The organism is Actinoplanes utahensis (genome assembly GCF_016862455.1).
GTDB lineage: Bacteria > Actinomycetota > Actinomycetes > Mycobacteriales > Micromonosporaceae > Actinoplanes > Actinoplanes utahensis.
Genome location: NZ_BOMZ01000063.1, coordinates 1 through 55,580 on the forward strand (window position 1 = coordinate 1; position 55,580 = coordinate 55,580).

55 protein-coding genes and 1 tRNA gene (1 of these 56 running past the window's edge) are annotated in these 55,580 nt (G+C 72.1%); 27 read left to right on the plus strand and 29 right to left on the minus strand.

The window, feature by feature from the left end:
• The 3 genes from Aut01nite_RS22525 to Aut01nite_RS22535 all read right to left on the minus strand — a co-directional run.
• Window positions 1-970 (minus strand): zinc-binding dehydrogenase (locus Aut01nite_RS22525; RefSeq protein ID WP_043529045.1); only part of this gene is annotated, 970 nt, incomplete at its 3' end.
• Window positions 971-1,142: 172 nt separating this feature from the next.
• Window positions 1,143-1,382 carry a hypothetical protein gene (locus Aut01nite_RS22530; protein WP_052164198.1) on the minus strand — a complete coding sequence of 80 codons (240 nt, stop codon included), beginning with the start codon at window positions 1,380-1,382 and terminating at the stop codon, window positions 1,143-1,145.
• A complete protein-coding gene (locus tag Aut01nite_RS22535) occupies window positions 1,382-1,765 on the minus strand; it encodes a TetR/AcrR family transcriptional regulator (RefSeq protein WP_152628929.1) in 384 nt (127 codons plus the stop codon). The genes Aut01nite_RS22530 and Aut01nite_RS22535 overlap by 1 nt, the downstream gene beginning before the upstream one ends.
• 122 nt (window positions 1,766-1,887) lie before the next feature.
• Here Aut01nite_RS22535 and Aut01nite_RS22540 point away from each other — a divergent pair, with 122 nt between their 5' ends.
• Genes Aut01nite_RS22540 through Aut01nite_RS22550 form a run of 3 tightly spaced genes read left to right on the plus strand, consistent with a single transcriptional unit; the run spans window position 1,888 to window position 5,149 of the window.
• The gene (locus Aut01nite_RS22540) at window positions 1,888-2,808 is read left to right on the plus strand and encodes a nitrilase-related carbon-nitrogen hydrolase (protein WP_236642945.1); all 921 of its coding nucleotides are present in this window, start codon (window positions 1,888-1,890) and stop codon (window positions 2,806-2,808) included.
• An 8-nt stretch (window positions 2,809-2,816) separates the two neighbouring features.
• Complete coding sequence (locus Aut01nite_RS22545; RefSeq protein ID WP_201775580.1) at window positions 2,817-3,797, plus strand: agmatine deiminase family protein; 981 nt, start codon at window positions 2,817-2,819, stop codon at window positions 3,795-3,797.
• Window positions 3,794-5,149 (plus strand): flavin monoamine oxidase family protein, encoded by a 1,356-nt coding sequence (locus Aut01nite_RS22550; protein ID WP_043529042.1) that lies wholly within the window; start codon window positions 3,794-3,796, stop codon window positions 5,147-5,149. Before Aut01nite_RS22545 ends, Aut01nite_RS22550 begins: the two co-directional genes overlap by 4 nt.
• 43 nt (window positions 5,150-5,192) lie before the next feature.
• On the opposite strand, the gene Aut01nite_RS22555 is transcribed toward Aut01nite_RS22550, so the two are convergent.
• Window positions 5,193-7,181 carry a hypothetical protein gene (locus tag Aut01nite_RS22555; RefSeq protein WP_043529041.1) on the minus strand — a complete coding sequence of 663 codons (1,989 nt, stop codon included), beginning with the start codon at window positions 7,179-7,181 and terminating at the stop codon, window positions 5,193-5,195.
• Complete coding sequence (locus Aut01nite_RS22560) at window positions 7,178-8,065, minus strand: 5'-methylthioadenosine/S-adenosylhomocysteine nucleosidase family protein (RefSeq protein WP_052164196.1); 888 nt, start codon at window positions 8,063-8,065, stop codon at window positions 7,178-7,180. Before Aut01nite_RS22560 ends, Aut01nite_RS22555 begins: the two co-directional genes overlap by 4 nt.
• Before the next feature lie 121 nt (window positions 8,066-8,186).
• Here Aut01nite_RS22560 and Aut01nite_RS22565 point away from each other — a divergent pair, with 121 nt between their 5' ends.
• A complete protein-coding gene (locus Aut01nite_RS22565) occupies window positions 8,187-8,885 on the plus strand; it encodes an NUDIX hydrolase (protein ID WP_043529040.1) in 699 nt (232 codons plus the stop codon).
• A 10-nt stretch (window positions 8,886-8,895) separates the two neighbouring features.
• Here the strand turns inward: Aut01nite_RS22565 and Aut01nite_RS22570 are convergent, their stop codons facing one another.
• From Aut01nite_RS22570 to Aut01nite_RS22580, 3 genes are read right to left on the minus strand one after another with little or no spacing between them, the layout of a single operon-like run.
• Window positions 8,896-10,365: a multicopper oxidase family protein gene (locus Aut01nite_RS22570; protein WP_043529039.1), complete on the minus strand. Its 1,470-nt coding sequence runs from the start codon at window positions 10,363-10,365 to the stop codon at window positions 8,896-8,898.
• Between the two features lie 30 nt (window positions 10,366-10,395).
• On the minus strand, window positions 10,396-11,130 hold the full coding sequence (locus Aut01nite_RS22575) for a response regulator (RefSeq protein ID WP_083999557.1): 735 nt from the start codon (window positions 11,128-11,130) through the stop codon (window positions 10,396-10,398).
• Window positions 11,127-12,248 (minus strand): sensor histidine kinase, encoded by a 1,122-nt coding sequence (locus Aut01nite_RS22580; RefSeq protein ID WP_204037639.1) that lies wholly within the window; start codon window positions 12,246-12,248, stop codon window positions 11,127-11,129. Before Aut01nite_RS22580 ends, Aut01nite_RS22575 begins: the two co-directional genes overlap by 4 nt.
• 96 nt (window positions 12,249-12,344) lie before the next feature.
• Here Aut01nite_RS22580 and Aut01nite_RS22585 point away from each other — a divergent pair, with 96 nt between their 5' ends.
• Complete coding sequence (locus tag Aut01nite_RS22585) at window positions 12,345-12,995, plus strand: TetR/AcrR family transcriptional regulator (protein ID WP_043529876.1); 651 nt, start codon at window positions 12,345-12,347, stop codon at window positions 12,993-12,995.
• 84 nt (window positions 12,996-13,079) lie between these two features.
• Window positions 13,080-13,334, plus strand: a complete 255-nt coding sequence (locus Aut01nite_RS22590) for a hypothetical protein (protein ID WP_043529878.1) — start codon at window positions 13,080-13,082, stop codon at window positions 13,332-13,334.
• Here Aut01nite_RS22590 and Aut01nite_RS22595 read toward each other — a convergent pair.
• On the minus strand, window positions 13,317-14,396 hold the full coding sequence (locus tag Aut01nite_RS22595; RefSeq protein WP_043529880.1) for a hemolysin family protein: 1,080 nt from the start codon (window positions 14,394-14,396) through the stop codon (window positions 13,317-13,319). The two genes, Aut01nite_RS22590 and Aut01nite_RS22595, sit on opposite strands and share 18 nt — an antisense overlap.
• Window positions 14,393-15,733 carry a hemolysin family protein gene (locus Aut01nite_RS22600; RefSeq protein WP_043529881.1) on the minus strand — a complete coding sequence of 447 codons (1,341 nt, stop codon included), beginning with the start codon at window positions 15,731-15,733 and terminating at the stop codon, window positions 14,393-14,395. The genes Aut01nite_RS22595 and Aut01nite_RS22600 overlap by 4 nt, the downstream gene beginning before the upstream one ends.
• Window positions 15,734-16,078: 345 nt before the next feature.
• Here Aut01nite_RS22600 and Aut01nite_RS22605 point away from each other — a divergent pair, with 345 nt between their 5' ends.
• The 4 genes from Aut01nite_RS22605 to Aut01nite_RS22620 all read left to right on the plus strand — a co-directional run bounded on the left by Aut01nite_RS22605 (window position 16,079) and on the right by Aut01nite_RS22620 (window position 21,142).
• Window positions 16,079-16,579 (plus strand): hypothetical protein, encoded by a 501-nt coding sequence (locus tag Aut01nite_RS22605; RefSeq protein ID WP_152628966.1) that lies wholly within the window; start codon window positions 16,079-16,081, stop codon window positions 16,577-16,579.
• Window positions 16,580-16,613: 34 nt separating this feature from the next.
• Entirely contained in the window at window positions 16,614-19,508 is a 2,895-nt protein-coding gene (locus Aut01nite_RS22610; protein ID WP_043529883.1) for an AfsR/SARP family transcriptional regulator, read from the plus strand.
• A 459-nt stretch (window positions 19,509-19,967) separates the two neighbouring features.
• A complete protein-coding gene (locus tag Aut01nite_RS22615) occupies window positions 19,968-20,411 on the plus strand; it encodes a hypothetical protein (RefSeq protein ID WP_043529885.1) in 444 nt (147 codons plus the stop codon).
• Window positions 20,412-20,593: 182 nt separating this feature from the next.
• Window positions 20,594-21,142, plus strand: a complete 549-nt coding sequence (locus Aut01nite_RS22620) for a hypothetical protein (RefSeq protein ID WP_043529887.1) — start codon at window positions 20,594-20,596, stop codon at window positions 21,140-21,142.
• A 204-nt stretch (window positions 21,143-21,346) separates the two neighbouring features.
• On the opposite strand, the gene Aut01nite_RS44625 is transcribed toward Aut01nite_RS22620, so the two are convergent.
• The gene (locus tag Aut01nite_RS44625; RefSeq protein ID WP_307837525.1) at window positions 21,347-21,775 is read right to left on the minus strand and encodes a helix-turn-helix transcriptional regulator; all 429 of its coding nucleotides are present in this window, start codon (window positions 21,773-21,775) and stop codon (window positions 21,347-21,349) included.
• Between the two features lie 286 nt (window positions 21,776-22,061).
• Window positions 22,062-22,544, minus strand: a complete 483-nt coding sequence (locus tag Aut01nite_RS22630) for an SMI1/KNR4 family protein (protein ID WP_152628967.1) — start codon at window positions 22,542-22,544, stop codon at window positions 22,062-22,064.
• 474 nt (window positions 22,545-23,018) lie between these two features.
• Between Aut01nite_RS22630 and Aut01nite_RS22635 the strand changes: the two genes are divergently transcribed.
• Entirely contained in the window at window positions 23,019-23,792 is a 774-nt protein-coding gene (locus tag Aut01nite_RS22635; RefSeq protein ID WP_161790716.1) for an endonuclease/exonuclease/phosphatase family protein, read from the plus strand.
• Between the two features lie 62 nt (window positions 23,793-23,854).
• On the opposite strand, the gene Aut01nite_RS22640 is transcribed toward Aut01nite_RS22635, so the two are convergent.
• Entirely contained in the window at window positions 23,855-24,457 is a 603-nt protein-coding gene (locus Aut01nite_RS22640; RefSeq protein ID WP_043529891.1) for a dihydrofolate reductase family protein, read from the minus strand.
• A gap of 251 nt (window positions 24,458-24,708) precedes the next feature.
• Here Aut01nite_RS22640 and Aut01nite_RS44380 point away from each other — a divergent pair, with 251 nt between their 5' ends.
• The 5 genes from Aut01nite_RS44380 (at window position 24,709) to Aut01nite_RS22660 (ending at window position 28,795) form a co-directional block, all read left to right on the plus strand.
• A complete protein-coding gene (locus Aut01nite_RS44380; protein ID WP_268871729.1) occupies window positions 24,709-24,843 on the plus strand; it encodes a hypothetical protein in 135 nt (44 codons plus the stop codon).
• Window positions 24,844-24,931: 88 nt separating this feature from the next.
• Window positions 24,932-25,396, plus strand: a complete 465-nt coding sequence (locus tag Aut01nite_RS22645; RefSeq protein ID WP_152628968.1) for a hypothetical protein — start codon at window positions 24,932-24,934, stop codon at window positions 25,394-25,396.
• Between the two features lie 20 nt (window positions 25,397-25,416).
• Window positions 25,417-26,838 (plus strand): serine/threonine-protein kinase, encoded by a 1,422-nt coding sequence (locus tag Aut01nite_RS22650; protein ID WP_063958837.1) that lies wholly within the window; start codon window positions 25,417-25,419, stop codon window positions 26,836-26,838.
• A gap of 1 nt (window position 26,839) precedes the next feature.
• The gene (locus tag Aut01nite_RS22655) at window positions 26,840-27,529 is read left to right on the plus strand and encodes an FHA domain-containing protein (RefSeq protein ID WP_043529898.1); all 690 of its coding nucleotides are present in this window, start codon (window positions 26,840-26,842) and stop codon (window positions 27,527-27,529) included.
• 45 nt (window positions 27,530-27,574) lie between these two features.
• Window positions 27,575-28,795, plus strand: coding sequence for a peptidoglycan DD-metalloendopeptidase family protein (locus tag Aut01nite_RS22660; protein ID WP_052164282.1), 1,221 nt, complete (start codon window positions 27,575-27,577; stop codon window positions 28,793-28,795).
• 9 nt (window positions 28,796-28,804) lie between these two features.
• On the opposite strand, the gene Aut01nite_RS22665 is transcribed toward Aut01nite_RS22660, so the two are convergent.
• On the minus strand, window positions 28,805-29,416 hold the full coding sequence (locus Aut01nite_RS22665; RefSeq protein WP_043529900.1) for a TetR/AcrR family transcriptional regulator: 612 nt from the start codon (window positions 29,414-29,416) through the stop codon (window positions 28,805-28,807).
• A 47-nt stretch (window positions 29,417-29,463) separates the two neighbouring features.
• On the opposite strand from Aut01nite_RS22665, the gene Aut01nite_RS22670 reads away from it, so the two are divergent.
• From Aut01nite_RS22670 to Aut01nite_RS22690, 5 genes are read left to right on the plus strand one after another with little or no spacing between them, the layout of a single operon-like run.
• Complete coding sequence (locus tag Aut01nite_RS22670) at window positions 29,464-30,333, plus strand: Vgb family protein (protein WP_043529903.1); 870 nt, start codon at window positions 29,464-29,466, stop codon at window positions 30,331-30,333.
• A 35-nt stretch (window positions 30,334-30,368) separates the two neighbouring features.
• Complete coding sequence (locus Aut01nite_RS22675; RefSeq protein ID WP_052164289.1) at window positions 30,369-31,712, plus strand: serine hydrolase domain-containing protein; 1,344 nt, start codon at window positions 30,369-30,371, stop codon at window positions 31,710-31,712.
• A 13-nt stretch (window positions 31,713-31,725) separates the two neighbouring features.
• Window positions 31,726-32,475, plus strand: coding sequence for a MerR family transcriptional regulator (locus tag Aut01nite_RS22680; RefSeq protein ID WP_236643015.1), 750 nt, complete (start codon window positions 31,726-31,728; stop codon window positions 32,473-32,475).
• Window positions 32,476-32,520: 45 nt separating this feature from the next.
• A complete protein-coding gene (locus Aut01nite_RS22685; RefSeq protein ID WP_161790717.1) occupies window positions 32,521-33,711 on the plus strand; it encodes an SMI1/KNR4 family protein in 1,191 nt (396 codons plus the stop codon).
• 49 nt (window positions 33,712-33,760) lie between these two features.
• On the plus strand, window positions 33,761-34,312 hold the full coding sequence (locus tag Aut01nite_RS22690; RefSeq protein WP_236643016.1) for a DUF309 domain-containing protein: 552 nt from the start codon (window positions 33,761-33,763) through the stop codon (window positions 34,310-34,312).
• Here Aut01nite_RS22690 and Aut01nite_RS22695 read toward each other — a convergent pair.
• The 4 genes from Aut01nite_RS22695 to Aut01nite_RS22710 form a co-directional block, all read right to left on the minus strand.
• Window positions 34,297-35,256 carry an NAD-dependent epimerase/dehydratase family protein gene (locus tag Aut01nite_RS22695; RefSeq protein WP_052164284.1) on the minus strand — a complete coding sequence of 320 codons (960 nt, stop codon included), beginning with the start codon at window positions 35,254-35,256 and terminating at the stop codon, window positions 34,297-34,299. The genes Aut01nite_RS22690 and Aut01nite_RS22695 overlap by 16 nt on opposite strands.
• A 56-nt stretch (window positions 35,257-35,312) precedes the next feature.
• Complete coding sequence (locus Aut01nite_RS22700; protein ID WP_043529905.1) at window positions 35,313-36,803, minus strand: cellulase family glycosylhydrolase; 1,491 nt, start codon at window positions 36,801-36,803, stop codon at window positions 35,313-35,315.
• A 181-nt stretch (window positions 36,804-36,984) separates the two neighbouring features.
• Window positions 36,985-37,812, minus strand: coding sequence for a patatin-like phospholipase family protein (locus Aut01nite_RS22705; protein ID WP_043529907.1), 828 nt, complete (start codon window positions 37,810-37,812; stop codon window positions 36,985-36,987).
• Between the two features lie 96 nt (window positions 37,813-37,908).
• Complete coding sequence (locus Aut01nite_RS22710; protein WP_043529909.1) at window positions 37,909-38,214, minus strand: hypothetical protein; 306 nt, start codon at window positions 38,212-38,214, stop codon at window positions 37,909-37,911.
• A gap of 188 nt (window positions 38,215-38,402) precedes the next feature.
• Between Aut01nite_RS22710 and Aut01nite_RS22715 the strand changes: the two genes are divergently transcribed.
• A tRNA-Glu gene (locus tag Aut01nite_RS22715) sits at window positions 38,403-38,477 on the plus strand.
• 48 nt (window positions 38,478-38,525) lie between these two features.
• Entirely contained in the window at window positions 38,526-40,097 is a 1,572-nt protein-coding gene (locus Aut01nite_RS22720) for a hypothetical protein (protein WP_043529911.1), read from the plus strand.
• A gap of 156 nt (window positions 40,098-40,253) precedes the next feature.
• On the opposite strand, the gene Aut01nite_RS22725 is transcribed toward Aut01nite_RS22720, so the two are convergent.
• The 4 genes from Aut01nite_RS22725 to Aut01nite_RS22740 all read right to left on the minus strand — a co-directional run bounded on the left by Aut01nite_RS22725 (window position 40,254) and on the right by Aut01nite_RS22740 (window position 43,615).
• On the minus strand, window positions 40,254-40,733 hold the full coding sequence (locus tag Aut01nite_RS22725; protein ID WP_043529914.1) for an SRPBCC family protein: 480 nt from the start codon (window positions 40,731-40,733) through the stop codon (window positions 40,254-40,256).
• Window positions 40,730-41,167, minus strand: a complete 438-nt coding sequence (locus Aut01nite_RS22730) for a metalloregulator ArsR/SmtB family transcription factor (RefSeq protein ID WP_083999664.1) — start codon at window positions 41,165-41,167, stop codon at window positions 40,730-40,732. The genes Aut01nite_RS22725 and Aut01nite_RS22730 overlap by 4 nt, the downstream gene beginning before the upstream one ends.
• 67 nt (window positions 41,168-41,234) lie before the next feature.
• The gene (locus Aut01nite_RS22735; protein WP_043529916.1) at window positions 41,235-42,509 is read right to left on the minus strand and encodes a hypothetical protein; all 1,275 of its coding nucleotides are present in this window, start codon (window positions 42,507-42,509) and stop codon (window positions 41,235-41,237) included.
• A gap of 170 nt (window positions 42,510-42,679) precedes the next feature.
• Complete coding sequence (locus tag Aut01nite_RS22740; protein ID WP_236643017.1) at window positions 42,680-43,615, minus strand: AEC family transporter; 936 nt, start codon at window positions 43,613-43,615, stop codon at window positions 42,680-42,682.
• A gap of 30 nt (window positions 43,616-43,645) precedes the next feature.
• Between Aut01nite_RS22740 and Aut01nite_RS22745 the strand changes: the two genes are divergently transcribed.
• Window positions 43,646-44,161, plus strand: coding sequence for a hypothetical protein (locus Aut01nite_RS22745; protein WP_043529920.1), 516 nt, complete (start codon window positions 43,646-43,648; stop codon window positions 44,159-44,161).
• Window positions 44,162-44,333: 172 nt separating this feature from the next.
• Here Aut01nite_RS22745 and Aut01nite_RS22750 read toward each other — a convergent pair whose 3' ends face one another.
• Window positions 44,334-45,065: a TetR/AcrR family transcriptional regulator gene (locus tag Aut01nite_RS22750; protein WP_043529922.1), complete on the minus strand. Its 732-nt coding sequence runs from the start codon at window positions 45,063-45,065 to the stop codon at window positions 44,334-44,336.
• Between the two features lie 81 nt (window positions 45,066-45,146).
• Here Aut01nite_RS22750 and Aut01nite_RS22755 point away from each other — a divergent pair, with 81 nt between their 5' ends.
• Window positions 45,147-45,884, plus strand: coding sequence for an SDR family oxidoreductase (locus Aut01nite_RS22755; RefSeq protein ID WP_043529923.1), 738 nt, complete (start codon window positions 45,147-45,149; stop codon window positions 45,882-45,884).
• Between the two features lie 7 nt (window positions 45,885-45,891).
• On the opposite strand, the gene Aut01nite_RS22760 is transcribed toward Aut01nite_RS22755, so the two are convergent.
• Window positions 45,892-47,256 (minus strand): FUSC family protein, encoded by a 1,365-nt coding sequence (locus Aut01nite_RS22760; protein ID WP_052164285.1) that lies wholly within the window; start codon window positions 47,254-47,256, stop codon window positions 45,892-45,894.
• Window positions 47,257-47,849: 593 nt separating this feature from the next.
• On the minus strand, window positions 47,850-48,461 hold the full coding sequence (locus Aut01nite_RS22765) for a hypothetical protein (RefSeq protein WP_043529925.1): 612 nt from the start codon (window positions 48,459-48,461) through the stop codon (window positions 47,850-47,852).
• On the opposite strand from Aut01nite_RS22765, the gene Aut01nite_RS22770 reads away from it, so the two are divergent.
• The gene (locus tag Aut01nite_RS22770) at window positions 48,460-48,603 is read left to right on the plus strand and encodes a hypothetical protein (protein ID WP_161790718.1); all 144 of its coding nucleotides are present in this window, start codon (window positions 48,460-48,462) and stop codon (window positions 48,601-48,603) included. The two genes, Aut01nite_RS22765 and Aut01nite_RS22770, sit on opposite strands and share 2 nt — an antisense overlap.
• Window positions 48,604-50,029: 1,426 nt before the next feature.
• Here Aut01nite_RS22770 and Aut01nite_RS22775 read toward each other — a convergent pair.
• Window positions 50,030-52,057, minus strand: a complete 2,028-nt coding sequence (locus Aut01nite_RS22775) for an ATP-binding protein (RefSeq protein WP_152628969.1) — start codon at window positions 52,055-52,057, stop codon at window positions 50,030-50,032.
• Between the two features lie 544 nt (window positions 52,058-52,601).
• On the opposite strand from Aut01nite_RS22775, the gene Aut01nite_RS22780 reads away from it, so the two are divergent.
• Entirely contained in the window at window positions 52,602-53,612 is a 1,011-nt protein-coding gene (locus Aut01nite_RS22780; RefSeq protein WP_043529927.1) for an iron-containing redox enzyme family protein, read from the plus strand.
• Here the strand turns inward: Aut01nite_RS22780 and Aut01nite_RS22785 are convergent.
• The 3 genes from Aut01nite_RS22785 to Aut01nite_RS22795 form a co-directional block, all read right to left on the minus strand.
• The gene (locus Aut01nite_RS22785) at window positions 53,595-53,846 is read right to left on the minus strand and encodes a CDGSH iron-sulfur domain-containing protein (protein WP_043529956.1); all 252 of its coding nucleotides are present in this window, start codon (window positions 53,844-53,846) and stop codon (window positions 53,595-53,597) included. The genes Aut01nite_RS22780 and Aut01nite_RS22785 overlap by 18 nt on opposite strands.
• Window positions 53,847-54,334: 488 nt before the next feature.
• A complete protein-coding gene (locus tag Aut01nite_RS22790; protein ID WP_268871730.1) occupies window positions 54,335-55,474 on the minus strand; it encodes a carboxylate-amine ligase in 1,140 nt (379 codons plus the stop codon).
• A gap of 64 nt (window positions 55,475-55,538) precedes the next feature.
• On the minus strand, window positions 55,539-55,580 hold the 3' portion of the coding sequence (locus tag Aut01nite_RS22795) for a methyltransferase (protein WP_236643018.1). It continues 933 nt past the right edge of the window; only the last 42 of its 975 coding nucleotides appear in the window; its start codon lies off the right edge, out of view; its stop codon occupies window positions 55,539-55,541.

A 55,580-nucleotide genomic window follows, 5' to 3' on the forward strand; every position in this document is an offset into this window, starting at 1 on the left:
AGAGCAGCAGCAGGGTCTTGCCCACGGTGGTGCGGTTCTCGACGGCGGCGTGAGCGGAGGCGGCGTGTTCCAGAGGAAAGGTCTGGCCGATGAGCGGACGAATCACCCCGGCTTCGGCCAGCGACATCACGGTCGTCGCCCAGCGCCGCACGTGCGGGCCGAAACCGAAGAGCTGCTCGATGCCGAGCACCCGGACGCCACGGTCGGCGGCCTCGGCCGGGCCGATGTGGGTGACGTCGCCGCTCGAGGCGCCGTGGATCGAGAAGCGACCGTCGCGGGAGGTCACCTCGAACGCCTCCCGGCCGACGCGGCCACCGACGCCGTCGAACACGAGGTCCGGCCCGGTGCCGCCGGTGGCCTCCCGCACCTGCCCGGTCCAGCCGGGTTCGGAGTAATCCACCACCGCGGCAGCGCCGAGCCTCCGGACCGCGGCGAGCTTGTGGCTGCCACGGGCCGCCCCGATGACGTGGGCGCCGGCCGCGCTCGCGAGTTGCACGAGCATGCTGCCGACGCCACCGGCGGCGGCCTCGACGAGCACGCGGTCGCCGGGGCGGATCCCGGCGTGTTCCACCAGCCCCTGCGCCGTGCTGCCGTCGCTGTGCAGAGCGACGGCCTCCGGCAGGGGCAGGCCGTCCGGCACCGGGAACACGGCGTCGGCCGGAACCGCCGCCAGCTCGGCGAATCCGCCGGTCTCCCCGGTGGCGGCGATCACCCGCCGTCCGAGCAAGCCCTGATCGACCCCGGCGCCGGCAGCGCTCACGTGCCCCGCCACGAGACCGCCCGGGACGTACGGCAGGTGTGGCTGTTCATGCCATCTGCCGACGCCGCGCCGGATCTGGGTCTCGACGAACGTCATGCCGGCCACCGCCACCTCGATCAGGACCTGACCGGGCCCGGCCTCGGGGTCCGGCAGTTCGCAGGGGACCAGCGCCTCGGGACCGCCGAACCGAATCACCTGAATCGCTCGCATGTCACCGTTCCCTCCGATCGATACGTCGCCCGAATCCCGGGTCGATGCGTCGCCCGAATCCCGGGTCGATGCGTCGCCCGAATCCCGGGTCGATGTGTCGCCCGGGTGCGCCGGGGAGGGACGCGACCGGAGGAAGCGGCTCACCCGACGCGAGCGAGGTCAGGATGAGACGTCAACCGCGGTTGAGGTCAAGCACGGCCGACTTCGGGGAGCGGGCGGAGAGCCCGGTGAGGGAGCCGAGGACCAGGTCGAGGCCGAGTTCGAAGGCGCGGTCCACGCGGGCCCGGCCCCGACCGGCGGCGGCGATGGCCGCGACCAGGGCAGGCGTTCGCACCTGGGCCGGGTCCCAGACCTGATCGGGGGCGGCGATGTCGAGGGCGGACCCGATCACGAAGCTCTCCAGCACGGTCATCACGTCCAGCAGGTGCGAGGTCGGGATGCCGGCGGCGCGAGGACGGTGGCGATGTCGTCGTACATGTGGACGACATCCGGGGACGAGACGGTGTGGGCGGTGAGCATCGGGATCAGTCGGGGGTGGTGGCCGAAGGCGTCGCGGTAACGGCGCAGCAGAGCACGCAGTACGCCCTGCCAACCGTCCGTGATCGGTGGATCGGCGCCGGCCGGCGGGTGGGTGGTGAAGACCAGGGTGCGCATGGCCTCGACGATGTCGGCCTTGCTGCTGATGTGGTTGTAGAGCGAGGACGGGCGGACGGCGAGGGCGGCGGCCACCTCGCCGAGGGTGAACTCGCCTTTGGCGTCGACCAGGTCCAGCGCCGCCACAGCGATCTTTTCCACGGAAAGCTTAGGTTTTGATGGTCTAGGCAACGGAATCCCTTGCCCTTGGTGAGCAAGACCACCATTCTAAAACGAATGCCGTTCGTTAAGGTGCGGTGTAGGGCACGCGGTGAAGAACGAGGATGACCATGGAACTGATCCGGGGTACGGCGTACGACTCGCCGGCGCGCGTCGACGAGCCGACCCGTCCGCCCCTGCGAGTGGGCCTGGTTCAGCACCGGTGGCGTGCGGACGCGGCCGAACTTCGCGACGTCCTGTCCGCCGGGATCGCGCGGGCCGCGGAGGCGGGCGCGGAGGTCGTCTTCCTGCCGGAGCTGACCCTGTCGAAGTACCCGGCGTTCCAAGCGCCCGTGGGCAAGCCGGTGGAGGCCGCCGAGGATCTGGCGAGCGGCCCGACGGTGACCTTCGCGGCGGAGGCGGCGAAACGGCACGGCATCCTCGTGCACGCGTCGCTCTACGAGAAGACCGACCTCGGCGACGGCCTCGGCTACAACACCGCGGTACTCGTCGACAAGTCCGGCGAGGTCGTCGCCCGGACCCGCAAGACGCACATCCCGGTCACCGAGGGCTACGTCGAGGACAAGTACTTCCGGCCGGGACCGGCCGACGACGCCTACCCCGTGCACGAGGTCGAGGGACACAAGTTCGGCCTGCCGACCTGCTGGGACGAGTGGTTCCCCGAGGTGGCCCGCTCCTATGCGCTCGGCGGCGCCGACATCCTGGCCTACCCGACCGCGATCGGCTCCGAGCCCGACCACCCCGACTTCGACACCCGGCCGCTGTGGCAGCAGGTCATCGTCGGTCACGCGATCGCCAACGGGCTGTTCATCGTGGTGCCGAACCGGACCGGGAACGAAGGCCTGATCACCTTCTACGGCTCGTCGTTCATCGTCGACCCGTACGGCCGCGTCCTCGCCCAGGCGCCCCGCGACACCGAGGCCGTCCTCGTCGCCGACCTGGACCTCGACCAGCGCAGGGACTGGCTGACGCTGTTCCCGTTGCTGCGCACCCGGCGGCCCGACACGTACGGCGGGCTGGTATGACCTGGCGCATGCCGGCCGAGACCGAGCCGCACACCTGCACCTGGATGGCCTGGCCGTCGTCGGGTTACGCCGACGGCGAGGACGCCCATCAGGCGTGGGCCGCCGTCGCCCTGGCCGTCGCCGAGTTCGAGCCGGTCCGGATGGTCGTCGATCCGGCGGCGCGCAAGACCGCCCGCGACCGGCTGGGTGGCGCCGTGGAGTATTTCGAGGCGCCCCTGGACGACGCGTGGATGCGCGACATCGGCCCCACCTTCGTCGTCGGCCCGGACGGCCTGGGCGCCGTCGACTGGGTGTTCAACGGCTGGGGCGGCCAGAGCTGGGCGACGTGGGAGCACGACGCCGGGATCGCCCGGCAGGTCGCCGAGTGGGCCGGCGCCACGGTCGTCAGCTCGGCGATGGTCAACGAGGGCGGCGGCATCCACGTCGACGGGCACGGGACGGTGCTGGTCACCGAGACGGTGCAGCTCGACCCGGGTCGTAACCCAGGGTGGTCGCGGGAGCGGGTCGAGGGTGAGCTGCGCCGCACCCTCGGCGTCGACGAGGTGGTGTGGCTGCCGCGCGGGCTGACCCGGGACTACGCCGAGTTCGGCACCCGCGGCCACGTCGACATCGTGGCGACCATGACCGCCCCCGGGACGGTGTTGCTGCACGTCCAGACCGATCCGCGGCATCCGGACCACGAGCTGGCGCCGCGCTTGCGGAAGGCGCTGCCGGCCGGCTGGAAGGTCGTCGACCTGCCCGCTCCGGAAGGGCTCGAGGACGAGCACGGCCCAGTTGATCATTCTTACGTCAATCACTTAGTGTGCAACGCCGGTGTCGTCGCCTGCACCTTCGACGATCCCCGCGACGCCGCCGCGCTGGACATCCTGGCCGCCGCCTACCCCGGCCGCCGGGTCGTCGGCGTGGACGCCCGCGCGATCTTCGCGCGCGGCGGCGGCATCCACTGCATCACCCAGCAAGAGCCCGCCATACCTGGAGGAGAACCGTGACCGACTTCGACGTCGTGGTGGTCGGGGCCGGTGTCACCGGGCTGACCATCGCCAACCGCCTGCACGCCGCCGGGCGCAGCGTGCTCGTCGTGGAGGCCCGGGACCGGGTCGGCGGCCGGCTGCTGACCGAGGACGTCGAGGGCGTACGCCTCGAGGTCGGCGGCCAGTGGGTCTCCCCGGACCAGACCGCGTTGCTGGCGCTCATCGACGAGCTCGGCCTGGAGATGTACGCACGCTACCGGGCCGGCAAGTCGATCTACATCGGCGCCGACGGCGTGCGCCGCACCTTCGAGGGCGAGCAGTTCCCCGTCTCCGACACCACGGCCGCCGAGATGGAGCGCCTCACCAAGGAGCTGGACCGTCTCGCCGCCCAGATGGACCCGCTGGTGCCGTGGGAGCACCCGGACGCCGAGCAGCTCGACCGGATCTCCTTCGCCGCCTGGCTCGCCAACCAGACCGACGACGCCGAGGCCCGCGACAACATCGGCCTCTACATCGGCCCGGCCATGCTGACCAAGCCGGCGCATTCGTTCTCGGCGCTGTCCGCGGTGCTGATGGCGGCCAGCGCGGGCGGTTTCAGCCACCTGGTCGACGCCGACTTCATCCTGGACCGCCGGGTCGTCGGCGGCCTGCAGCGGGTCCCGCTCTCGCTCGCCGACCGGCTGCCCGCCGGCACCGTCCACCTGGGCGAGGCGGTCACCAAGGTGGAGTGGTCGGAGGAGGGCGCGACCGTCTTCACCGGCCGGGGCAGTTACCGCGGTCGTGACGTGGTGATGGCCGTCCCGCCGACCCTGGTCAACCGGGTGCAGTACATTCCGGCGCTCCCGCCGGTGCAGGCCCAGATGCGCCAGCACATCTCGTTCGGCCTGGTGGTGAAGCTGCACATCACCTACGCGACACCGTTCTGGCGGGACCTGGGCCTGTCCGGCACCGCGTTCAGTCCGTACGCGCTGGTCCACGAGGCCTACGACAACACCAACGAGGACATCGACGGCGAGACCCGCGGCACGCTCGTCGGTTTCTGCTCCGACGTGAAAGCCGACGGCATCCTGGGCCTGGACGCGGAGACCCGCAAGCAGAAGGTGCTGGAGTGCCTCGCCGGCTACTACGGCGAGCAGGCGCTGCACCCGGTCCACTACTACGAGAGCCCGTGGATGGCCGACGAGTGGACCGTCGGCGCCTTCGGCACCAGCTTCGACATCGGCTCGCTCACCCGTTACGGCCGCCACCTGCGCGCCGCGGTCGGCCCGCTGCAGTTCGCCAGCAGCGACATCGCCGGCCTCGGTTTCCAGCATGTCGACGGCGCCATCCGGATGGGCGAGGCGGTCGCCGCCCGCCTCCTGGAGGCCTGACACGGTCTCCGCCGGGCCTTCCCCGGGAGGCCCGGCGGGTACGTCACTCCTCCGGCGCGGGGGGTTTCATCCGCCGGTAGGCGCCACCGTCCCACCAGCGGCGGCCTTCGGCGGCGACGCCCTCGAGGACGAACATCGTGTGCCGCAGGCCGGTGGCGTCCTGGGCCGCGTCCTCCAGGATCTTGGGGTCCTCACCCTGCCGCGGCTTGCCGCTCGTGGTCACGGCGACGGTGATGTCGGTGCCGTTCACCAGGGACAACTCGAACGTCCGGGCCTTGTCGTCGTGCAGGACCACCCGCATGGCGGCCACCGCGTCGTAGCAGTAGTTGATGCGCTCCCACCGATAGAACCGAGCTTTGCCGAAGTCCAGCCCGACGCTGAGCTGCCGGACCCCGTCCGAGGTGAGCAGGAAGACCAGCACTTGGTAGTGGGTGTAACGCCACGGGCCGTTCAGGACGCGCGCTTGGCGGCCTCGATCGTCGCTGGCTTCCAGCGAGGCGTAGGCCTCGATGTCGCTCCACTTCAGCTGGTACTCCTGAAGGGCCTCGTCGAGGGCGATACGCCGGTCGCAGTCGAGCCACCTGGCCATCTCCATGTCGGTGGGCCGGTCCTTCAGCCGTCTGCGCCAGCGTTCGTGTTCGGCCTGGTAGACCTGCAACCGCCGCTGCCGGTCGGCGGTGTCCGTGGCGACACGTTTGTGTTCGGCGAGGAGGTGCGTGCCGATTTTGCCCGCTGCCGCTCCGGCGGCCAGCGCCACCAGCAGCGCGCCTGCGGCCGGCGCAGGGTCCTGCCGTAGGGCGGACTGGGCGGCCCAGGCCAGGCCGATCACGCAGGTCGACGCGGCGGCCAGGGTGAGCAGCCTCGTCGAGGTCAGGATCTCCGGCCGGAGCCGCAGGGATTCGCCGTTCATCCACCGGCGGTTCAGGTCGCGTACCTGGAACCGGATGAGCCACCGGACCTCCTCGGCTTTGACCTCCGGTTCCCGGTAGGCCTCGGCCAGGTCGTTGCGCAGCCGGCGCATCGGAACGAAGCAGTCGGCGTACCACTCGTCGCGGTCCTTGGTGCCCTTCGGCGCGACCCGCCGGGCGTATTCCAGGTACATTCGGTTCACCTCCGCGGCGAACCCGTCGGACCGTGTGCCCAGCGGGTTGGCGCGGATGGTCAGGTTCTCCCGGGTGGTCGAATACTGCCGCCCGGCGCGGAACAGCCACTCCGCGCCCAGATACAGCGCGGCGCCGCCGGCGACCAGCGCGAACACCAGCACGGCCACCGCGACGGTGTCGTGGCGTTGCGCGCCCAACCGGCCGAGGAGGGCGGATGAGCCGGTCAGGGCCAGGACGCTCACTGCGGCCACGGTGTGATGCACGGGACCGGCGTCGGCTTCCGGAACCGGGGAGATCCGCGGCGCCCTGGGCTCGGCCTGGAAGAACTTCCAGGCCCGCTGCCGTCGGCCGTCGACCTCCCGCAGATCCTGCGCCCGGTCGACGTCGCGTTGCCACAGCCCGTCCTTGAGGTTGCCCTCCAGCATGCGCTCCAGATGGTGCGAGATGGCGTTGCGTACGCTCGGCCGCAGCCGGTCGAGGTCGGCCCGGATGCTGGTGGTCGCGGACTGCTCCTCGGTGGCGGAGTGATGGGAGGCGAAGAGGCGCCGGATGACGTCGACGCCGCCGGAGAACTGGCGCAGCGGCAGGTCGCTGATGCGTTTGAGTTCGGCCGCCGCTCGATCCCGTTCCTCGTGCGTCAGCTCCGCGTAGGTGCGCCGGCTGAAGAACGCGAGCAACCAGTAGAAGCAGACGGTCGCGTTCTCGGGATCGTCGGCGACGACGTCGTCCAGCAGGCGGCGGGCGGTGGTGGCGTTGTTGGAGCGGAGGAACCGGCGGGCCGCCTCGAACTTCTCCTCGGGTGTGGCGTTCGGCGGGAGTTGGTAGTAGTTGTTGCGGACGCCGCCGTGGATGGTCTGGGCGACCGCGCCGTGGCTGCCGCCCTCGGTGCTTACCGCCGGCTTCTCGGATTTCTCGGGCTTCTCGCTCATGACGGTCGCCAGGTGTTGTGCACGCCGCCGTGGATCGTCTCGGCGACGGCGCCGTGGCTGCCTCCGTGGGTGGTGACGGTGCCCGACGCCCCGGCCGCTCTGCCGGCGTTCGCGGGTGACTGCTGGTCGAGGGCGATCTCGGTGGCGAGCTCGGTCGCGAAGACGGCGGCGTTCCGGATGGCCCGATCCTGCCAGGCGTCCCGGTCGGTCACGGTCTTGGTGCCGTCGGCGCGATCGCTGATGGCGCGGACGACGGCGACGGGAGCCTTGTTGAGCTGCCCGGCCTTGGCGAGCCCGGCGGCTTCCATCTCGATGGCGAGCGCGTCCTCGTAGTGCTGCCGGATCCAGGTGAGTGTCGCGGACTCCTGCGCGTCGTGCAGCACCTCGCCGGAGGCGATCGGCCCGAAGCGGATCTTCGGAATCTGCCCGGACGGGTGGGCGCGGCGTTCCCGCTCGTATCGCCGGCCGAGCTCGTGCGCGGCCTGCTCGATGCCGTGGTCGATGTCCCAGACCCGGGGCCGGGACCGGGCGCCGCCGGGGCGTTCCGCGGCGCCGTGGTAGGCGTACACATGCGAGGCGACGACGACGTCTCCCAGCGCCACCTCGGGCCGGAGGGCTCCGGCGACGCCGACGAACAGGACCGCGGCGGGCTCGAACTCGCGAATGGCACGTTCCGCGATGACTGCCGAGGCGGCGTTCCCCTTGCCGGTGACGACGATGACGGCGTCGCCGGAACCGCCGGGCAGAGAGCCGATCTTGAACCGGGTGCCGGCGATCGAGGGGGACCGGCGTAGGTCGGTGAGGGTGTCGATGACGGCTTCGTACTCGAGGTCGAGCGCGGTGAGGAAGAGGACGGGCGACGGCTTGCTGAGGTGTGGGGTCATGCGGGCAAGCTAACTTAACGTCAGATGCACATGAAGTACGTGGACGAGGCTTCCTGCCCCTCGGGGATTCCGACAGTTGGCAGAGTTTGTGTCAATCAGACGCTAAAACTAGGCTGGTGAGATGACCTCGCGGGAGCATGCCGTGCTGAGACTCGCCTTGGACCTGGCCATTCTGACCGTGCGGGACAACGCCCTGCAGGTCTTGACCATCACGAGAGGGAACGCACCGTTCCGAAGCCGGCCGGCGCTGCCGGGTGGATTCCTGCGCGATGGGGAGGACCTGCTCGCCGCCGCCGTGCGGGAGCTACGGGAGGAGACGGCCCTCGACGGTGAGCCGATGCACCTCGAGCAGTTGTCGGCGTACGGAGCCCCGGAGCGCGACCCCCGCGGCAGGGTCGTCAGTGTCGCCTATCTCGCGATCGTCCCGGACCCGCCCGACCCGGAGCCGGGCTCGGATGCCGCGTCGGCCGCATGGATGCCGGTCGCGAGGGTGCGTGGCCGGCTGGCCTTCGACCACGACCAGATCCTCGACGACGCGGTGGAGCGGGTGCGCAGCCGACTCGAGTTCACCACTCTCGCCACGGCCTTCTGCGGCTCCACGTTCACGATCGGCGACATCCGCAACGTCTACGAGGTGGTCTGGGGCCGGGCGCTGGATCCCCGCAACTTCAACCGTAAGGTGATCAACACCGTCGGCTTCGTGGAACCCACCGGGCAGAAGCGGATCCCGCATCTGGGCAGGCCCGCCGTGCTCTATCGGCACGGTGGTCAGAAAGCCCTGAACCCGCCCATCCTCCGTAGCCACGCGGCAGCCGCCTGAGCCCGCGGGGTCAGCCGTGGTGGTGGCCGGTGGGGAGGTTTCGGGGGACCAGGTGTTCGGTGCCGGGCCCGACGACGACGAACTGGCCCATCATGCCCTTGTCCTCGTGGCGGAGCAGGTGGCAGTGGTACATGTACGGCGTCAGCGGGTCGGTGTGCGGGCCGAAGTGGACCAGGAGGCGGGCGTTGGCGTTCTTGGGCAGGAAGACGGTGTCCTTCGGGCCGGCCTGGTAGGGCGGGGGCGGGCTGCCGTCGATGTCGAGGATCCGGAAGGAGACCTCGTGGATGTGGAAGTTGTGGGCGTACGTCGTGTTGTCGATCTCCCAGATCTCCACCGCGCCGGCCGGGACCACCTCGTCGATCCGGGACATGTCCATGTCCCTGCCGTTGATCTCGGAACCGGACAGGGAGAAGCGGCGGACCCGGGCTCCGGGCGGCGTCGTCGCGCGTCCCGGGCCGCCGAGCGTGGCGGGCGGCGCGGGGGAGGGGGTGAGCTGCGCGGCAGCGACGATCTCGAGGAGGTGGAAGTCGTCCTCCTCGATGTCGTTGGCGGTTCGGCGGGGCTCGCCCCGGCTGTCCAGGACGACGGTTTCGCCGGGGAAGAAGCGGGCGACGATCTCCACCCGCTCGCCGGGGCTGATCTTGACGCGGTCCACGGTGGCGGGGCGGTCCAGCAGGCCCGCGTCGCCGGCGATGACGTCGAAGCGGCGGCCGTCGGCGAACCCGATCCGGTAGACCCGGGTGTTGGAGGCGTTGAGCAGGCGGAACCGGACCAGGCTCGTGCTCACCGGGAGGACCGGATCGTACGTGCCGTTGATCAGGATCGTGGAGCCGAGCAGCCCGAACGTGCCCCGGTCCACCCCGCCGGTCTCCAGTTCGCCGTCGCTGTCGATCTCCTTGTCCTGCACGATCAGCGGGATGTCGTCGACGCCGTACGCCGATGGCAGTCGCGGTCCGTCCGGGTCGTCGATCAGGAAGAGGCCGGCCAGACCCCGGTAGACGTGCATCGCCGTCTTCCCGTGCGGGTGCGGATGGAACCAGGACGTCGCGGCCGGCTGGTCGACGGTCCACTCCGGGGTCCAGGTGGTGCCCGGTTCGATCATCTGGTGCGGGCCGCCGTCCATCTTCGCGGGCAGCCGCATCCCGTGCCAGTGCAGCGTCGTCGCCTCGGGCAGCCGGTTCACGACGCTCATCCGGACCCGGTCGCCCCGGTTCGCGCGCACCGCCGGGCCGAGGTAGGAGCCGTTGACGCCCCACGTACCGGCGGTGACCGTGCCGGGCCGGAACTCGGTGCTGCCGGTCTGCAGGGTGAGGGTGAACCGTTTCGCCCCGTCGGGGTCGGTCACCGGTGCGGCCGGCGGCGGGATCCGCAGCCGGTTGGTGAAGGTGAGCGCCGACTGCCGCTCGTCGGCCGAACATCCGCCGAGAATGGCGCCGGCGCCGGTGAGAACTGCGAGGGAGAGTAGCGATCTGCGTTTCACGAATAGAATCGTGGCATTCGCCGAGGTGGTTCAGGAATCGGTTGTGTCCCGGACCGGGAAATGATTCCCGGGATGTATTCGCGGAATGGCGGGTACATCCCGGGAGGTATGCCAGCCGGGCCGGGCACGGCCGGTCTCGTACGCCCAGACGACCAGTTGCGCGCGGTCCCGCAGCGCCAGTTTGGTGAGGATCCGGCTCACGTGGGTCTTCGTCGTGGCGTAACTGATCACCAGCCGGGCGGCGATCTCCTCGTTGGACAACCCGGCCGCGATCAGGTCGAGGATCTCCAGCTCCCGGGCGGTGAGGGTGCCGGGTTCCGGGGCGGGCGGCGGTTTCAGCCGGCCGGCCATCTCGCCGATCAGCCGGCGGGTCACCGACGGGGCGAGCAGCGCGTCCCCGCGGGCCACCACCCGCACGGCGTGGATCAGTTCCGCCGGTTCGATGTCCTTGAGCAGGAATCCGCTGGCCCCGGCGCGGATGGCGCCGTACACGTACTCGTCGGATTCGAAGGTGGTCAGAATGACCACCCGCACGCCGCGCAGCTCCTCGTCGGCGCAGATCTCCCGGGTCGCGGCGAGCCCGTCGATCCCCGGCATCCGGATGTCCATCAGCATCACGTCCGGGCGCAGCCGCCGGGCCAGTTCGATCGCCTGCGCCCCGTCGGACGCCTCCCCGGCGACGGTCATGTCCGGTTCGCCGGAGAGGATCGAGCGGAAGCCCGCTCGTACCAGCGTCTGATCGTCGGCGAGTGCCAGCGAGATCATCGGGATCCTTTCCGGTCGAGTGGCAGCCGCGCGGAGACCTGGAAACCGCTGCCGGGAATCGGCCCGGCCTCGAGGGCGCCGCCGAGTGACGCGGCCCGTTCCGCCATTCCGCGCAGCCCGTTTCCCGCCGTTTCGCGCCCGGACCCCGCACGCGGTTCGCCGGGGTCGGCGACGGTTACCGACAATGCGCCGCCGGAGCGGCGGATCACCACGTCGGCGCGGGAGGCGGTCGAGTGGCGGACCGCGTTGGTGAGGGCTTCCTGCACGATGCGGTACGCGGCGAGCTGCACGTCCGGCGGCGGCGACAGATCCGGCTCGATGGTGGCGTGCACGGTCAGCCCGGCGGTTCCGGTGCGCTCGAACAGCTCCGGCAGGGCGCCGAGTCCCGGCTGCTCCGGTTCCCGCAGGACGCCGAGCACCGAGCGCATCTCCCGCAGCGCGTCCCTGCTCGCCTCCCGGACCGCCCGCAACGCCGCGAACGCCGCGTCCGGCTCGCGGGTGTGCAGTGCGGCTCCGGACTGCACGCTGATCAGCGACAACTGGTGACCGAGGACATCGTGCAGTTCGCGGGCGATCCGCAGCCGTTCCTCGGTGGCGCGGCGCAGCGCTTCGGCCTCCTGCACAGCTTCCGCCAGCGCCGCTCGTTCCTCGGCCAGCGCCGCCCGTTCCTCGGCCTGCTCGGTCTGCCGGGCCCGGCCGCGCGCCACCTCGCCGAGCACCACCGGCAGCAGCAGCAACGGCGCGATCCCGATCACCGCGGCCAGCTCGCCCGGCCCGTTGAGCAGCGCGAACGCCAGCACGAGCGCCACCGCCGCGCCGATCGCCGGACGCGGCCCACGATCGCGCGCCACCGTGTAGAGCGCGATCACCAGGGTCAGCGCGACAGGCGTGTCCGGGAAACCCAGCGGGTAGTAGACGAGGGCGGTGCTCGCGGTCACCACCAGGACGGGGTACGGGTACGCGTACCGGAACCACAGCGCCACGGCCGATGTCACGATCAGCGCCAGGCCGGCCGGCAGCAGCGGCCGCTCGGCGTCGCCCCCGGTGGTCAGCGCGGTGCCGACGTCGAGTGCGATCACCCCGGCGATCAGGGCCGCGTCCCCCCGCAAGCGCCACATGCCCCCCACTGTAGGGGCGCGACGGCCGGCCCTTCGCGGGCCCGGGCGCGGAAGCGGGGGAAGGGCCTCGTACCCGGTGGGGCAGAATGGGCCGCCATGAGCGACACCAAGCAGCGACTGCTGGACGGCGCCCTCCTCGCGTTGCGGGAACACGGTGTCACCGGGGTGTCGGCGCGGACCATCGCGGCCGCGGCCGGGGTGAACCAGGCGCTCGTCTTCTACCACTACGGGTCGGTCGACGAGCTGCTCGGCGCGGCCTGTGTGGCGACGACGAAGGCGCGGGTGGCGGCGTACGCGGACCGGTTCGCGGCCGTCGGCTCGCTGCGGGAGCTGCTGCGGGTGGGCCGGGATCTGCACACCGAGGAGCTGGCCGCGGGGAACGTGTCGGTGCTGGCGCAGCTGCTCGCGGCGGCGCAGACCGGGGAACGGCTGGCCGGGCCGACCGGGGAGGCTCTGCGGCTGTGGGCCGGCGAGATCGAGGCGGTGCTGACCCGGCTGCTGCGGGGTTCCCCGGTGGCCGAGGTGGCGGACATCCCGGGGCTGGCGCAGGCGGTGTCGGCGGCGTTCGTCGGGATCGAGTTGTACGAGGGTGTGGACCGGGACGCCGCGCAGCGGGCGCTCGGGGCCCTGGACCAGCTCGCGGTGCTGATCGAGGTGGTCGACGATCTCGGGCCGCTGGCTCGGCGGGCACTGCGGGCCCGGGTCCGAACTCACCTGAAAGAACGGGAACCGATCCCCGGCGCGTGACGACTAACTGCTGTGACAATTCCCGACTTAACGACATATGTTCCGCACCGGTCGGTCCCGGACGCCGATTTCGAGGGGACCGTCGTGCCCGGGCTGCGGGCCGACTTCTACCGCCGGGCCGACGGGGAGCGGATCGCCTCCGTCGGCCGCTACTCCTACCGCGGCCGGCCGGTGCTGATGGCCTGGGGCTACGTCGACGAGACGCACTGCAGCCGGCACGCGGTGAACGATCCGGTGCGCGGCTGGCAGGCGCCCGTCGACGGCTGTCCCGGCGTCCGCTTCGACGACGGGTTCGCGGTGCGGCTGCCGGAGGGCGACTGGTTACGCGTGGGAGCGTGACCTGCGGCCGGCCCGCCGCGCCGCGTCGATGACCGGGTCGGTCTCGTCGTCGAACTGGCCGATCACCTGCTCCAGCAGGTCCTCCAGGGCGACCAGGCCGACCACCCGCCCGTCCTCGGTGACCAGGGCGACCTGATTGCGGCCGTGGCGCATCGAGGCGACCGCGTCCAGGACGGTGGTGCCGGCGGGCAGCCGCAGCGCGTCCGCCATCAGCGTCCCGGCGGTGGCGCCGCTCCCGCTGCCCACCGCCTTGGCGGCCTCCCGCACGTGCACGATCCCGGCGATGCCGCCGCCGGCGTCGGTCACGGCCATCCGGGAGCGGCCGGCCTCGGTGCTGCGCAGCTCCACGGTACGGGCGTCGTCGCTCGCGGCGACCGTGACGATCGACCCGGTCGGGACCATCACCTCGCGTACCGTCCGGGACTCCACCCCGAGCATCGCCGTCAGCAGCTGGTGCTCGGCCTCCGGGATGGTGCCGTGCTCCTTCGAGGTCTCCAGCAGCATCCGCAGCTGCTCGGCGCTGTGCATCTGGGCCAGCTCGTCCTGCGGTTCCACCCTCGCCAGCCGCAGCACCCCGTTGGCCAGCCCGTTGAGCGCGGTCAGCACCGGCTTCAGCACGGTGGTGAACCCGACGAACGGGATGGCGAGCAGTGTCGCCGACGTCTCCGGGTGGCTGATCGCCCACGACTTCGGGGCCATCTCGCCGACCACCACGTGCAGGAAGCTCACCAGGATCACCGACAGCAGGAAGGCCACCACGTACGCGGCGTTCTCCGGCAGGCCGGTGGCGGTGAACACCGGCTCGAGCAGGTGCGCGATCGCCGGTTTGGCGAGCGCGCCCAGCCCGAGCGTGCACAGGGTGATGCCCAGCTGCGCGCCGGCCAGCATCAGCGACAGCCGCCGGGTGCCGGCCATCGCGGCGCGGGCACCCCGGGAGCCCTCGGCGGCCGCCGTCTCCAGCCGGTGCCGTTTCGCCGCGACCAGCGCGAACTCGGCGGCCACGAAGAACCCGTTGGACACCAGCAGGAACAGTGAGATCACCAGGGACCAGACCGTGTTCACTCGTTCACCTCACTGATCGCCACGCGCGCGGGCACGTGCCGGTGGACCTCCAGGATGGTCAGCCGGACGGTGCCCTGCGGCACCGGTTCGCCGTCCTCGTCGATCAGCGGCGGCAGCTCCACGTCGACGCTCTCCTTCACGCCGGGCAGCCGGCCGAGCCGCGCCGAGATCAGCCCGGAGACGGTGTCGTACAGCTCGTCCACGGGCAGCCGGATGCCGGTGCCCTCGGCGACCTCGTCGATCCGGGCCTGGCCGGGCACCGTCCAGGCGCCGTCGTGCCGCTGCTCGATCACCGGCTCCGGCAGGTCGTCCTCGTCGCGGATCTCGCCGACCAGCTCCTCGGCGACGTCCTCCAGGGTGACGATGCCGGCGAAGCCGCCGAACTCGTCGACCACCACGGCCATCTGCCGGTGGGTGGCCTTCAGCCGGTCCAGCACCTGCGGCAGCGTGCACGACTCGGGCAGCACCACCGGAGCAGTGGTGAGCGTGCTGACCGGGGTGGTGGACCGCACCGACGGCTCCAAAGTGACCACGTCGGCGATCGAGACGATGCCGACCACGTCGTCCAGGCCGTCGCCGATCACCGGGAACCGGGAGTGGCCGGTGTCCAGCAGCTCCACCACGCGGGACGCCGGTTCGGCCGCGTTGACCGCGGTCACGTCCACCCGGGGCCGCATCACCTGGGCGGCGGTACGGGTCCGGAAGTCCAGCCCGTGATCCAGCAGCCGCGCCGCTCGGGCGTCCAGAACCCCGTGCGCGCTCGACGCCTCGATGATCCGGTCCAGGTCCTCGGAGGTGGCGCCCTGCGGCAGCTCCTCGATCGGCTCGATGCCGACCGCCCGCAGCAGCCGGTTCGCGGTGGCGTCGAACATCCGGATCAGCGGGCCGGCCACGGTCAGGTAGATCATCGTGGAGCGGGACAGCGCCCGGGCCACGGCCTCCGGTCTCGCGATCGCCAGGTTCTTCGGCGCCAGCTCGCCCAGCACCATCTGCACGACGGTCGCGAACAGCAGCGCGACCACCATCGACAGGGTGGTGCTGACCGCCTCCGGCACGCCGGCCAGGCCGAGCAGCTCGGCGGTGCCCTTGCCGAGGAACGGCTCGGCGACGTAACCGGCGAGCAGCGCGGTCACGGTGATGCCGACCTGCGAGCCGGAGAGCACGAACGAGAGCTTCTGGGTGACCCGCAGAGCGCGCTCGGCGGCGGCGTCACCGGAGTCGGCGAGCACCCGGAGCCGCTCCCGATCCACCGCCACGTAGGCGAACTCCTGCGCCACGAAATAGCCGGTAGCGGCCGTGAGCAGCACAATCGCCAGGATGCCGATGGTGATCAGCAAGTGACGTCCCCCCGAAGAAGCGCGATTCCCTGGCTCTTACCCGGGCCGTTCGGCCACTACACCATCCCTCGTTCGTCACCCAGTCGATCAACTCGACCCGCGTCCCGTTTCGCTGCTCACCGGGCGATTTCCGGAGCACGCGAGCCCTCGTTCCACCAGGAGATCGAGAACCATACCGCCGCCCGGTACGCGCACGCCCGTACCCCCGCCGAAAAGGATCTTCGGGGACGAGGCTGAGTCACGATCACATATCACCCTGCGCGGTCGTGGAAACTCGGCGACCCCGCAGATCGACACTCTGCTAGCTTTCGATCTCCAACGGGGACGAATACGTAAGGATCGACAGTGCGCAGTAAGAGTCTCGGACTTGTTCTCTCCTCTCTCGCCGTGGTCGCGGTGCTGACCGGCTGCGACCCGGCCAAGGAGGAACCCGCTCCGACCACGGGTGCCAGCGCCCCGGCCGGCAACGCCGACGCCGGCACCGAGGCGCCCGCGCCGCCCTCGGCCGCCGCCGGGATCCCGGGCGCCGACAACCTGGCCGACGTCAAGGCCTGCGGCGAACTGGCGGCCTCCCTCCGGGCGAACCAGAAGCTGATCGACGAGGCCGAGAAGATCGGCCCGCCGGCCGGGCACTTCGCCGCCGGCGCCGCGTACATCGCCGCCGCCGCCGAGCTGAACACGAAGGCCGCCGACGCCGGCGCCGAGGTGCAGGCCGCGGCGGACAAGGTGCACGACGAGATGCTGGCCGTCGACGAGGCGTGGCAGAAGACGCCGGACAAGAAGCCCAGCAAGACCGCCCTCGACGCGGCGATCGCCGACCTGAAGAAGGTCTGCTCGGCGAAGTAACCGGGAGTCGCGGCCCGGCGAAAGGACGAGCACTGTGCGTTACCGGATCCTCGGGCCGCTGACGGTCGTCGGCGACGGGCGGCAGGTGGCGGTGACGGCCGGGCGCGACCGCATCGTCCTGGCGATGATGCTGCTCCACCCGAACCGAATCGTCGGCTTCAGCGAACTGGTCGAGGCGGTGTGGGGCGAGACACCGCCGGCGACCGCCCGGGGGCAGCTGCACACGTGCGTCTCCCGCCTGCGGCGGCTGCTCCCCGCCGACGTCATCCTGACCGATCGGGCGGGGTACGGGATCCGCGTCGGCCCCGAAGACCTGGACACCCTGGTCTTCGCGCGGCTCGTCGAGACGGCCCGCACCACCCAGGACGCGGAGACGTACCGCCGGGCCCTGGACCTGTGGCGCGGCGCCGCCTGTGCCGAGATCGACGCGCCCGGGGTCCGGCAGGCCGCGGCCGCCCTCGAGGAGCAGTACCTGCTGGCCGTCGAGGACTGGGCCGACCTGGAACTCGCCGCCGGCCGGGCCCGGCAGCTGTTCGCCGAGCTGACACCGCTGGTCGAGCGGTTCCCGCTCCGCGAGCGGCTGCGCGGGCAGCTGATGCTGGCGCTGCACCGGGCCGGCCGGCAGGCCGACGCGCTCGCCGAATACCGTCGTGCCCGCGACACCCTGCGCGACGAACTCGGCATCGACCCGGGCGCGGAGTTGCAGGCGGTGCACCGGGAGATCCTCAGTGGAGTGCCGGCCGGCGATCCGGGCCTGGTGCGCTGCCTGCCGCGGACGGTCCGCGACTTCACCGGCCGCGACGGGCTGGTCCGCCGGCTGCTCGGCCGGATCGCCGAGGCCGACCCGGCCGAACCGGCCGTCCTCGTCGTCGACGGCATGGCCGGTTCCGGCAAGACCACCCTGGCCCTGCACGTCGCCGCGCTGGCCGGCGACCGCTACCCCGACGCGCACCTCTTCGTCGACCTGCACGGCCACAGCGAGCAGGACCCGGTCGACCCGGCGGCGGCCCTGTTCGTGCTGCTGCGCCAGCTCGGCCTGTCCGCCGAGGCGATCCCCGCCGACCTGGTCGGCCGGGTCGGCCTGTGGCGCACCGAAGTGGCCCGCCGCCGTCTGCTGGTCGTCCTCGACAACGCCGCGTCCAGCGCCCAGGTCGCCGACCTGCTGCCCGCCTCCGGCAACAGCCTCGCCCTGGTCACCGCCCGCCGCCGGCTGTCCGGACTGGACGGGGTACGCCCCGAGCCGGTGCCGCTGCTCGACGCGGAGGAGGCGGTCGCCCTGCTGGAACGCATCGCCGGCGACCGGGTGCGAGCCGAACCGCAGGCCGCCGCCGAGGTCGTCCGGCGCTGCGGCGGCCTGCCGCTGGCGGTGCGGCTGGCCGGTGCCCGGCTCGCCCAGCGCCCGCACTGGCGGGTCGCCGACCTGGTCCGCCGGCTCGGCACCGACGCCCTGCCCGAACTGGCCGTGGAGAACCGGACCGTGGTCAGCGCGTTCGCCCTCTCCTACAGCCACCTCAGCGTCCCGGCGCAGCGGCTGTTCCGGCTCCTCGGCGTCTACCCCGGCACGTCCCCGGACGCCCCGGCGGCGGCCGCGCTCACCGGGCTGCCCCTCGACGACGTCGTCGGCCTCCTCGACGAACTCGTCGACGCGCGCCTCATCGAGGAGCCGGAGTTCGGCGTCTACCGGCTGCACGACCTGCTGCGTGAGTACGCGGCGGCGCTGCCGACACCCGCGGTCGACCGGTCCACCGCCGTGCTCGGCGTGCTCAACCTGGAGACCCACGCGCTGGTGGCCACGGTCTCCACCGCGCTGCGGTCCATGGTGGAACGCGACCTGAAAGGACTGCCGCTGCTACGGCCCGACCTGCTCGCCGCGATCACCGAACCGAGCGCCCGCCTCGAACGGCACCGCCGCGACCTGCTCGCCTTCCTCGACGCGGCAGTCCGGGCCGGCTATCCGCAGTACGCCTGGTGGATCCCGCGAGCAGCCTGGTACCAGCTGTACTACCGCGGCTACAACGACGACGTCGCCGCCCTCAACGAGCGGGGCCTCGCCGTCGCCGGGGAACACGGTGACGACGAAGGCATGGCACAGATGGCCAACTATGTGGCCTCGGCGCACTACCGCACCGGCGCCTACGAGAAGGCGTCCCACTATCTGCAGGTCAGTCTGCGGATCCGGGAACGGCAGAAGGACCTCGAGTCGATCGCCCGGACCAAGGGCAACCTCGCCAGCATCCACATCTCGATGGGCCGGTTCGCCGACGCCGTCGAGGTGGCCCGGGACAGCATCGCCCTCGGCAACCTGACCGGGCTGCAGGCCGTGCAGCCGGTGACGATGCAGATGTCGCTGGCCTACCAGCGGCTCGGCCGGTGGCGGGAGGCGCTGCGGGCCGACCGGCTGGCGCTGCTCGGCACGCTCGGGCAGGGCGACGAGCACTTCGAGGCCGGGACCCTGCTCTACATCCAGCGCAGCAGACGGCGGCTCGGGCTGCTGACCGCCACGGCCGCCCAGCGGTACGTGGAGATCGCCCTGCGGATCGCGGTGCGGCTCGGACTCACCCCGTTCGAGCAGGAGGTTCGCACCGAACTCGGGGTGGTGCTGGCCGAACAGGGCCGGTTCGAGGAGGCGCTGGCCCAGCACCGGATCGCCGTCGAGGTCGCCGCACAGACCCGAGGCATCCGGTTCGAGGCCGACTTCCTCAACGACTACGCGGCCACGCTGCGGCTCTCCGGCGACGTGCCGGGCGCGCGGGCGGCGTACGAGCGGGCGCTCGCGGTCGGGCGCCACTGGCGCAACCCCTACGCCATCGCGTGCGCCACCGCCGGCCTGGCCGCCTGCGCCGACGACCCGGAACAGGCCGTCCGGCTGCGCCACGCCGCCGACGCGATGTTCACCGAGATGGGCGTGGCCGGCCATCCCGGCCCCTGAACGGCAACCACCACCCGGCAGACCCGCGGCGGTGCAGGCCGCCGGGACCGATCCCGGCACGGCCGCACCCGGTCGGGCTGGACCTGCTGGCCAGCGCTGGACCTGCTGACCAGCCGGGAGAAGAAGATTCTGCTGCTGGTCGCGGAGGGACTCGCCTACGAGTCCGGCCTGGTGACCCGCCGGTGAGCTTGTCGTCCCACCGGGGATCAGCCCGAACGGCGGTGCCGGATCACCCGGGCCGCCAGCATCATGATCGTTTCACCGATGACTCGAATGAATCGGCCGGTCGGAGGTAGTCGTTGCGGATGTCTCGGACGCTCCCGTCGCGGATGCGGTGGCGCCTGCTGTGGGCCGGTGCCGCCGTCACCATGGCGATTTCAGTGATGCTGACGTGGGCGAACGCCGGGAGACCTCGTCCTCCTCGAGGATCATCGACCGCCGGCGGCACTGTGCTGGCCGTTGATCTGCCTGGTGCTCAGCACAGCGGTCGTCCTGCTGATCTCGCCGGAGCATCGCCGACGGTCAGCGGTCACCGTCGCTGGCAGCACCGTCGCCATCTTCTTCGTCGGCGTGGCTGCCCTGGTCGACGGTCGTGGCGAAGATTTCGTCGACCGGACCTACTCAGCAGACGGCCGGTACGAGGCTCGCGTACTTCCCTGGACATCCGTCCTCGGTGAAGAGGGTTGGGACGTGGCCATCTATCGGCGAGACGGCCTGCGTTTCATCGCTGCCGACGCCGGCTGTCTGTTCTCCGAGGTGGCCGCGTACCGCCGGATCCGATCGGTCGAGGCCGGCCATGTGAGCATCGCTACCGACCACGACGTAGTGGACGTCCGGTTCGACCCGGATGACATGCGCATCATCACTCCCATCCCCGCAGATCTCTGCGCCGGTTACGGATAGGCGGCACCGCGAACTCGTCCGGCCCGATCTCGACGGCCGGACCTGCGGACCTGTTGCCGGCCTGACGCGCCGGGGCGGCACCGCACGTCGGCCATCAGTCCGCGGGGCAGTCGCCGACGTCGGGATCCGGTGCCGTCGGTCATGTTGCCAGAGCATGATCTCTGCGGCGGATAATCGGCGTCATGGATCGCCTGGTTCCTGACGACCTCGCCGATTCGCCGCTGCCTGAGGGCCCTCTGTCCGAAGCGTGGGGCGCCTACTTGTCGTCTTACCTGCAGGGACGACGTTCACCGGCCCTGGTACGAGCGAACCGGTTCCTGGCGCTCATCGGCGCGGAACCCGTGCACCGCACCTCCTTCGCGGAGTGGGTGTGTACCGGACTCTTCGACCGTAGCGATTTCTGGTCCGGTCAATGGGGCGGCGGCCTGATCTTGCGGGGCCGGCGCTGGGAACGGCCGGTCGAACCCGCGTTGACCTTCCATCCGATCAGTTCTGGGGTGGTACTGCCGTACCTGGTCGGAGGTCTGCGCCGTGAGGAGCGGCAGCCCCTGCGGTGGACATATCAGTTCGCGGTCGGCCAACTCGACCGTCTCCTGCCGGTAGAACGGGATGAACTCCGCTCCGCCATCGCTGACCGCTGCGGACCGGATGCTGCACTCATCGACCTGCTCCGACACGCAACCGGCGACTCTCGTGCCATGCGCATGCTCCGCGATATCCAAGACGATTGACACCGCAGTCCCGCGCACCTCAGAGCAAGGTGCCGTGTCGGCGGGAACGGCGCCCCGGAGCGGGTGTGGACCGTTCGTCCCTGCAGGTCGTCGACGGTGCGGCCGGACCGCAGCCGAGCACACGGGAGCCGGCGCCGTGCCTGCCACCCGTTCGTCGGCCCCGGCCCGAACGCACTGATCAGCTCCGCCGGAACAGATTGGCACTCACTCCGCGGCGGGCTCCTCGTCCCGTTGACCGGCGACCGGCTCGGCGTGGCCGGCGCCCGCCCTCGCCTGTCCGTTGATGCCCGGCCCCGATCGCTGGTCGGTCTCGGTGTCGATGGCCGGGCCGGGTGGTTGGCCGGTGCGGATGTCCGCGCCGGGGGTCGTCGCGGATGGTCGCTCGGCGGTGTCCGGAGGGGATGGTCGGTCGGCGGCGGTGTCCGGAGGGGATGGTCGGTCGGCGCGTTTGCCGCGGCGGGTGGCGATCCATGCCTCCACCTGCTCCCCTAACCACACCTTGCCCTGCGCGAGTTTGGCGACCGGCCGGGGGAAGTCGGCGCGCCGGGTGATCTGGTAGACCCGCTGCCGACTGATCTTGCCGAGCATCTCGCTGATCTCATAATTTCCCACCAGATAAATCCTCGAGGCCATGCAAGCGACTATAGGCCAACGACTACCTGATAGGCGACTAGGAGAAGAGTGATTTGTAGCTTCGTGACCTCACGGGATCAGGCACGACCGTCCCTTCCGGACGGCAGCCGTTCCTCCCGACCGGTGCTCTGCTGTCCCCGGAACGCCGTCGCATGGCAGGCCCGTCCGGCGGCGGAATCATCTCCGCAGCGCCTCGCCTCCGCGGTGCCTCGCCTCCGCGGTGCCTCGCCTCCGCGGTGCCTCGCCTCGCGCCCGATCGTGAGACCGCTGTCGTCGCCGCCGCACCTCAGTGACCGTCTCCCTTTCGTGCCGCCTCAGTAACCTCCCTGAGGAGTGACGTCAGGAATTCCTGCAGGTCGGCCGCAACCGGTGCGGCGTGGTCGGCGTCATAGGCGCCGCCCAAGAAGGACCCGCCCGCCAACCGGAGCACCGGCGACCCCGGCCCCGCCGTCAGGGCGAACAGCCCGCCACCACCGTCACTGCCGAAAACGACCACACGACGCCCGTCGGTGAGCCGGCGCGGATGACCCGGATCCTCGCCCGGAAGCGGCGGGGAGTGGATCCAGTAACCGTTTTCGACATCGGGCAGATCAACCTCCGCGACCACACGGTGAAACGTCACCAGATCCGCGGGAAGACCGTCGCCGTGCAGCTCGGCGAGACCGGCGAGCTGCTCCTCGCTCACCGGGCCGGCGACCTCGTGCTCCTCGGGCGGAAACCCGAACCGCGCCTCGAACCTGCCCAGCAGCCCCGCCAGCCCGGCCCGCATGTCGTCCCTCCACCGCCCGACCCAGGCGTCCTCCAGGCCGCCGGCGGGCCGATCGATCAGTTCGGCGTCCGTCTCGTGCCTGATGCGCCCCGTCATGAGGACACGGTAGCGGCCACCCCTGACGTTTTCCGCCGACCGCACCCGCTCCTGCCGAGCCCGACTCCCGGCCTTCCCGGCGCTGGAACCGTCCGTGCGGCGGCGGATCTTGACCGGCTGGTCGTCACGGCTGGCTCCACCGGCGGGAGACAGCCGTGACGACCAGCCGGGGTTTGCGGCTGGCGCCGAGGCGGTGCTGATGAGCCGGCCGGAAGGGGTCTGGCCGGTACGCGACCAGGTCGGCCGGGAAAGGGATCGACGCCAGGATCCCGGCCGCCACCCGCGTAGAGCGCCGGGCTTGCCTGCCCGTCGACAGGTAAGGGAGGGATCGGCGGGAGTGGGTATCCGGCGGGAATGGGTGACAGCACGCTACGGGCGATGACCTGGAACATCTGGTGGCGGTTCGGTCCGGATTGGAAGGCGCGGCAACCGGGGATACGCGCCACCCTGGAGCGGCAACGGCCGGATGTGCTCGCGTTACAGGAGGTCTGGGGCGAGGACGGGAGCACGCAGGCGGACGAGTTGGCGGAGGCGCTCGGCATGCACGCGGTGTTCGCGTCGCCGTCGTTTCCGCCGCCGGGGCCGGAGGGCGGTGAGCTCGGGATCGCGGTGCTGAGCCGCTGGCCCGTTCTCGGGTGGGAGGCCCCTGTCATGCCGGCTCGTCATCGGGCGTGGGATCCGGTGGCACTGACGGTCCGGGTCGATCATCCGGTGGGGCCGCTGCCGATCGTGGCGGCGTGCCTCGATCACGGTGTGCCGTACACCGACGACCGGATCGCGCAGGCCGCATTCATCGCCGGTCTGGCCACCGATCCGCGTTTCGACGGGCCGTGCCCGGTGCTGCTGATGGGTGACCTGAACGCCGCGGTGGATTCGCCGGTGCTGCGTCCGGTCCGTGACGTGCTGATCGATGCGTGGAGCGCCGGCGGGGGAGCGGCGGATGCGGTGACGCTGCCGTCGACGCATCCGCAGGCGCCTCTGTCGGCCGGTCCGCAACTGATCGACCAGCGGATCGATCACATCTTCTTCCGGGCCGGCCGTGAAGATCAGGACATCGGGATCGACAGGGTACGGCTGGCCGGCGACCCGATCGACGGCCTGCATCCGTCCGACCACCGGGCCGTCGTCGCCGACTTCCGCTGGCGCGGCTGACCCGGCCGGTGGGGCGACGCGCCAGCTCCGCCGGTCCGCTGACCCGGCCCGTTCGGGAGGGGTCACATCTGGCCGGTGCCGGGGGTGCCGGGCTCGAGGCCGTACCGCAGCAGCACCGCGCCCTTCGGGGAGGTGAGCGGCGGTTCGAGGAGGGTCAGGCTGCTGGGTACGGCGCCGCCGTCGAAGACCTTCTTCCCGGTGCCCAGCGTGATCGGGTACACCCACAGGTTGAGCTGGTCGAACAGCCGTTCCCGGAGCAGGGTCTGGACGAGGTCGAGGCTGCCGATCACGTGGGTTTCGGCGTGCCGGCCGCGGAGGGCCCGGACCTCGCCGGCCAGGTCGGCGCCGATGGCGGTGGCGCCGGTCCAGTCGAGGTCGAGTCTCCCGCGGGTGGCCACGTACTTGGGGATCTCGTTGAAGCGGTCCGCGATCTCGCCGGTCTGGTGCGGCCAGTAGGCGGCGAAGATGTCGTAGGTGCGGCGGCCCAGCAGCAGGGCGTCGATGCCCGGCATGTTCCCGGTGATCTGGTCGCCGACGACCTCGTCGGTCAGCGGGGCCTGCCATCCGCCGTACCGGAAATCGCCTTCGGGGTCTTCGTCAGGACCGCCGGGGGCCTGCGCGACCAGGTCGAGCGTGGTGAACAGGTCGATATGGATCTTGCCCATGATGTCCTCCTGGTGACGGGTCCGGAATTCGGTAGACCGGTCCTGGCCGCGGAACTCATCGGTTGATCCACCATGGGTCTCCCCGGCGGTGCCGAACGGTGGCCGCGGGGTCGGTCGGTCGCACCGGATCGGTGTTGACCTGGACGTTCGGCTGACCTCGATCGACTCACCCCGGCTGGCTGGAACCATCGCACCGTGCCACTGTTCAGGACGAACCGGCCTAAAAGCCGAAAAGTTCTCAGGGGAGTTCCTTGCGTAAAGCACGAGCAGTCGCACGTCTGGTGATGCTGGCCGCCCTGGCCGGGGGTGCGCTGCCGCTCCCGGACGCGCCGGCCGACGCCGGGGACGGTGGGCGGCACGCCGTGGCCCCCGCGCGCAACCTGTGAGCCGACGGGTTATCGGCAGCGGCGCCCGCTCCTAACTTTCGAGAAGGCGGGCCGTTCCAGGCCCGCCTGGACGGAACGGGAGCGGCACATGCGATCAACTCTGCAGCGGATGCTCACCCTGACGATCGCGGCCGGCACGCTGGCCGCGGGGGTGGTGGCTCCGCAGTCGGCGGCGCTGGCGTACAGCGGGAACTGCGGGTCCAGCTCGATCAATCCGAAGAACGCCCGGACCGGCGTCAGCAACTACCGGGCCTTCAAACCGGTCACCTTCCATGGCCGGCGGATCCAGATCATGGCCGGGCGCAACCACTGGGGCCAGTACGGCTGGGCCGAGATGTCGGGAAGGACCACCGCCCGCGACCGGGTGTGGATGGACTGGCGGACCAGCCCGCGCCAGCGGCACCGGCAGTGCGGCCCGGAGCGGGTCGGCAGGTCCGGGGCGAGGGGATTCACCAGGGCGCTGCCGACCGGCGGGCCGAGTGTCCAGTTCCGGGCGTGCGGCGATCTCTACGTGGCCGGCAAGCGGACGCACAAATGCACCGGATGGTGGTGAGGAGCCGCTAACATGCCCCTGTGGCAGTGAGGCCGGTAAATGTCTTTCCGGGTACGGTGGTCGGTGACTACGAGGTCACCGACCACCTCGGTTCGGGGCACTGGGGCAGTGTCTACGCGGGTCGCCCGCGGCGAGGGGCGCCACCCGATCTGCCCCGCCGGGTGGCGCTCAAGTTCCTGCCGGCCGGCCGGGGTGCCCCGGCGGAGGCCGCGGTCGCGCGTGAGCTGGCGTTCAGTGAGCGGGCCCGGCACGCCCGGCTGATCCGCACCCATCAGGTGCTGCGGGAGCCGGACGGCACCACCGTGCTGGTGATGGAGCGGGCCCGGACCAGTCTGCGGAGCCTGCTGGACGAGAATCCGGAACGGCCGCTGCCGGACGCGGCGCGGATTCTGCGCGAGCTGTGGGAAGCGCTCGAGCACATGCACGCCGAGGGCTGGGTGCACGGCGATCTGAAACCGGGGAACGTGCTGCTGGCCGAGGACGGGTCGGTGCGGGTCGCCGACTTCGGGGTGGCGGCCGAGCTGGAGGGCACGCACGCGTACACCGAGGCGGTCGGCACCCAGGACTATCTGCCGCCGGAGTGGTGGGAGCGGCGGCTCAGCGAGAAGGGGGTGCTGACCCGGCCGGCGACCGACGTGTGGGCGTTCGGGGTGATCGCGCACGAGGTGCTGACCGGCGGCGTGCACCCGTTCGCCGGGGCGGCCGCGCAGGCCCGGGCCGCCGAGGTGCGGGGGTACGCGGCCGGTCAGGTCCAGTTGCGCCTGGCGCCCTCCGTCCCGGCCGTGTGGCAGGCGATCATCCGGGACTGCCTCGCTGTCCCGTACCAGGAAAGAATGGAAGTGACCCGCGACCTGGCCGCCCGCATGCCGCACGGGGGACCGCCCCGCCGGAGGCGCCGGGCCTGGCTGATCGGGGCCGCCGCGGCGCTCGCCGTGCTGATCGGCGGCGGTGCCGCGACCGCCCAGCGGATGCTGGCGCCGGAGACGGTGTCCGGGGAACTGCGACCGGATGCGGCCGTGCCGCAGCAGTACCGGACGGCGATCACCGAGGCCGCGCACAGCTGCCATCAGAAGGCGGTCACGCCGGCGCTGATCGCCGCGATGCTGTACGCGGAGAGCCGTTTCGATCCGAACAGACGGTCCCCGGCGACCGACGAGTACGGCATCGCCATGTGGACGCCGCGGGTCTTCGAGCACTGGGCGCCGCAACCGCCGGGCCGCAAGGCCGATTATCTGAACCCGGACGATGCGATCGCCGCGCTGGGCCGGTTCCTGTGCAGCCTGGTGACCACCGTCGGCTATCTGCCCGGTGACCAGCAGTCGCTGATCGCCGCCGGGTACCGGATGGGCGGCGACGCGGTCCGCGAGGCGAAGGGTGTGCCGCCCAAGGCCGAGCAGTACATCCGGGAGGTCAAGGCCAAGGTCGCGGAGTACGGGTACTGACATGTCCAGTGTGCTCGTGCAACTCCCGGCCGGCGCCGGATCGGTGGAGCTGGCCCCGGGCCAGAGTGTCACGTTCGGCCGTGCCGACCGGGCCGGGATCGTGCTGCCGCACCCGGGCGTGTCCCGGCTGGCCGGTCGGATCACCGCCACCGCCGACCACTGGCTGATCGACAACCTCAGTTCCGAGCGCACCTACGTGATCGACAACCCGGAAGGCGGCGGCGAGCACCTCAAGATCGCGCCGCGGCGGCTCGGGGCGCCGGTGCCGTTCGAGTTCGCCCGGCTCAGCATCCCGGTCGACGACGGCACGGTGGAGTTCCTGGTGTTCGCGCCGGATCACGCCTTCGCCGACCCGGCCGCCGATCCGGAGGCCGCCGGCGCCGCGACGGTCGCCGCGTTCTCCCTCGACGAGGCGGCCAAGTATTTCCTGATCCTGGTGGCGCTCTGCGAGCCGCGGCTGCGGGACGGCTCGTCGGTGGCGATCCCGCTCGTTCCGGAGGTGGCCGACCGGCTCGGCCTGACCCGCAGCGCGGTGAACTTCCACATCGACTACCTGGCCGATCACAAACTGCGGATCCGCCGTCGCGCCGGCGCGCAGGACTCTCGCCGGGAAGCCGTCGTCAGCGTCGCGTTGCGCTTCAACCTCGTCACCGACCAGCACTTACGTCTGCTGCCGCCGCGTACCCCGTGAGCTCACAGGATCACACCGGAGCCGTTTCGCCGCACGCTCAACGGCATGAGATTCATCGATGCGGCCAAACGCGCCGCCCTCTTCGGACTCGTCGCCGGTGTCTCGTACACCGGCCTGGCCGCCCCGGCCGCCGCCGATCCCACCACCGATCTCGGCGCCGGTGTGGCCGCCGCAGCCGGCGCCAAGCCGGCCTTCCAGGCGCCGTTCCCGTGCGGGCAGCGCTTCGTCTCCTACCCGTGGGGCAAACACTGGCCCGCTCTCGACCTGGACCGGGTGCCCGAGACGGCCACCCTGGGCAACCCGGTGGTGGCGTCCGCGGCCGGCACCGCCTGGTACTCCGGATACGACTCGGGCGCCGGGCACACCGTGGTGCTCAAGCACAGCGGTGGCTGGTTCACCACGTACATGCACCTGCAGCGCCGGGACGTGCCCCGGGGCGCGACCGTCAAGCAGGGGCAGCGGCTGGGGCTGGCCGGTCAGTCCGGTACCAACGGCAAGAGCCCTCACCTGCATTACGAGCAGATGCACGACGACAACAACAACGGTTCCGTGGCCTGGGGCACCAAGGGTCCGGAGCGTAAAGCGGTGGTGTTCGGCGGCCGGGCCGTCCCGAACCGCAACGGTTACCAGCTGACCAGCGGGAACTGCGCCAAGCCGGCCCCGAGCGCGGGGATCGGCGTGTTCCGGCCGTCGGGCGGACAGTGGATCGTGCCGGGCAAGGTGCTCCGCAAGGGCTGGGGCAACCGCGGTGACCAGCCGCTGGTCGGCGACTTCAACGGGGACCGCAAGGCCGACGTCGCGGTGTTCCGGCCGTCCACGAAGACCTGGCACCAGCCGGGGCGGATCTGGCTGAAGAACTGGGGCAACAAGGGCGACCTGGCGGTGACCGGCGACTTCAACCGGGACGGCAAGGACGAGCCGGCGGTGTTCCGGCCGTCCACGAAGACCTGGTACACCCCGGGCAAGGTGCTGCGCAAGAACTGGGGTGTGAAGGGCGACGTGCCGCTGGCCGGCGACTTCAACGGCGACGGCCGGGACGAGATCGCGGTGTACCGCCCGTCGAACGGCACCTGGTACACGCCCGGCAAGGTGCTGCGCAAGAACTGGGGACTGCGCGGCGACAAGCCGATCGTGGGCGACTTCAACCGGGACGGCAAGGACGAGATCGGTGTGTACCGGCCGTCGAACAAGACCTGGTACACCCCTGGCAAGATCCTGCGCCAGAACTGGGGCGCGAGCGGCGACGTGCCGCTGGCCGGTTTCTGACCGGGGGATTCAGGCGGGGCCCGGGACGGTGAACGCGCCGGCCCGGGCCCCGGCCGCCGTGTCGTGGGCGGCCGTCTCGGCCTGGCCGGCGGTGAACGGGGCACGCAGCAGCACCAGCTCGTGATAGAGCGGGGCGGTGGCGGCGACGAGCAGACGGCGCGGGTCCGTCCGCCCCGGGATCTCGGCTCGCCGGGCGGCCCGCTCGACGATCACCGCACACCGCGCATAGCGGTCGTCCCAGAAGGCGCGCAGCGCCTCGGCGGCCCGCGCCGATCGGAACGACGCGGCGATCAGCGCGCCGGTGATCGGGGGGCCGGTGGTGAGCGCGGAATGGACCTCGCGGTTGAGGGCGACGAGGTCACCGGCGAGCGACCCGGTGTCCGGCGGGGTCCAGTCGTCACCGGCGGCCTGCGCCAGCACGTCGGCGAGCAGGCCGCCGACGTCGTGCCAGCGCCGGTAGACGGTGGTGCGGTGCACGCCGCAGCGCTCGGCCACGGCGTCGATGCCGAGCGCGTCGAACCCCCGCTCGACGAGCAGGTCACGGGTGGCGGCCAGGACGCGGCGGCGGACCTCGGCGGTGCGGCCCCCGGGACGGCGGGCTGGCGCGGTCGGCTCGTTCATGGCAGCATCTTAACGCGACAGTTGTTGCATTAACGAGAGGTGTAGGGATGACAGTGCGGAGTTTCGCCGTCCCGGCCGGGGCCTACGCGGTCGTCGCCGGCCCCGACGGCGCGCTGTGGTTCACGGTCGCCGGTGGCGGGCAGGTCGGGCGACTGGCGCCCGGCGGCGAGCCGGCGCTGTTCGACGTGGGCGCCGGCTCGACACCCACGGTCCTGACCACCGGGCCGGACGGGGCGCTCTGGTGCACGCTCAACCAGGCGGACGCGATCTGCCGGATCACCACGGCCGGCGTGGTCACCACCCATCCGCTGCCCACGCCGGGAGCCGCGCCGTTCGGGATCGCCGCCGGGCCGGACGGGGCGCTGTGGTTCACCGAGGGCGGCGCCGGCCGGATCGGGCGGATCACCACCGGCGGCGTGATCACCGGCTTTCCGGTGCCCGGCGGGGGATATCCGGCGGCGATCACGGCGGGCGGGGACGGAGCGATGTGGTTCGCGCTGAACCAGGCCAACGCGATCGGCCGGATCGCCGCGACCGGCGAGATCAGCCTGTTCCCGCTGCCCACGCCGGACGCCGCGCCGGTCGGGGTCACGCTGGGACCGGACGGCGCGGTCTGGTTCGTCGAGATCGGCGCCGGTCAGGCCGGCCGGATCGGCACGGACGGCACGATCACCGAGTTCCCGCTGCCGGACCGGGCCGGGCGGCCGCACGCCATCACCACCGGACCGGACGGGCGGCTGTGGATGACCGAGTGGGCCGGCAACCGGATCAGCGCGATGACCACCGACGGCAAGGTCGACTCGTACGAGCTGCCGCAGCCGGGCAGCGAGCCGCACGGCATCACCACCGGGCCGGACGGCGCGATGTGGGCGGCGCTGGAATGCGGGGCGCTCGCCCGGGTGGGAATCGGTGCTTGACCCTGCCCCAGGGGCAGGGTTCGATGATCGTCGGCATGAACCAGATGACACGGATCGCCGACTTCCGCCGGGACAGCATCGTCGACTTCTGCCGGGACAGCGGAGTGCCCGGCTACGTCGCCGGGATCAGCCGGGCGGGGGAGCAGACGGTGTTCGCGCACGGCACCGCCAACCTGACCACCGGCGCCCCGATGCGCGACGACACCGGATTCCTGTTCGGATCCATCACCAAGGTCATGACGGCGACGCTGGTGATGCGGCAGGCCGAACTGGGCCGGATCAGCCTCGACGACCGGGTGACCGACCTGCTGCCGGGGTTCCGGCTCACCACCCCCGGGGCGGCCGAGCGGATCCGGGTCCGCCACCTGCTCAACCACACCAGCGGGATCGACGCCGAACTGTTCTTCCCGCGCACCTCCTACCTGGAACGGCTCGGCCGGGACTGCGGCAGCCTCTTCCCCGCGGGCGAGCACCTCAGCTACAGCAACGGCGGCATGATCGTCGCGGGGCATCTGCTGGAGGCGGTCACCGGCCGGGCGTACCACGAACTCCTCGACACCGAGATCTTCCAGCCCGCCGGGATGACCGCCGCCGGCACCGGCGCGGAACAGGCGATCCTCCGCTCCACCGCGATCGGGCACTTCCCCGACCCGGACACCGGCCAGGCCCGGCCCACCCGGATGTTCATGCTGCCGCCGACGTGGGCCGCGGCCGGTGGCACACCGATCGGCACCGTCGAGGACCTGCTGGCCTTCGGCCGGGCCCACCTCGGCGCCGGGCTGCTGTCCGGCGAATCGCTGGCGGCGATGCGCGAGATCAACGCCGATCCCGGTACGCCCGGCGCGTCCCCCACCGGCCTCGGCTGGCTGCTCCGGCCCATCGGCGACACGATCGCCCTGACCATGACCGGCGCGTCCCCGGGCGGGGTCGCGGTGCTCGCCGTGCTGCCGGAACACGACCTGGTGTTCGCCGCGTACGGCAACGACCCGCGCGCCCTGGAACTGCACGACGACCTGCTGGGCCGCCTCGCCGGGGACACCGGCCGCCCGGTCTGGGCCCGGCAGGAGACGGACCCGGCGCCGTACGCGGGCACCTACCGCTCCGACCAGCTGCGGATCGACGTGCGGGCGGTCGGCGGGGAACTGGAGGAACAGATCACCTACGAGCCGGCCGACCCCGATCAGGAACGGATCCTCACCGGGCTCGCCGGCGGCCCGTTCACGGCGCCGCCGACCAGGTACGTGCCGGTCGGGGCGGGCCTGTTCGCGCCGGCCGGGCTGCCGCTCGACGGGCTGCCCGCGCACTACCTGGTGTCGTATCACGACGGGGCGGCGTACCGGTGCGCCGGCGGCCGGATGGCCCGCCGCGTCCTGGAGTGAGATCATGCGCGCCATGACCTACGCGCGGGCCGGTGGCCGGCACCTGCTGACCATCGGCCGGCTCGCCGCCTACGCCGGCGTGACCGTCAAGGCGGTGCGGGTCTACCACGAGCGGGGACTGCTGGCCGAGCCGCCGCGGGACTCCTCCGGCTACCGCAGGTACGGCGCGGACCACGCCGTCCAGCTCGTCAAGATCCGGACGTTGGCCGAGGCCGGGGTGCCGCTGGCCCGCATCCGGGAACTGCTCGACGCCGGTCCGGAGCAGTTCGCCGCCGCCATCGACGAGATCGACCGCCGACTGCGCGACCGCGCCGAGCAGATCCGCCGCACCCGGCAGCGGATCACCCGGTTGCGGGGCGGGGACCGGCTGTTCGTGACCGAGGAGGTGGCCGCCTACCTGGACACCTTGCGGGAGATCGGCGTCAGCGAACGCGGTGTGCTGCGGGAACGTGAGCTGTGGGTGCTGTTGCAGGCCGCCGCGCCGGAGCAGGTCGCCGCCTGGATCGCCGGGAAGGCCGCGGCTGTCGCGGACCCGGAGTTCCGCGCCCTCTACCGCGACTACGACGAGGCGTACGACTGGCCGCCCGACGACCCGCGGCTGGCCGGGCTGGCCGAGCGGACCCGGGACTGGTTCGCTCGGCAGGAGCCCGGCGGGGAGACGCCGCCGGGCACGGACGCCGCCGGGCTGCTCGCGCTGGCGTCCGCCGAGGTCGCGTCACCCGCCTGGAACCGGATCGCCGAACTGGCCGCGGGCGGGGCATGACACGATGCGGGTGATCTTGCGGTCCGAGTGGGCGGGTGGTCAGTGGTGACAGAGCGATCCGTGGCACAGTGGCGGCGTTACCTCGCCGAGTACAGCGACGAGGTGCTGCGTGCGGCACCGGGCGAAGCGCTGGACGACATCACCGAGGAGCAGCGGGCGGCGGGCTGGCTCGGTTTCGGCGGCGCCACCCCGGAACGGCTCGCCGACGTGGAACGGCGGCTCGGGACGGCCCTGCCCCCCAGCTACCGGGCGTTCCTGGCGGTGTCCGACGGCTGGCTCAACCTCGGCCCGTTCCTGTGGACCATGCGCACCACCGCGACCATCGGCTGGCTCCGCGACATCGACCCGGAACTCCGCGACAGCCTGATGGACGAGACCGAGGACGACGAGGAGCCCGGCGTGCCGGGGCTCGGCGACCGGGCCCTGCTGATCTCCGGGGACGGTGACGCACAGTACTGGCTGCTCGACCCGCAGGACGTCGACGCCGGTGGGGAGTGGGCCGCCTACATCTGGGCGAGCTGGTACCCCGGCCTCGGCGAACGGCACGAGTCGTTCGCCGCCCTGGTCGACGCGGAACGGGCCTCGTTCGCGGAACTCAACGGCCGCGACGGCCGGCCGGTGGACCCGGAGGGCGCGAGCGACCTCGTCGCCGCCGGACGGGCGGCGGCGCTGCGCGGTGACGTCGCCGCGGCGGCCGACGCCTTCGCCCAGGCCACCACCAAGGGATCGGGCGCGGCCGCGTACCTCGCGGTGATCCTCGGAGCCTTCCTGCAACCGTCGATGGTGCACCACGCGATCCGCAACGACGTGCTCGCCAAAGCCCACGTCCTGGACGCGATCGGGGTGGAGCAGATCCGGGCCGAAGCCGTCCCGCTCTTCCTGCAGCGGTCGCCGATCCGGCCGTACCAGGACCTGTTCGTGGGCATCCTGACCCCCGGCGAACTGGACCGGATCGACACCTTCATCCCGCCGCTGCTCACCGAGCCGCCCGCCTTCCTGCAGGCGCTCGACGAGGCCCGCCGCCTGATCCACGCCGACCAGCCGGACGCGGCCTGGGCCGTGCTGGCCGCCGCGATCCCCGGCTGGCACTCCGACTCCCCGCACCGCATCGCCCCGGTCATCCTGCTCACCGACCGCGAACTGCGCCGCCTGATCACCCCGGACCGGGCCCGCCTGATCGTCACCACACCGCGCGGTCAGGCCCGCACCGGCGACGCGTCCGGGTTCCCGGCCTGACGGGCGGCCTCCGGGGGCGGAGGGCGAGGTGAGCCGTTACCGTGGTGCCGTGTACGAGACGAGCGGTCCGACCTCCTCCGGCCAGCCGAGCGACATGCCGGCCGGGGAAGCCGGTGGTGTGGTGCGCGACCGGGACGCCGGGGGCCGGGCGAAGAACGCCCGCCCGCGTGACGGTCTGGGCCGGCCGCTGCCCCGGGGCATGACCGGGATCCCGACGACGCCCGAGGATCTGGTGCTGCCGCCGGCGGAGGCGCTGCGGGAAGCGGGCCGGCTGCTCGGGGAGGGGCGGCCGTTCCACGCGCACGAGGTCCTCGAGGGCACCTGGAAGGCGGCCGGCGACGACGAGCGGGAGCTGTGGCGGGGGCTCGCGCAGCTGGCGGTCGGTATCACCCACGCCCGCCGCGGCAACGCGACCGGTGCGATCAGCCTGCTCACCCGGGCCGCGGACCGGATCGAGCCGTTCGGCCCGGACGCTCCGCACGATGTCGCCGTGCCGGGTCTGGTGGCCTGGGCCCGTGGCACGATCGCCCGTCTCGAAGCGGGCACGCCGATCGCCGCGGCCGAGTTCGCACCGGCGCTGGTGGTTCAGACCAGGCCCTGAGCGCGCAGCCATCGGCCGGTGCGCGACATGCCCTCGGTCAGGTCGATCGCCGGTTCATAGCCGAGCAGGTGGCGGGCCTTGGCAATGGAGTAGGTGCCGGTACGGGCGAAGTAGCGCATCGAGATCGCGTTGACCTCGGTGGGGCCGCCGGTCAGCCGGATCGCGCGGCCCATCGCTTCGGCCACCGCCACCGCGGCCGCCGTCGGGGCCACCAGCGGGCCGCGTCTGCCCAGCATCCGGTAGTAGTGGCCGAAGAACTCGCGGCACGGCACGCCGACCCCGCCGGTCAGGGTGAAGATCTGGCCGTCGGCCGGGGGAGACATGGCCAGTTCGAGACCGGTGACCAGGTCGTCGACGTAGACCGGGCTGAACACCCCGTTGCCCATGGCCGGCAGCAGGAACCGGTTCTTCTTGATCAACTGGACCGGGAGCACGGTCCACGGGCGTGAGCCCGGCCCGTACACGTCACCGGGCCGCACGATGGTCGCCGCGATCTCGCCGGCCGCGTGGGCCTGCAGCACCACCTGTTCACCGGCGATCTTCGTGTCGACGTACGGGTTGCCGTCCGGGCGCACCGGGTGGTCCTCGGTCACCCCGTCCGGGAAGCCCAGGTCGGAGAAGGCGCGGATGGACGACAGGTGCACGAACCGGGTGGCGCCCGCGCGCACCGCCGCGTCCAGCACCGTGCGGGTCCCGGCGACGTTGACCCGCCACTGGCCGTCCAGGCCGACCGCGTTCGACACCACCGCGGCCGTGTGCACGACCAGGTCGGCGCCGGTCATCGCCCGCTGCCACGGCCCGTCCGCCGTGATGTCGCCGGCGACGATCCCGCCGGCGTCGTCCGGGCGCAGATCCACCCCGCCGACGGTGTGCCCCGCGGCGCGCAGCCGGGCGGTCAGAGCCCGCGCGATGAACCCGCCCGCCCCGGTGATGAAGACCTTCACATTCAAGACCTTAATTGGGTACGGGTGAGCGCGCTCCTCCGTACACCGAGAAGGTCTCAAGAGACCGCCACGTCGTCGAACCAGACGGTGCCCTTGTTGTCGCCGGACTTGAGGTGCAACTGGACACCCGCGGCGCCGGCCGGGGCGGTGGCGTTCACGACCAGCTTCGTCCAGCTCGTGGTGCCGGCCGGCAGCCGGTTCGAGCTGTGCTGCCCGATCCACTCGCCGTCGGCGCCGAACCAGCTCAGCGTGATCTCCGTGGTCCCGGTCGCGGAAGCGCCGCGGGCGAACGCCTCGGCCCGCCACTTGTGTCCGGCCTGCACCGGGGTGATCGGGGAGGTGAGCAGCGACGGCAGCCCGGCGTCGGTCCGGCCGGTCCCGCTGAACCGCACCGCCTGCTTGCCGGTCCGGGCCGTCCCGGAGACGATCGTGGCCGCGCCGGCCCGGGTCAGGTTGGCCCGCCAGGGCGAGTTCCCGGTGGCCGCCTCGAAACTCAGGTCGAGCACGTTGTTCGGGGTGGCGCCGCGGGTCCACGCGTCGCGGACCACGGTGGCCGCGAGTTTCGGGGTGCCGTCGGCGCGGTGCAGGCCGAACCGGTACTGGGCGGGCTTCGTCGACACCGACGAGTTCTTCGGGATCGCCCCGGCCGCGAAGTCGGTGAGCGTCCACGGCGACACCGAGCCGACCTGCGCCTCACGGGCGGCCCGGAACACCCGGGCCAGGAACGCCGCCTGCTCGCCCTCGCTGTCCTCGGCGGTGCTCAGACCGGTCTCGCCGATCACGATCGGGGTCGGCGCGACCGCGGCCTGCGCCTTGCGGATCTCGGCGAGGGCCCGTTCCGAGGCGCCGTAGAAGTGGAAGTCGTAGTAGTCCAGCGGGGTTCCCGCGAGCGCCTTCTTGATCTTCGCCATGCCGGGGGAGCCGGTCGCGCCGTCCACCGACAGGGTCAGCGGCATGGTCGGGGCGGCGGCACGGACCGCCGGGATCAGCCGGCGCACCCAGGCGACGGCGGCGGCGTCACCGGGCTGGAACTCGTTCTTCAGCTCGACGGCGATCACCCGCGGGTCGGACGCGTACGGGGCGATGACCGCTTTCGCCCAGGCGATGCTGCGGGCGGCGTCGGAGTAGCCGTCCCACCAGTCGAACAGGGTCAGCTTGACGGTCATCCCGTGCTTGTCCGCGAGACCGACGAACTTCTGCAGGCGGTCGGCGTACACCCGCTGGGGCTGGGGGTAACCGAAAGCCTGCGGGAAGACGATGACCCGCACGTTGTCCGCGCCCAGCGCGGCGGCCTTCTTGAGGTCGGCGTCGATGCGGGTGGCGTCGAAACCGGTCCACATCGCCGACCAGGCGGCGTTCGAGGGGTAGTAGTTGATGCTCCTGGCGGTCCGCACCGCCGCCAGCCGGCCCGCGAGAGTCGGGGCGGCGCTCGCGGTGGCCGACGTCTTCACGGTGGCGCCGCCGGCGTGCGCGGGCGCCCACGGAAAAGCCGTGGCCAGCAGGAGCGCGGAGACCAGGACGGAAGCGCGGGAGCGGGCGCTGCGCATGGCGGGGGAGGCCTTTCTCGCCAGGTTGCATTTCCGGAACGCCTCTCTTTCGGCTTCCCGCCCGGCTGATGGCAGCGCTTCACTGAGTGCGACCGGGTTGCGGTTCGTTTCCTCGCCGGTACACCGGTCGCCGCAGGTCCTCCAGGACCACACCTCTTCTTTAGGACCACACCGCGCTTCTTTAGGACCACACCTCGCGCACCGCATCGGCGAGCGTCTCGGCCTGGCGCAGCCCGGCGCGGACCGAATCCGGTCGCCGGGCCGGGTCCATGAAGCTCTGCCCGAACGCCTCGATCGACGCCCGGTCCGGCTCGATCAGCAGCGTCCGGCCGGCGCCGGTCTCCGCCATCTCGGCGACGATCCGGTCCCGGCTGAGGAACGCCAGCGGCGCGATCACCACCAGGCGGTCCACGCCGGTGGCCAGATCGGCCCCGGCGCCGAAGCGCACCCCGCCGTCCATGTATCGGCGGTCCCCGATGGTGACCGGCGGCATCAGTCCCGGCACGGCACAGCTGGCCGCGACGGCGTGCAGCAGCGGCGCCCCGGAGTCCGCGTCGAGCACCACGTCCCGCCCGTCCGCGGTGTCCACGACCACCACCCGCAGCGCGCTCGACGGCCAGTCGCCGACCGGCAGCAGCGACCGCATCCGCGCCAGATAGCGCTCCTCGTCCGCAGTGGACGCGGCGAGCGCCATCGCTCCCACCTGGGCCCGCGCCTGCTGGGCCGGCACCGACGGGTCGGCCAGCACCGCCATCGCCGCCATCCAGTCGTCGTTGCCGGACCGGGGCGCGGCCTGCCGCGGGGCCACCTCGTGCTCCTGCCGGGCCACCGCCTGCTCCAGGTCCACACCGGCGGTGAGCAGGGTGCCGACCACCGAACCGGCCGAGGTGCCGATGACCGTGTCGGCGTCGCCGAGCGGGACACCGGCCCGCTGCAGCCCGCAGAGCAACCCGAGATGCCACGCGATGCCGGTCACGCCACCGCCGCCGAGAACCAGAGCCTTCTTCACGATCCGGAACGGTAGCGACCTCGCCCGTCCCGCGAAAGACCCGAGGGCTCATCTGGTGAACCACGCCTCGCACTTGGGTGGCCCACCAGATAAGCCCTAGGAGGTGGCCATCCGGATCAGGGCGTTGCCGCCGAGCAGCAGCACGTCCGCCCCGGCGACCAGAGCCATGCTGCGGTTGAGCAGGCGGGCGGCCAGTTCCGGGTCGGAGCCGGTGGTCAGGCCCCGGACGGCGTAGAAGATCGCCGCCAGGACCAGCGGGATGCCGCCGATCAGCAGGAGGCCGACCTGGCCCGGGGTCTTCCCGCCGATCACCAGCAGGGTCACCATCACCGTCGGCACGATGCCGAAGAACACCACGGCGAGTACCGCGTACCAGCGCAGCGGCCCGATCGAGTCAGCCATTGTCCACCTTTCAACCCGCAGGATCTTAGCCGTGCCCGGGGGCGGAACCGTTTGCCGGTGCCTGATGGCGCTTCTAGTCTTCGGTTCGGTTCCCGCCGCGCTCGCGAGAGGCGGCACTTTCGTAACGGATCGTCCTTGCCGGGGCATGAGAGCATCGAGCTGAATCCATCCGGCGAGACGCACCACCTGGCGCGGTGGACGTATTGGTAGAGTCGCCCGGCTTTCACCCGGGACATGTGCGGGTTCGAGTCCCGTCCGCGCTGCCCACCCGACGGATGGACTTCCCTGTGCAGTCCCTGAATACTCCGGAGATGCATGTGAATACGGGGGACAGCTCCGCTGGTCGACCTGCTGAAGTCGTCGTCGAACTGACCGAGGCAGAGGCCGTCACCGGCGCGCCGAAGACGATCGCGACACCGCCCGACGGCACGCCCGTCACGATCTACTTTCCACCGGGCGCCCGTGACGGCCTGGTGGTGAACGTGGACGTGCCGGTGGTCGACCCGGCCACCGGCACCACGTCCACCCGCCCCGTGGCCGTGGCCATCCGGGTGCTGCCCGGCGGCCCGGTTCCCGGTGTCCCCGTCTCCGGCGGCCCCGTTCCGGGTTTCCCGGTCTCCGGCGGCCCGGTCTCCGGCGGCCCGGTCTCCGGCGGCCCGGTCTCCGGCGGCCCGGTTCCGGGTTTCCCGGTCTCCGGCGGGCCCGTCTCCGGTGGACCGGTCCCCGGCGGCCACCCGCAGTACGGGCCGCCGGCGCCGCCCGGATATCCCCAGCCCGGATACCAGCAGCCGGGCTACCAGCAGCCCGGCTACCCGCCGCAGCCCGGGTACCCCCAGCCCGGCTTCCCGCCGCCCGGTTTCGCCGGGGCCACACCCGCGCCGAGCCGCTTCGGCACCCGCGCCAAGGTCGTCGCGGGCGCGCTGGGCGTCCTCCTGATCGGCGGTCTGTGCCTGGTGCCCACCCTGTTCCGGGACAGCAAGGCCGAGACCACCGGTGGCACCGGCACGACCACCAGCACCACGGACTCCGGCACGACCACCACCCCGCCGACCGAGCAGGCCGCCGCCCCCACGACGCCGCCGCTCGATCCCGCCGCCTTCCAGGCCGCGCTGAGCGCTTCCGACGGGAAGCTGTCCGCCGCGGTCAAGAGCCTCTACCAGGCCACCTCGCCGAAGGCCGTGGCCACCGCCGCCGACGCCCTGGCCGGGACGATCCGTACCGAGTCGTCCAATCTGTCCGGCCTGACGGCGCCGGACGGGGCCGGTTCCGCGCACCGTGACCTGGTCTCCGCCCTCGACGGCATGGAGCGTGAACTGTCCGCGGTCACCAGCGCCGCCGAGAGCCGAGAGGTGTGCACCGGTGGCGCCGCCAGCGCGTCGCTCAGCCGGGCCGGCGCGGCCGCGGACCTGCGCAGCGCGATCACCGCACTGGGCGCCGCCGACCCCGCTGCGAAATACCGCTTCGGCGCGTGGCTGCAGGGGGTCACCAAGGATCAGAACCGGCGCAAGCCGAACGCGACCTACCTGTCCCGGACCACCGGCGGCAGCGGCCAGCTCAAGGTGGACAACGGCAACTCGACGGACACCGTGGTCAACCTGGTGAAGCCGGGCACCAGGAAGCCGGCGGTCTCGGTCTACATCCACGGCCGGCAGAAGGTCACCACCAGCCGGATCAAGGACGGCACGTACCAGATCTTCATCGCGTCCGGCTCGGACTGGGACGGCAAGCGTTTCACCCGGAACTGCTCGTTCAGCAAGTTCGACGACAGCTTCGCCTTCCGCACCACCTCCCGGCAGTTCACGATCTGGGAGATCAGCCTCAAGGAGACGCTGGGCGGCAACGCGTCCTCGTCCGACGTGGACCCGGACGCGTTCCCGAGCTGACGCGTCGCCCGGTCAGGTCCGGGGCGGGAACTCCGCGGCCGGCTTCGGTTCGCCGAAGCGCGTGACGGCCGGGATCCCGTCCCCGGCGACCGTCGACATCGCCGGGGCGTACGGCTCGCCGCGGAACCACACCACCGCGGCGGGCCGGGAGGCGGGTCAGCGCTGGGCGTCGAAGTGCTCCTTCATGGCGGGGAAGTAGTCGCCGAAGTCCGGGGCGGGCCGGCCGTCGCGGGCGGCGACCAGCGCATCGAGGTAGAACTCCCAGCCGGGGCCGACCTCGCCGAGACTCTCGGTGCCGGTCAGGTGCTGGGTGAAGCGGAGCTCGGTGACGCCGTCGCTCTCGGACAGGGTCAGGTCGAGGTGCCAGGCGCCGTAGTCGTCGACGGCGGACAGGGCCAGCCGGCGTGGCGGCTCGCAGGCGTCGATCGTCATGTCCATCCAGGGTTTGCCCTCCTCGAGCGCCATCTGCACCTTGATGGTGTGGCCGGGGGCCGCGTCGCCCTGCCAGGGGCCGAACCAGCGGGCGGTGTGTTCGGATTCGGTCACGCTGGCCCAGACGTCGTCGATGGGCGCCTGGAACGTCCGAGTGAGGACGAGGGCGTCGCCGAACAGGCGGCCGGTGGGCGTGGGGCTCATGCTGTCTCCTCCGTCAATGGCTTCACTTCTGCGAGCCGATCTCCCGCGAGCCGATCCCCGCCGAGCCGATCTCGGGCTCCGGCGAGCCCTTCTTTCGCGAGCCGTTCTCCCGCCAGCCGGGAACGGCGGGTGCGGTGGACCTCGGTCTCCAGGGCGTCGAAGTGGTGCTGCCAGCCGGACGGGCGGGTCAGCCGGCCCAGCCAGCCGGTCAGCTCCTCCAACGGCCCGGTGTCCAGGGTGTAGACCCGGCGGCGGCCGTCAGCGGTGTCGTGGACCAGGCCCGCGTCGCGCAGCACTCGCAGGTGACGGCTGACGGCGGGCCGGCTGATCGAGAACCGGCCGGCGATCTGGCCGGCGGTCAGCGTCTCGTCGCGCAGCATCAGCAGGATCTCCCGCCGCACCGGATCGGCGAGCGCGCCGGCCACCTCGTCCACGCCGAAAGCGTAACCCATGGGTTACGCTTTCGGTGAGAATCGGAGGGCATTCCGGGGGTACGCATCGTCAGCGGGGCTCGCCGAGACCTCCGGTCAGGCGCGCGGGCTCGTACCGGGCGAAGCGCCCCTGATCGCCGAGCGCGGCGGAGGCGGTGTTGAGCGCCTCCGGTGACACCGCATCCCACCGCCCGGTGTCGATGCGGCGTTCCAGTGCGTGCAGGGCCGCGATCGACTCGCCCGGCCGGAACGCGCAGTGCCCGGTGGCGTCCACATAGGCCTGCCGCAGCAACCCGCCGCTCCCGGCCCGCCGGACCAGCTTGCCGTACCAGTTCTCCTGCTCGACCGGCACGAGCTGGTCGACGGTGGTGTGGATGGTGAGTTCCGGCACGCCGAGCCGGCCGGTCGGCATGGACGTGCGGGCCAGCGTGACGACCGCGCCGCGATCGGCGGTGATGTCCGCGTCCCGGGTCAGGGTCCGCAGATCGGCGGCGAGGTCGAGTCCGGCGTCGCGGTAGCGGGCGCGGACCTCGGCGGCCCGCGGGCTGCTGTGCAGCAGGGCGCTGAAGTCGACACCCCGGGTGGCGGAGCTGTTGCCGCCGGCGGCGAGTTCCACCTGTTGCCGGGCCGGCATCACGAACTGCAGCGGGGGAGCGGTGCCGGGATCGTTGAGCAGCGCCGAGCCGAGCGCGATCCGGGCCCGCCCGGCCGGTGTCGCCCGGGCCTCGGTGACCACGGCGGACAGTGCCGATGCGGCGGCCGACGCCTCGGCCGCGTCGGCGTACCGGACCAGCGGGATGTCCTGGTCCGGGGCGAGCAGGCGGGCCAGGGCGTACTCGCCGAAGAGCTGGTAGTCGTTGAGGTTCAGCGCGCCCGCGACCAGCCCGCAGGTGGTCAGCGCGCCATCGATCAGACCGCGCGGGCGCTGCGCTTCGAGGGCGCTGACCAGCCCGCCCATCGAGGTGCCCCAGGCGATCGTGCGGCGGGCCGCGCCGGTGATCCGCTCGACGGCGTGCAGGGTCGCGAACTGGTCGTCGACGGCGGTGGCGAGCGCCCACAGCGACGGCCCGGAGTAGGAGGAACCGGCCAGCGCGTAACCCTGTGCGAGCAGTGCGGCCCTGGTCTCCGGGTTCGGCGCGTTCTGCGGCACGAGCGGCCCGAACCCGTGGCTGTAGAGGATCAGCGTGCCGTTCCAGGGGTCCGGGACGTCGGCGATCCAGGTGGCGCCGCTGCCGAGGGTGCCGGAGTAGCTGCCGGCGACGGCGTGTGCGGGCGTGGCCGGTGCGGTCAGCGCGGCGGCTGCGCACGTCACCAGCGTGGCGAGAAACGTTGCGATCCTGCGCATGAACGCACCATGACATGCATGTGCATCGATGTACAGGTCTGTGTCGGCCACCGATGCGGGTCACGGCGACCAGGACGGCCGCGTAACCGGGGTCGCGCAGCCGGCCCGACCGGTGCAGGCCGTCGAGGCGACCGCGCAGATCGGAGCCTCGGACACCCGCTGATGGGTGACTACGTCAGGAGGACCGCCGCGGCGGTCATGGCGAGCGCGGACAGCGGTGTGGACAGCGCGACCACGTCCCGGGCCAGGCCCTCCGCGGCGCGGTAGCGCAGCGCGAACACGAACACGTTCTGGGCCGCGGGCAGCGCCGCCGTCACCACCGCGACGAACACCTGGTCCGGGGTGAGACCGAGAAGGAAACGCCCGATCAGGTACGCCAGGACGGGCTGGACCACGACCTTGCATGCGACCGCGAGGTACCGGTCCGGCGCGTCCGGCCCGGTCCGCAACGGCCGCGCGCCCGGCAACGACATCCCGAAGGCGAGCAGCGCGGCCGGCACCGCCGCCGCGCCGATCAACTCGAACGGCTCCAGCAGCAGGTCCGGCGGGGTCCATCCGGAGGCCGCGACCGCGATGCCGGCCGCCGACCCGATCATGATCGGGTTGCGGGCGGGGAGCAGCGCCAGCCGGCGCGGGGACGGGCGGCCCTCCCCGCCGGCCAGATCCAGCACGGCCAGCGCGAACGGCGCCGCGAGCAGGACCTGGAAGAGCAGCACCGGTACGACGAGCGACACGTCCCCGAGAACGTACGCCGCGATCGCCAGCCCCATGTTGCCGGCGTTGACATAGGAAGCCCCGAGCGCGCCGATCGTGACGGTACGGGCGCCCCGCTTCCACAACAGCCGCGCCACCAGCGTGTAGAGCACCGCGACCACGATCGTCGACGCCACGAACGCCACCGATGCGCCGGTGACGATACGGTCCAGGCTGGTCCGGCTCAGCGTGGTGAACAGCAGCGCCGGCGTCGCCACCGAGAACACCAGATTCGCGAGCACCTGCGGCGCCTGCTCGCCGAGGACCCGGAACCGGGCCAGCACGTAGCCGACGGCCGCCAGCGCCCAGATCGTGGTGAACCCGCTGAGCACCCCCGCCATTCGATCGATCATGCCCGTCGGCGTGCCGCTACCCTAGAAAGTGTGATCGACAACGTGCATCCCACCCGGACCGTCCACGTCGGCACCCGGGTCGTCGAGATCGACGAGCTGCTGGCGCCGCTGATCGAGACGCTGTGGGGCGCCGGGCTCGACACGTGGACCTGCTGCCAGGACGCCGGCGAGAGCAACGTCAGCTGGGTGGAGCGGCTTCCGCACATGGCCGACTACGTCGAGCGCCGCCGGGGCTGGGCGTTCGTCGACTTCCCGATCGACGACGGCCTGCGGTTCCTCGACCTGGTCGCGCAGGGCGGCCCGCGGGACGCGTTCTATCTGCGGACGGCGCACTGGGCCGCGCCGGACGCCTGGGATGTGAAGATCAAGCCGATGGACCGGGCGCTGTTCGAGCCCGCGCAACCGTCGTCGTTCGGGCTGCGGCTGCTTCAGGTGTGCTTCCCGGTCACCGACCTGCCGGAGCTGGAGGCACGGCTGGCCCGCTCGCTGGCCGGTGACCCGGTGCCGCCGGGCCCGATCGACCGCAGCTCGCTCAACCAGGACTGACCGGCCGGTCGCTTCTCCGGTTCTTCACCTCCGGTTCTTCACCTCCGGTTCTTCACCTCCGGCGCGGAGCCGGCGGGTCGCCTCACCTTGGGCGCGGAGCCGGCGGGTCGCCTCACCTTGGGCGCGGAGCCGGCGGGTCGCCTCACCTCCGGCGCGAAGCCGGCGGGTCGCCTCACCTTCGGCGTGGAGCCGGCCGGTCGCCGAGACGTTCCAGCCAGCGGTCCAGGAGAGCCGTCTCGGCCGTTTCCAGCGCGCGGGTGCCGGTCAGCGCCAGCCGGGCACGCAGCTGCCGGGCGGCGGCGCCGACCGGATCCGGGGTGTCGGCGGCGGCCGGGGTGGTCAGCACGGCGGCGAAGACGGCGTCGCGCATCCGGTGCGACAGGGCCGGGTCGTCGAAGAGGGCCGGCTGGGCGATGTGGCTGAGTGCGACGCCGACGTTCGCCGGCAGGATCAGCTGCGCGGCCAGGCGCGGAGTGGTGACCAGGGCGCCGGCGGCGGCGCACCGAGTCAGGCTCGCCTCGAGCAATTCCATGATCCGGTGGTGGGCGGTGGCGGCGGACCGGGGCCGGGGCGCGAACATCAGCTGGTACAGCGCGGGTTCGGCGGCGGCGAACGACATGTGGTCGTCCCAGCCGGTGTGCAGATCGGCGACCGGGTCGTCGGTGATCGCCAGGGCGGCCTTACGGTCCGCGTACCGCTGGAAGCCCTGATCGGCGACCGCATCGAGAAGTCCTCGCTTGTCGCCGAACAGCCGGTAGAGGACCGGCTGGGTGACGCCGACCTCCTCGCAGACCGCACGGGTTGCGATGTCGCCGTCGGCGGAGGCGGCGAGCTGCCGCCCGGCGGCCTCGATCAGCGCGGCACGAGCGGTGACGTCCTCGGAAGGTCTGCGGCGCCGGTCCATGAAGCGATGATACGCGGCTACGCTAGCGACGATTCGATATCAGTGCTACGGTCAGTTGGTAACGACGATAATGGAGTGGGAATGACCGAGCATCAGCGTGTCGCCGTCGTCACCGGAGCGTCCCGGGGCATCGGCCGGTCCATCGCGATCGCCCTGGCCGCGGCCGGGCAGGCCGTCGTCGTCGGATATGCCGGCAACGAGCAGGCCGCGCGAGAGGTCGTCGCCGAGGTGACCGCGGCCGGCGGGCAGGCCGTCGCGGCGCGGGCCGACGTGGCCGACGAAAAGCAGGTCGCGGCCATGTTCGACACCGCGGCCGAGACCTTCGGCGGCGTCGACGTGGTGGTCAACTCCGCCGGGCGGATGGCCCTGTCCACCATCGCCGACCTGGACCTCGACGACCTCGACGCGATGCACCGCACCAACATCCGGGGCACGTTCGTGGTCGCCCGCGAGGCTGCCCGCCGGGTCCGGTCCGGTGGCGCGATCGTCGCCCTGTCCACCTCGATCACCGGCTTGCAGCTGCCGACCTACGGCGCCTATGCCGCGAGTAAGGGCGCAGTCGAGGCGATGATCCTCATCCTGGCCCGTGAGCTGCGCGGACGCGACATCACGGTGAACGCGGTGGCCCCCGGCCCGACCGCCACCGAGCTGTTCCTGACCGGCAAGGACGCCGCGACCATCGACCGGATGGCCAAGCAGCCGCCGCTCGAGCGCCTCGGCGCCCCGTCCGACATCGCCGGCGTGGTCGCCTTCCTCACCGGCCCGGCCGGCCGCTGGGTCAACGGTCAGACCCTCCGCGCCAACGGCGGCATCATCTGACCCGAGATCAAACCCGCTTGCGGGTCCGGGTGAACGCGCGCCGCTTCAACGTCCCGTGCGAGTTGACGACCTTCCGTTCCCAGATCAGCCGCACCGCGGGCAGCACCTCGGAGACCGCCGGAATGCCGGCCGCCGGCTCGCGCAGGCCCACCGCGAGGGCCGGCGCCGACCGTTCCAGCGACCCGGTCATCCGGTCGATGTCGGTGATGATCGACCCGGTCAGCACCAGCACCCCGGTGTCGTCCACCTCGGTACGCACCTGCCGCAGCGTGCGCTTGCGTTCCTCGCGCAGATTGTCCAGCAGCTCGTACAGGTGGCAGGTGTCCTCAAGCACGTCGGCCCGCGGGTCCGCGACCAGCTGCGCGTGCGCGGCGAAGGCCTCCGAAGCGGCGATGAGCACCTGACCGATCTGCGCCGGCACATCCGGTGATCCCGGAGTGGCGACCGCGTCGAACATCGATCGGGCCACCGAGTTGACCTGGTGAACCCCGTGCTTCAAAGCGCGGGCGGTCTGCTCCAGCCGCATCACCCGCGTCGCCGAGGTGGTCAGCGACCAGCGGGCATGCTGGACCAGTTCCTCGACCGCGTCGGAGGCCTCGGCGAACTCCTCGTCCAGTTCCCGCGAACGGGCCAGCCATTCGGTGGCCTGCTCCCGGCTGTAACCGTCACCCACCCCGGCGCCGAGCCGCCGGAGCAGCCGGGCGATCTCCGATGACAGCTCGGCCAGCTTCCACCGCGCCCGCTCCAGCGGAGTCATCCCGCTGACCAGCGGCGAGAGGATCACCCCGACGACGATCCCGAGTACGGTCGCGGCAACCCGCTGCCACACGAACGTCTCGGTGACCGCCGTACCCCCGACCAGGATGGCGAGCGACGTCAACGGCACCGTCGCCGAGCTGTCCCCGAGCCGGATCAACCGCCCCGCCGCCAGCCCACCCCCGGCGATCAGCGCGATCGTCCACGGCGTGGTGCCGAACGCCCCCCACACCATCACCGCGAAACCGATCCCGGCCAGGGTGCCGACCAGCCGCTGCGTGCCCTCCCGGACCGACGCGTGCGAACTCATCTGAATCGACAGTGTCGCCGAGATCGCCGCCGTCACCGGCCCGACCAGATGCAACGTCTCCGCCGCCGCCCACGCGATGCCCGCGGCCACCCCGGTGACGAGCACCTCCCGTACGGTGTCCGGCTCGACCCGCTGATGAAACGCCCGGGCCAGCCGCCGCAGCCGCGCGGGCAGATGCGGCCGTACCCGCCCGAGCGCCGCCCGGCAGGCCAGTTCGACAGTCGGTTTGACCTTGCGGCGCAGAAGCGTGGCGACCACCGCGCACAGCACGAGACCGAGAGCGACGGCGACAAGCGGCTGGGACAACGGAGCGGGCTTCCTCTTCGCGTCGAATTGCTATGTCGCAAAAGGTATTGCCAACAGCCCGCCGATAAGCGGAAATGCCGGAAATGTGACCGGCGTCGCCCCGCCCGGACGGTCACCCGTCCACACCTGCGCCCATGTTTCTGGTCCGGCCCGTTTCCGCTGTTCCTGCCCTCTCGCCCTGCTTGCACCGCGCTGTCGTCCCCCGTCCGTGGCTGAGTGCCGTTGCCGCCTGCTTGAGCCGCACCGTCATCCCATGTTCGTGTTCGTTCCTATCAACCGCCTTTGTGGTGCTATCGGGTCAGCTTTATCCGTTGAACTCCTGCGGGATGCTTACGGCCGTTTACCGGTTTCCTGTCCGTCCCGGGCGCTGCTGATACCTGCTCGGCCCATCTCCGCCTTTCTGATATCGCCCCTGCGTTTCCTCTCGTGTCCACCTCTCTGCCCGACTCGCCGCGCCCGTGCCGTGCCCGCGCATGCCGCGCCCCGCCTGTGCCGTGCCGTGCATGCCGCGCCGCGCCCGCGCCGACGGACGGCGCGGGCGCGGGATGGTTCGGAGCAGATATCGGTGCTGGTACTGGCGTGGGACTGCCGAATCAGATGGTGGTGTTGCGGCGCCGGGCTCGGGTGAGCCACAGCAGAAGCGTGCCGAGCAGGATCGCGCCCAGCCCGCTTGCCGCGACCACCAGCAGCGGGAGACTGTCGGACGGGCCGGTGGTCGGCAGGCTGGAGCCGGTGTCGTCGCTGGTAGTGGTGGCGGTCTTCGTGCCGGCGGTGGTACCGCCACTGGTCGTCCGGCTGCCCGCGTCGGTGCCGGTCTTCGTGGTGGCGCTGATGTTCTTCGTAGTAGCGCCGGTGTTCGGGTCAGTACCGGTACCCGGGCCGCTACCCGTACCGGCACCAGGGCCGGCACCAGGGGCGCTGTCGATGCCAGGGTCCGTACCGCTCGCCGGGATTCCGGCCGTGTCGCTGTCCGGGGCTTCCTCGATCACCTCGACCGTGGTCTCGGCTGTTGCGCCGGAGATGCGGCCGGTTGCCTGGAGTGTCGCGTTGCCCGCTCGGGTGAGGGGCACCTGGACGCTGAATCCGCCGTTGCCGTCCGCCGTCGTGGTGATGGCCGCGGCTGCGTCGGAGCCGGGCTGGGATGCCGCGGCCGCGTCGGTGCTCGAGTAGCGCACATCCACCGAGACGGTCTCGTTCGGCTGCATGCCGCTGCCGGAGAACGTGATGGTTCCACCCGGCTCGACCGTGCCGTCCGAGACGTCGGCGGACGGTGTCCCCGTCGACTGCGTGGTCGTCGCCGGCGCCTCCTTCGAAGGAGCCTCCGCGGGCGGAGTCGCTCCCGACTGAGTCGCTGCTGCCGGCGCCTCCTTCGAAGGAGCCTCCGCGGGCGGAGTCGCTCCCGACTGAGTCGCTGCTGCCGGCGTCTCCGCGGACGGAGCCTCCTCGGAAGGTGTTCCCTCGGACGAGGTCTCCTCGGCGGGCGCCTCCTCGGACGGTGCTTCTTCGGCCGCCGTCTCCTCGGATGCCGCTTCCTCGGCGGACGTTTCGTCCGCCGGTGTGCCGTCGGATGTCGCTTCGTCGGACTGCGCTTCGTCGGATGCCGCTTCCTCCGACGGTCCCTCCTCCGACGGTCCCTCCTCTGAGGGTCCCTCCTCCGACGGTCCCCCTTCGGAGGGCGCCTCTTCGGTGGATGCCTCCTCGGATGCCGCTTCGTCGGACTGCGTGTCCTCAGCGGGTGCTTCCTCCGCCGGAGCTTCCTCGGAGGGGTCCGTCGACGGTGCCGAATCCGTGAGCGCCCGAGTCGATGCCGAGTCCGCTGGACGGGGGACGGTCGGCGTTGCCGCAGCTGCCCCAGCCGGTGCCGACTGTTCCGAATCCGCTGCGGCCGGGGGCGACGGCGGTGCCGAAGGCGACGGTGAAGGGGGCGGTGGAGAGGGGGATGCGGATGGCGTCAGGGCGGGGTCGGCGAAGGCCGCCGCGGGTGCCAGCGCGATAGTGGCCGTCATGACCAGCGCGCTCATGATCCGATGACGAGGCATGGGGTCTCCCCGAAGGTTGGTGAGGAGAACACGTGACTGGCGCCTGGCTCGGATGTTGTCGTGCAGGTCCACACAGGCCTCCCGAACTGTGAATAATCCCCACGATATCGGCGTAAGCCCTTTAAACCGGAAAAACCAACTTTTTGTACGGGGCCGGCCCGGATCAGGTCCCGCCGGAGCGCGGCAAATCCGGGCCTCGGCCGCCCGTGAAGGCCGAAGCGCCCACGACCTCGAGCCGGACGGCGAGGTTGATAGCCCGCGGCCCGAAACCAGTACTGCTACGGCGGATCCCGGCATGGAGCGCTTCTAGGCCGGTTGCGGTTTCGTCCGGCTGGCTGTGGCTGCTGACTCAAGGTGTTCGAGTCAGCAGCCACAACCAGCCGGGGGTGACCGGGACGGGCATGCATGACCCGGACCGGGGAGACGGTCGTGAGGGGATGCCTGCCGTCGGCGCCGCGAGGCACGGGACGTTGCGTGGCCCGTACCGGAGCGTGGTGTGAGAGAAGCGCCGCGGACCGGAAGCGGGCAAACCGCCGTAGCATGCCGAAACGTCCGCGGTCCGGTGCGGCCGGAAGCCCTCGCGACAGCCGCGGCTTGGGGTCGGCGGAAGGGCAGAAGGTGGCTGCGGCCGGGCGCCGGCGGAGGCGGTGGCCTGGCGGAGGCGGGCGGTCGGCGGGGGCGGTGGGCTGGCGGAGGCGGGCGGTCGGCGGGGGCGGTGGGTTGGCGGGGTGGAGCTACGCGTGACGTGGCAGGCGGACGACGATGCGGGTGCCGGGGTGATGGGCCGGGTCCAGCGCGATCGTTCCGCCGTGTGCCGCGACCAGGCTGCGGGCCAGCGGCAGGCCCAGCCCGTGCCCGGGGATCGCGGTGTGCCGGGCGTTGCCGCCGCGGTGGAAGCGGGTGAACAGCTGTTCCCGGTCGTCGTCCGGGATGCCGATGCCGGTGTCGGTGACCACGAGTTCGATCACGTCCGGGTCGGTGTCGTCGGCGGTGATCCGGATGTCGCCGCCTTCGGGACTGTATTTGACGGCGTTGGACAGCAGTTGGTCGACGATCTGGCGGAACCGTTCCGGGTCGGCGTCCAGGGTGAGGGCGGGTGGCAGTTCGGTGTGCAGGCGCAGGCCGGCTTGCGGTTCGACGGCGGCGACGGCGGCGGCGACGACCGCGGTGAGGTCGGTACGGCACACTCGCAGCTGGAGGTGCCCGGTCTCGAGCGCCGACAGTTCGAGCAGGTCGTCGATGATCCGTTGCAGGTGCCCGACGTTGCGGTGGATGGCGCCGACCATCTGCTGCCGGTCCGGGTCGTCGGTCTCGTCGGCGAGCAGCGTGGTGTAGCTGATGATCGAGGTGAGCGGGGTCCGTAGTTCGTGCCCGACGAGGGTGAGGAAATCGTCGCGGGTGCGATCGAGCTGCATGGTCAGTTCTCGGCTGCGGCGGCGGGTCAGGAACTGCCCGAGCTGTCCGGCGAACCCGTCGACCAGGCCGGTGAGCAGGAACTCGTCGTATTCGCCGGTCGAGCTGAGGGTGGCCAGCACCCCGAGGACGCGGTCGCCGTCCCGGACCGGCACGGTGAGGCTGGCGCGCAGGCCGCGGGCCGCGGCGGCGTGTGCGAACGCGTACGCCGCGGGGGTCTCGGTGAATCGTGGCGCGGTGAGGTCCGGGATCCACAGCGGCTGCCCGGTCGCCCACACCAGGCCGGGCCCGGCGTCGCCGGGCGGGATCCGTTCGGGAACCAGATCGTCGACCTGGACGCCGGGGGCGCTCCAGTAGGCGGCGGTGCGCAGCACGTCGGCGACCTCGTCGACCAGGAACAACGCCACATGCGGCCAGTCCAGTGCCTGCCCGAGCGCGGCCAGCAGTTCGGGTGCGGCCTCTTCGAGGCTGTCCGCTTCGGCCAGCAGCCGGGACACCCGTAGTTCGCATTCGTGGAACCGTTCCCGGCGATGACGTTCGGTGACGTCGCTGACGGTGGCGACGGCGCCCAGCAGTCCGCCGTCGAGGCCGCGGATCGGTTCGCCGTTGGTCAGCGTGTACCGGTCGGGTGCGCCGGGCACGCGCAGCACCGCCTCGGCATCCCGCACGATCTCCCCGCCCAGGGCCCGGATCACCGCCATCTCGTCGGCGTCGACGAGCCGGCCGTCCGGGTGGTGCAGCCGCGTCCGGGCCGCCGCCATCGCCTCACCGGGGGTCAGGTCGTCGCCGAGGCCGCAGAAGCGGCGCAGGGTCCGGTTGAACAGCATCGGCTTCCGGTCGGCGTCGACGGCGACGACACCGACCTGGAGGCTGTCCAGCAGCCCGGCGAGGAAGCCCCGGTGCGGGTCCGGTCCGGGCTCCGGCGTTCCGGCGGACAGGGCCGGGCCGAACGCGGCGGCGATCTCGGCGAGGACTGTCAGGTCGGGTTCCGCCCAGGCGCGCGGGGTGGTGTCGAGCACCGTGATCGCGCCGAGCGGCTGCCGGTGTTCGTCGCGCAGCGGCACCCCGGCCAGCGAGCACAGGCCGAGCCCGGTCATCGGATGGCCGGTCAGGTCGGCGATGACGAGGGCGTCGCCGACCACGCCGGGGCCGCTCCACCGGGCGCCGGGCTCCGGGTGCGGTAGTCCGAACGTACCCAGGAAGCGTCCGTCGCCCGCACTGACCACCGCGACCGGCGCGCCGAGCAGCCGCGCCGCCATCCGGGCGATGGCGTCCCAGGACACCGAGACCATTCTTGCGGGGTACGGGGCGGGCAGCGCCGCCGCACGTGCCATCTCGGAGGTTGTCACGCCATCACCCCGCCTGGTTCCTCGGTCCCGGCAGCCGAACCGCCTGCCGAACAGGAATAACGGGCCACCGGCCCGGTCGTCGCATCCTCCGCATCGGCAACCGTTCCGTGTCGATGAGTTATTCGGGGCGGCCGTCCCGGGCGTGTCCGCCGGTTCAGCGCCGATGCGTTCGCCGCGCGACCTGTGGGGACTGCGGACGAAAACCCGCCCGCGACGGATTCACCCCTTCCACCCCTTCCGCGCGAGATCTTGTGAGTTTCGGGCGAACCGATTCACCACAACCTCACAAGATCGACAACCGGCGGGCAAGCAATCGGCCAGCAGGGTCCGCAGTGAGAACCAGGCGGACTCTTGTGGCTGGTCGTCCTGGCTGTCTCGCCGTCTCCGAGACAACGGTGAGAGCCAGCCGGGGTTTCAGCCTGGCCGCCGTGGGCCGGCCGACGCGGCCCGCACGTCCGGGGACGGATTCGCCTTCGGGGGGACTGTGTCCTCGACGGCCGCCCGCCCGCGTTTGATCGATGGTCGCCGGGGCATCCACCCGGCCATGAAGCTGCCCACCGCCCGCGGCCCCGTCTCGGAAGCCCTGATCACCGCACTCGCCCGCGCGCCGCACGACCTGGATCCGGGCCTCGCCGCCGGGTTCGGCCCGGCCGCCGGGGCGATCACCGACGAGGATCTGCAGCTGTCGCTGTTCGTGCTGTACGAGCTGGCGTACCGCGGATGGGACGGGGTCGACGACGCGTGGGAGTGGGAGCCGAGCCTGATCCGGGTGCGGACCGCGGCGGAGGAGCGGTTCGAGACGGCGTTGCGGTCGCTGACCGGGCCGTACGCCGATGTGGTCCCGCCGGAACCGGCCCCCGCGGACGTCGCCCGGACCCTGGTCGCGATCACCGAGTCCGACGACGGGCCGTCCCTGTCGAAGTACGTGCGTGGCCAGGCCACCCTGGAGCAGTTCCGCGAGTTCGCCACCCACCGCTCGATCTACCAGCTGCGGGAGGCCGACCCGCACACCTTCACGATCCCGCGGCTCGCCGGCGCGGCCAAGGCCGCCCTCATCGAGATCCAGATCGACGAGTACGGGTCCGGCCGGGTGCACCGCATGCACCAGGAACTGTTCAAGTCGACGATGACGTGGCTCGGGCTGGACATCACCTACGGCGGGTACGTCGACGCGGTTCCGGCCCTGACCCTGGCCACCAACAACGTGATGTCCCTGTTCGCCCTGCACCGGCGGCGGCGCGGGGCGCTCCTGGGGCACCTGGCGGCCTACGAGATGACGTCGACGGGACCCAACCGGGCGTACGGCAACGGTCTGCGCCGCCTCGGCGGGGACGCCGACGCCACCCGGTTCTACGACGAGCACGTCGAGGCGGACGCGGTGCACGAACAGGTCGCCGCCTACGACATGTGCGGCGCGTTCTGCGCCGCCGAGCCCGAACGCGCCGCCGACGTGCTCTTCGGCGCCCGGTGCGCGCTGGCCCTGGACTCGCTGTGGGCCGGCGCGGTCCTGGACGCCTGGGGGAGGGGCGAGAGTTCGCTACGCGGCTTCGTCTGAGCGCGGCGCGGGCGTCTGCCGCCCGGCCGCGGCCCGGAAACCGACCGCCTTGTGCGTGCCGTCGCAGAACGGCTTGATCGCCGACTTGCCGCACCGGCACAGGGCGACGGTGTCCCGGCCCGGATCGATCTCCGTGCCGTCCGGTGTGCGCAGCGTGAAATCGCCGCGCACCAGCAGCGGCCCGTTCTCGTAGACGACGACGCTGGCGCCCTGCTCGTGATCGCTTGCGGTCATGGGCGGGGGATGCCCGGCTTCGGCCCTCCGAAACGCCGCCCGGTCACCCGATCGGATCGGGTTCGCCCGCAGGATCATCACATCCGTTCCTGGCGATGTGGCGTCCACAAGAAACGCCGCGCCGCGGGTGGGAACGCCGCGCCGCGGGTGGGAACGCCGCGCCGCGGGTGGGAACGCCGCGCCGCGGGTGGGAAGGCCGCGCCCCGAGCCGGAAGGCCGCGCCCCGAGCGGGAACGCCGCGCCCCGAACGGGAACCCCGCGGGTTCCCCGAGCGCGAACCCCGCGTCCCGAGCGCGAACCCCGCGTCGCGAGCGGGACTCCGTGCTCGGGGAACCTGCGGGCGGCGCACAGGAGGCCGATCAGCGGTGGATGTGCCGCCTACGGCAGGACACGGCGCGGACCGTGGCCGAGAACGGGTGTGGTTCGGGCGCGATGAGCGGCCGAACCACCCTCCGGATCGGTCGGGCGGAGGGGCGGGAGCGCCGCCGTCACCGGTCGATGAGGGAGCCGTCCGGGACGCCGGTGAGGGCCAGGGCGGTGCGCAGGTCGCCGGAGCGGGCGAAGGCGTCGCGCTGGCGGGTGGCGCCGGGGCCTTCGGTGCGCAGCCGGGTCAGTTCGGCCTCGATCAGGGGCAGGTCGCCGCTGCGGGACAGGGCGGGGGTGACCGTGTGCATGAGGTCGCCCACCAGATCCCAGGCCGGCCGGGCCCGGCCCTGCCGCAGGTCCAGCAGGGTGCCACCGAGACCGGCGTGGGCGGCGTTCCAGTGGGCGGCGCGTACCAGGTGGCCCGGGATCTGCGGGGCGGCGTGGCCGGCGCCGATCCGGTCGACGGCGGTGGCGACCAGGGCCCGCGCGAGGCCGGCGAGCAGGACCGCGTCGCCGGTGGTCGGGCAGGTGTCGGCGACCCGGATCTCGACGGTGGGATAGCCGGCGGACGGGCGGGCGTGCCACAGGATCAGCGATGCGTCGAGCATCGCGCCGGAGGCGACCAGGAGCTCGACGGTACGGTCCAGGTCCTCCGCCGAGGCGAACCAGGGTGTCGGGCCGAGGGTGGGCCACCGGTCCAGCTGCATCGCCCGCCAGCTGGCGTGACCGGTGTCCCGGCCGTCGTGGAACGGCGAGTTCACCGTCAGCGCCTGGAGCACCGGCAGCCAGGGGCGCAGGTGGTTGCAGACCTGCACGGCCAGTTCCCGGTCGGGCACGCCGACGTGCACATGGCAGCCGCACACCGCCGGGTCGTCGACGACGGGGCCGTAGTGGTCGGCGATCGCCCGGAACCGTGGATCGTCGGTGACCGCCCGCTCCGGTTCGCCGACGGGGGTGGCGCCGACTGCGGCGAGCATGGCGCCCGCGGATCGGGCGGATCGGGCCGCGGCCGTTCGCAGCAGCCGCAGGTGGGAGCCGACCTCGTCGAGGCCGGTGCAGACCGGGGTGACCATCTCGATCATGCTGTGCCGGAATTCGCGGCGGCTCAGGTGCTGGACGTCGGCGGGCAACGCGGCCAGGACCGCGGGTGCGGCCGGCCGGTTCTCCATGGTCGCCGGGTCGAGGAGCAGGAACTCCTCCTCGACGCCGACGGTGAGCCGGGCGGTGTCCACCGCGCGTGCGGCGACGAGCGCGGCCCTCACCGCCGGTCCCCGCCGGCCGGCGCCGGGGTGGGGACCCGCACGGCCCTCCCGGCCGGAGAGCGGCTCACGACGGGCGGGTCGCGGTCAGCACCACCAGGGCGATGCG

Coding starts and splice junctions, on each gene's coding strand:
- Aut01nite_RS22765 (WP_043529925.1), bottom strand. CDS start 48,461: ATGCAGCCGAACGAGACCGTCTCGGTGGATGTGCGCTACTCGAGCACC.
- Aut01nite_RS22655 (WP_043529898.1), top strand. CDS start 26,840: ATGTCCAGTGTGCTCGTGCAACTCCCGGCCGGCGCCGGATCGGTGGAG.
- Aut01nite_RS22785 (WP_043529956.1), bottom strand. CDS start 53,846: ATGACCGCAAGCGATCACGAGCAGGGCGCCAGCGTCGTCGTCTACGAG.
- Aut01nite_RS22770 (WP_161790718.1), top strand. CDS start 48,460: ATGCCGCTGCCGGAGAACGTGATGGTTCCACCCGGCTCGACCGTGCCG.
- Aut01nite_RS22645 (WP_152628968.1), top strand. CDS start 24,932: ATGCGATCAACTCTGCAGCGGATGCTCACCCTGACGATCGCGGCCGGC.
- Aut01nite_RS22755 (WP_043529923.1), top strand. CDS start 45,147: ATGACCGAGCATCAGCGTGTCGCCGTCGTCACCGGAGCGTCCCGGGGC.
- Aut01nite_RS22735 (WP_043529916.1), bottom strand. CDS start 42,509: ATGCGCAGGATCGCAACGTTTCTCGCCACGCTGGTGACGTGCGCAGCC.
- Aut01nite_RS22580 (WP_204037639.1), bottom strand. CDS start 12,248: ATGTGGCGCTTGCGGGGGGACGCGGCCCTGATCGCCGGGGTGATCGCA.
- Aut01nite_RS22560 (WP_052164196.1), bottom strand. CDS start 8,065: ATGACCCCACACCTCAGCAAGCCGTCGCCCGTCCTCTTCCTCACCGCG.
- Aut01nite_RS22630 (WP_152628967.1), bottom strand. CDS start 22,544: ATGCGGGCCGGGCTGGCGGGGCTGCTGGGCAGGTTCGAGGCGCGGTTC.
- Aut01nite_RS22620 (WP_043529887.1), top strand. CDS start 20,594: ATGGATCGCCTGGTTCCTGACGACCTCGCCGATTCGCCGCTGCCTGAG.
- Aut01nite_RS22530 (WP_052164198.1), bottom strand. CDS start 1,382: ATGACCGTGCTGGAGAGCTTCGTGATCGGGTCCGCCCTCGACATCGCC.
- Aut01nite_RS22660 (WP_052164282.1), top strand. CDS start 27,575: ATGAGATTCATCGATGCGGCCAAACGCGCCGCCCTCTTCGGACTCGTC.
- Aut01nite_RS22670 (WP_043529903.1), top strand. CDS start 29,464: ATGACAGTGCGGAGTTTCGCCGTCCCGGCCGGGGCCTACGCGGTCGTC.
- Aut01nite_RS22575 (WP_083999557.1), bottom strand. CDS start 11,130: ATGATCTCGCTGGCACTCGCCGACGATCAGACGCTGGTACGAGCGGGC.
- Aut01nite_RS22665 (WP_043529900.1), bottom strand. CDS start 29,416: ATGAACGAGCCGACCGCGCCAGCCCGCCGTCCCGGGGGCCGCACCGCC.
- Aut01nite_RS22710 (WP_043529909.1), bottom strand. CDS start 38,214: ATGGCTGACTCGATCGGGCCGCTGCGCTGGTACGCGGTACTCGCCGTG.
- Aut01nite_RS22725 (WP_043529914.1), bottom strand. CDS start 40,733: ATGAGCCCCACGCCCACCGGCCGCCTGTTCGGCGACGCCCTCGTCCTC.
- Aut01nite_RS22565 (WP_043529040.1), top strand. CDS start 8,187: ATGACCTCGCGGGAGCATGCCGTGCTGAGACTCGCCTTGGACCTGGCC.
- Aut01nite_RS44625 (WP_307837525.1), bottom strand. CDS start 21,775: ATGGCCTCGAGGATTTATCTGGTGGGAAATTATGAGATCAGCGAGATG.
- Aut01nite_RS22635 (WP_161790716.1), top strand. CDS start 23,019: ATGACCTGGAACATCTGGTGGCGGTTCGGTCCGGATTGGAAGGCGCGG.
- Aut01nite_RS22680 (WP_236643015.1), top strand. CDS start 31,726: ATGACCTACGCGCGGGCCGGTGGCCGGCACCTGCTGACCATCGGCCGG.
- Aut01nite_RS22545 (WP_201775580.1), top strand. CDS start 2,817: ATGCCGGCCGAGACCGAGCCGCACACCTGCACCTGGATGGCCTGGCCG.
- Aut01nite_RS22585 (WP_043529876.1), top strand. CDS start 12,345: ATGAGCGACACCAAGCAGCGACTGCTGGACGGCGCCCTCCTCGCGTTG.
- Aut01nite_RS22700 (WP_043529905.1), bottom strand. CDS start 36,803: ATGCGCAGCGCCCGCTCCCGCGCTTCCGTCCTGGTCTCCGCGCTCCTG.
- Aut01nite_RS22780 (WP_043529927.1), top strand. CDS start 52,602: ATGAAGCTGCCCACCGCCCGCGGCCCCGTCTCGGAAGCCCTGATCACC.
- Aut01nite_RS22720 (WP_043529911.1), top strand. CDS start 38,526: ATGCATGTGAATACGGGGGACAGCTCCGCTGGTCGACCTGCTGAAGTC.
- Aut01nite_RS22540 (WP_236642945.1), top strand. CDS start 1,888: ATGACCATGGAACTGATCCGGGGTACGGCGTACGACTCGCCGGCGCGC.
- Aut01nite_RS22675 (WP_052164289.1), top strand. CDS start 30,369: ATGAACCAGATGACACGGATCGCCGACTTCCGCCGGGACAGCATCGTC.
- Aut01nite_RS22750 (WP_043529922.1), bottom strand. CDS start 45,065: ATGGACCGGCGCCGCAGACCTTCCGAGGACGTCACCGCTCGTGCCGCG.
- Aut01nite_RS22555 (WP_043529041.1), bottom strand. CDS start 7,181: ATGAGCGAGAAGCCCGAGAAATCCGAGAAGCCGGCGGTAAGCACCGAG.
- Aut01nite_RS22740 (WP_236643017.1), bottom strand. CDS start 43,615: ATGATCGATCGAATGGCGGGGGTGCTCAGCGGGTTCACCACGATCTGG.
- Aut01nite_RS22640 (WP_043529891.1), bottom strand. CDS start 24,457: ATGGGCAAGATCCATATCGACCTGTTCACCACGCTCGACCTGGTCGCG.